Source organism: Mesorhizobium sp. RCAM 05099 (genome assembly GCF_059683685.1).
On sequence record NZ_CM185035.1, the window covers coordinates 5,757,876 to 5,815,546 of the forward strand.

Sequence of the window (57,671 nt, forward strand, 5' to 3'; positions counted from 1 at the left end):
CTCGCTTCACAGCCAGCTTGTAACGGGCCAGCGCGGCGTGGGGATTTTCTCCAAGCAGCATTGCAGCCCAGAGCCCGTTATCCGCAGCCTCGTGGAGATCGCGCGCGGTTCTGGCTTTTGATCTGTCCCTCGTGTCGAGCGATCGGCGCACGAATTGGCCGCGATCATCAAGACCAATGACCTCTGTAGGGACCCTTCGTCGGTAATGGAAATAACCGTCCCTCAGGTGGAGGTAGCGATCAGGATCTTCCTCTTCGCGCCTTCGTCCCATGGCCTCGCGCCATTTGTATCACAATAGGTAGCACAATTTGTGACACAAAACCGCCTCCAGGGCAAGCTTGGAAGCCAACAATCAGGATTTTCTAAAACGAAACAGCTACTTATGGAAGAAGCCGATGGTACCGTTGGCTGGGATCGAACCAGCGACCTCCGGATCCACAATCCGGCGCTCTAACCATCTGAGCTACAACGGCACGTTTGCTGAGCCAGACCAAGGTGGAAAGTTCACTTTCCGTGATCCGCTCTGTCGTTCGGCGATGCGTCCTTACGGGCTAATGGATCTTAATTCAAGACTTTTGCTCGGCAAAGGTCGCTTCCCCACAACGGCATCGACTTTTCGTCGGACAAAGAAAAAGGCCGGCGGGAGGAGGTGCCGGCCTTTTCCTGTTACGAGCCAGCGGGAGGAGGTGCTGGCTGGTCACCCCGGGGAGCAGAGGGAGGAGGTTCCACTCGCCGGGTATTCCTTGATGGCTACCATCATATGCCTGATCGTTTTTAAGAAAATGCGACCTTTTGTTGCATCTACCGATCATGCAAAAATGTTAGGCAACCTTGATTTCCTTCATCGCCTTCTCGAAGGCGGTCTTGATCGGCTTGGAGACGTCCTCGGCCGCCTTGGTGGCGACGGTCTGGAAGTCCTTGGCCTGCTCGACGGTCATCTCGACGCGCTTGCGCAGGAACGCGGTCTGCAGTTCGACGACTTCCGACAGCGACTTGGCGCCGATCAGGGCTTCGAGATGCGAGAAGCCGGCCTCGGCATTGGCGCGCAGGGCGGAAATGGTCTTCAGCGACAGATCGCTGGAAACGGTCTTGGCGGTCTCAAGGCTCGACTCCAGAGCCTTCTGGGTTTCTTCGGCACCGGTCTTCAGCTTGGCATAGGCCTCTTTCGACTGCTCAACGCCCTTTTCGGCGAAAGCGCGGATCTGGTCGGTGGCCTTGGAAGCGTCGAAGCTCGGGAATTCAACGTTTTCGATGGTCTCGGCGGTCTTGGTCCTGGACATTTTTCCATCCTTTTCAGCGGTAGCGGCTTTGACAGAAAGCCGTCTCGTTCAGTTATGATGGCAATATAAAGGCAATTTTTGTGCATTGCAATATCTTTGTTGCAGTGCACCATAAATTCTTTACGGCCGTTAACCAAGAGCCCAAATTCCGGCCTTTGCACGTTCTGGCTTGTGGACCTTCGCGCCGCCGGCTTTTATTAACAAAGCGTTAACTGCAAATTCGCCGCTCCGTGAGGGTTCGCCAAGCGCATGCCGTCCGAATATTCCTTCCTCGACGTCGCCGTGCTCGATGCGGTCCGTCAGCGCTTTGCCGCCGGCGACGCGATCGCGATCCTGTCGGAGGATCTGGAACAGGTGATCTGGGCCAACGGGCCAGGTGCGGCGGTGTTCGGCTATCCCGACATCGAGGCCATTATCGGCGCCTCGGCGCAACTGCCGTTGATCGCCAGACGCCAGATCATGGCGACCAGTGGATTTCCAGTTATCGGCCGCGACCGCGCCATCATGGTGCGGCTGGCAACCGGCATGACCAGCCGCGCGGTCGGCTTCCTGGCCAGTGCGGTGACCATGCCGGACGCAGAGAAAGCGATCATGCTGGCGGTACCGGCTGCGCAGACAGGGTCGCGCAGCGCCGACGAGATCGCCGCACGCGCCATTAGCGGCTTCACCGAAGACGGTCATTTCATCGCCTTCATCGATGCCAAGGGCAACATCGAAGCGGCATCGGAAGGGTTTTCGGCCCTTGGCATCTTGCCGGGCACGCTGGCTGCCCTCGTCGCTGACGTTGCGTCAGGGAGCGACCGCATCGTCAAGCGCCTCGTTCCCGGCCGCACGGCCTCCTTTCCGGCTGGTCTCGCAAGATTGACCGAGGAACGGCATCTGCTGGTGGTGATCGACGAGGACCAGCTCGACGACAGGACCACAACCGGCGAACGCCCTGAATCCATTGCCGAGACCGCACCGGCTGGCAACGCTGTTGTCCAGCCGCAGCCGAGCCAGCACACCGGGACACCGACGGACGGACCGGGCGCCACGCAACCGGCCGAAGCTATCCCGGCATCGGAAGTGCATGAGATCGCCGACGCGGCCGGGCAGGCTCCGGCGGCAGTGAGCACGCCGGGGCAGCACGATCATTGGTACTTCAAAACCGACGAGGACGAGGGGCAACAGGCGAGCCGACCGCCCCAACCCGAAGCGCGGGCCGAAGAGGCCGTCCCGGAGAGTCCCGAGGAAAACACGAGACGGAATGACGTCCATGCCCCCTCGCCGACCGCGACTCCGGCCGCTCCGGCGATAGACCGCGCCGCGGCGCCGATACGCTTCGTCTGGCGCACCGATGCCGACGGCAAGTTCAGCGCGCTGTCGCCGGAATTCGCCGAGATCGTCGGCAAGCCCGCAGCCGACATCATCGGCAGGCGCTTCAAGGATGTCGCGGCAGCCTTCGGCCTCGATGCCTCCGGCGAGATCGCCGGTCTGCTGGAGCGGCGCGACACGTGGTCCGGCCGCTCCGTGCTGTGGCCGGTCGTCGGTACCGATCTCAAGATCCCTGTCGACCTGGCCGCCCTACCCGTCTACGGCCGCAGCCGTGCCTTCGAGGGTTTCCGCGGCTTCGGCGTTGCCCGCACCGGCGACGCGGTCGTCGATCCCGAGGCCATCGGCATGGCGCTCGTTCCCAATGGCCATGCGCCGGCGGCGCAAGAAACCGCCGAACCCGCGCCCGAGGCGCCGAAGACGCCAGACCCCTTCAAGGGCGAGGTGCCAGCGCTGACCATCGTGCCGAAACCGGAGCGGCGCTTTGCCGACAAGGTGATCCGGCTGGCCGAACATCGGCAGCCAGCCAATGACAAGGGCCTGTCGACGCTGGAACGCAGCGCGTTCCGCGAGATCGGCGAGCGGCTGAAGAAGGACAGTTCCCCAGTTGAGCCCCCAGAGGCCGAGAAGCCTGAGCTGGCGCCAGCAGTCCGGGCAGAGCCGCAATCCGAGGCCGCCGGCACGATCCTGTCGACGCAAGATGGCGGCCCGACTGCGGACGCCACCCCCAATGCTGGACCGGTGGATGCGGACCTCGAGCCGGCGGCTGACGCCGTGGGCGAGGCAAGCGCCGCCGAGCCCGCCGATATCGAGGCTGAGGACGAGAAGGATCTGGCACGGCTCGACGGCGCAGATCCAGATGAGACGATAGGAGAGGAAACCCTCCGGCCCAGTCCTTCGGGCTCGCTGCTCAACCTTGCCGACCGCGACGATGAACCGACCTATGTCGCCGACAACAGCGACGATGCGCCGGTATCCGCGGAAGCGACTGAGGGTTCAGCCAAAACCGCAGCTGGCGATGCCGAAGCGCAAACGGCGGCCGGCGGCACACCACAGGTGAACGACCCGGCCGCGGACGACGACAGCATGACGTCGGCGGATTTTCGCGACGCCGAGGACAATGAGGATTGGGCGCAGGCCGACGAGGAGGCCGCCGCGCCTGATAAACAGGCCGCTGCGTCCGCCAAGGAGACTGACAATCCGAGCGATGCCCTGGAGGCGCGCGTCGAACGGCCACGCCTTCAGGTGCCCCCGCTCAAGGTCGAAGGGTTCGTGCCGTCAGCGTTTTCGGCCGGGGATGAAAACCGGGGCCCTGATACCTCGCTCCTGGGCAAGCTCCCGGTGCCACTGCTGATCCATTCGGGCGATCAGCTGCACTATGCGAACGAGGAATTCCTCAACCTGACCGGCTACGAGGCGCTCGATGACCTGGCCGATGCCGGCGGTCTCGGCGCACTGTTTGCCGACCCCTACGCCGATGACGGCGCCTCTGACAGCACCGATCGCGCGCTGCGGCTGAAGACCCGTGGCGGAGAGGAATTCCCGATCGAGGCCATCCTGCGCTCGGTTCCCTGGCGCGACGGCAAGGCGCTGATGCTGGTCGTGCGCCGCTCCGGCGAGGATGACACGCCGGCAGCCCCGCATGCGGTCGGCGACGAGCAGACGCAGCCGGACGTTTCGGAGCTCAAGGCACGCATCGCCGAGATGCGCACCATCATCGACACCGCGACCGACGGCGTCGTGCTGATCGGCCGTGACGGCACCATCCGCTCGATCAGCCGTCCGGCCGAAGCGCTGTTCGGCTTCGACAGCGACGAGGTGACCGGCAAGCCGTTCGCCTCGCTGTTTGCCATCGAAAGCCAGCGCGCGGCGCGAGACTATCTCAACGGACTGTCCGAGCCCGGCGTGGCGAGTGTGATGAATGACGGCCGCGAGGTCATCGGGCGCGAGGCGCAAGGCCGCTTCATTCCACTGTTCATGACCATCGGCCGGCTGCCCAACGACAGCGGCTTCTGCGCCGTCGTGCGCGACATCACGCAGTGGAAGCGGGCCGAAGAGGACCTGACGCAGGCGCGCGCGGTGGCCGAACGCGCTTCCTCGCAGAAGACCGATTTCCTCGCCCGCATCAGCCACGAGATCCGCACGCCGCTCAATGCCATCATCGGCTTTTCCGAATTGATGGTCGACGAGAAGTTCGGCCCTGTCGCCAACGACCGCTACCGCGACTATCTGCGCGACATCAACCGCTCGGGCAATCATGTGCTCGACCTTGTCAACGACCTGCTCGACATCTCGAAGATCGAGGCTGGCCAGCAGGAGATGGCCTATGAGGCGGTGTCGCTTAACGACACGCTGGCCGAGACGGTGGCAATGATGCAGCCGCAGGCCAATCGCGAACGCGTCATCATCCGCTCGAGCTTCGCTTCGCGACTGCCGGAAGTGGTGGCGGACCTGCGCAGCGTGCGCCAGATCGCGCTCAACATCCTGTCGAATGCCATCCGTTACACCCAGGCTGGCGGCCAGGTGATCGTCTCCACCGCCTATGAGACGTCGGGCGACGTCGTCATGCGGGTGCGCGACACCGGCATCGGCATGAGCCAGGCCGAGATCGAGCAGGCGCTGAAGCCGTTCAAGCAGATCAACGCCCTGAAGCGCGGACGCGGCGACGGCACCGGGCTTGGACTGCCGCTGACCAAGGCAATGGTGGAGGCCAACCGCGCCCGGTTCACCATCAATTCGACGCCGGGAGAAGGAACCCTAGTCGAGGTCGCGTTTCCGTCGACCCGCGTGCTCGCGGAATAGGCCTCCCGCAATTCCGGACGGAAAAACCGTTTCGCACTCTTCCCGGAATTGCCCCGGCAAAGAAAAGGCGCCCAAAGGACGCCTTAAGAGATGGGATTGCTGTCACAACGGGGGCTTGAGCGAATTCAGATCCTCCGGGGATGTGGAGGAACGGGATTTCTCCCTCAAGTTACATGCGACTATCGACGCCGGGCCTTAACAACTCCTTACCGGCGCGGCGGAAAGTTTACGAATGTGTACCACTCATGAAATCTAGGTAAATTCTACCGACAGGTTTCGTTAACCATTACGACTGCCCGGTCACTCGGCCAGTTGCGGCAGGTTCTTGAACAGTTCCAGCGCTTCGGGGTTGGCCAGCGCCTCCTTGTTCTTGATGGCGCGGCCATGCACCACGTCGCGCACCGCCAGCTCGGTGATCTTGCCTGATTTGGTGCGCGGGATGTCGGTGACGGCGACGATCCTGGCCGGAACATGGCGAGGGCTCGCCCCGGTGCGGATTTTGGAGCGAATACGTTTTTCCAGATCGTCGTCCAGCCGCACACCCTCCGCCAGCCGCACGAACAGCACGACGCGCACGTCATTGTCGAAATCCTGGCCGATGCACAGCGCCTCCAGAATCTCGGGCATCTGTTCGACCTGGTTGTAGATTTCCGCCGTGCCGATGCGCACGCCGCCCGGATTGAGCGTGGCATCGGAACGGCCGTGGATGATCAGGCCGCCATGGTCGGTCCATTCGGCGAAATCGCCGTGACACCAGACATTGTCGAAGCGCTCGAAATAGGCCGCCTGGTACTTCTTGCCCTCGGAGTCGTTCCAGAAGCCGATCGGCATCGCCGGAAAGGCTTTGGTGCAGACCAGTTCGCCCTTCTGCTGCCTGACCGGCTTGCCGTCGTCGTCCCAGACATCGACGGCCAGGCCGAGGCCGGGACCCTGGATCTCGCCGGTCCACACCGGTTGCGTCGGAACGCCAAGCACGAAGCAGGAGACGATGTCGGTGCCGCCGGAGACCGAGGCCAGGTGGACATCCTTCTTGATGCCGTCATAGACGAAGCGGAAACCCTCCGGTGACAGCGGCGAGCCGGTGGAGGAAATCGCCCGCACGGTCGACAGATCATGCGTGCGGATTGGCTCGAGACCGGCCTTGCGCACGGAATCGATGAATTTGGCCGAGGTGCCGAAAAAGGTCATCTTCTCGGCATCGGCGAAGTCGAACAGCACATTGCCGTCGGGATAGAAGGGCGAGCCATCGTAGAGCAGCAGCGTGGCGCCTGACGCGAGGCCCGACACCAGCCAGTTCCACATCATCCAGCCGCAGGTGGTGAAGTAGAAGAAGCGGTCGCCGTCGATCAGCCCGGCATGCAGCCGGTGTTCCTTGACATGCTGGATCAGCGTTCCGCCGGCCGAATGGACGATGCATTTGGGAATGCCCGTGGTTCCGGAGGAAAACAGGATGTAAAGCGGGTGCGCGAACGGCAGCCGCTCGAAGCCGACGGGCTTGACGGCAAACGGCGACAGCGCCTCTTCCAGCGCCACCGCCTTGTCGATGGTTGCGGCAACATCGGTCGAGGTGCCGAGATAGTCGACGACCAGAACCTTGCGGACCGTGCCAAGCTTGGCCGCAACCGCGGCGATCTTGTCGGCGACCTCGATCGCCTTGCCATTGTACCAGTAGCCGTCGGGCGCGATGAAGACGACAGGCTCGATCTGACCGAACCGGTCGAGCACGCCCTGCTCGCCGAAATCGGGAGAGCAGGACGACCAGACGGCGCCGATCGAGGCGGCGGCCAGCATGGCGGCAACCGTCTCCGGCATGTTGGGCATCATCGCCGCGATGCGATCGCCCTTTTTCACCTTGAGCGAGAGGAAAAGCTGCTGCAAACGCGAGGTCAGCGCATGCAACTCGTTCCACGACAGCCGGCGTTCGACCTTGTCCTCGCCGCGAAACACGATGGCCTCGCCAGAGCCGGTCTTCTTCAGCAGGTTTTCGGCGAAGTTCAGCGTTGCGTCCGGGAAGAAGGAGGCGCCGGGCATCTTGTCGCCGTCGACGAGCACGAGCTCGCCCTTGTCGCCGACTATGCCGCAGAAATCCCACACCAGGCTCCAGAATGCCTCGCGATCGTCGACCGACCAGCGGTGAAGGTCGGCGTAGGAGGAGAAGCTACCGCCGGTTTTCGCGGCTGCAGCCTTCATGAAAGCGGTCAGCGGCGCGGCGTCAATCTGGTCTTGCGTCGGGGTCCAGAGTGGTGCGTCGGCAGCCATGATCGTTCCTCCTTAAAGCGTGTCGCGTCTGAGAGAATCCATGCAGCGCGCTTTAAACTCTGCTTTAGGCATGCCGCTGTCCCAAAACCGCCACGAACCCTCTTGGCGCAGGCTTTGGGCGACATGCGTCAGGCTGCATCGCTTATGCATATCGCAGCGCAGCAGAGCAAGATTTTGTTCGGCCGATACGGCCAGATGTGCGCAAATGCCATCGCCGGGCCATAAAGACTTGAAATGCGTCGGCCCTAAGTCGTAGTGACGACTGGGGTTACACCCGTCAGGCGATTTTGTCGGAATGAAAGCATACGAGGCGAGATGCCATCCCCTTTGATCCGGCGTGGCGTATGGGCGATCGGCACCGCCGTGATCGTCATCGCGCTGATCGTTGCCGCCCTGCCGCTGATCGCTTCCACCCGTATCGTACGCGACCGCATCGCCTGGGAAATGAGTGCGTGGAGCGGCTTCCGCGTCGCCATCGAAGGCTCGCCGCGCATCGAGGTCTGGCCGAATTTCCGGGCGATCCTGACCGATGTGACGCTTTCGCAATGGACGGACATCGACGCACCGCCGGTCGTCGAGGCCGAGCGGGTCGAGGTCGATCTCTCCGCGATGGCGGCACTGCGCGGCGATGTGGTGTTTTCGACGGCGCGGCTGGTGCGACCGACGATCCGGGTCCAGCGTATGGCGACCGGCCTCTTCCTGCCCGCCGTTCCGACCGGCGGACGCATCGCGCGTTCCATCGACACGGCGCGCGGCGTGGTCAATGCCGACCCCGCCAAGCCGGACCTCGACAAGCTGCCGGCCGACACTTTCGGCACCGTGGAGTTCCGTGACGGCCGCATGGTGGCTTCCGTCGGCGGCAAGGATGTCGAGGTCCTGAGCAGCCTGACCGGCCAGGCGACCTGGGCGGCGATGAACAGCAATGCGACGCTGTCGGCGACCGGGATCTGGCGCGGTGAAAGCGTCGCCCTGGACGTCGCCTCGCCGAAACCGCTGGTGCTGTTTGCCGGCGGCACGGCGCCGCTCACGCTGTCCTTCAAGGCAGCGCCCGCCACCTTCTCTTTCGACGGCACCGCCAGCATGTCCGAGAACGCCTATTTCGATGGTCAGGCCAAGTTCTCGGCGCCGTCGTTGCGGCGGGTTCTGGAATGGGCGCAGGCCGGCATCGCTCCGGGCGCCGCGATCGGCTCCGTCAGCATTTCGAGCAAGGTCACGGCGACGGCCGGGCGCGTCAAGTTCGACAACACCGCGCTCTCCCTGGACAACAATCCGGGGATGGGGGCGCTGGACCTCTCGCTTGGCGAGGCACAACCGGTGATCTCCGGCACGCTCGCCTTCGATACACTGGACCTCAGGTCGTTCCTGTCCGCCTTCACGCCGCTGGCGCCAACCGCTGGGGCCGGTCAGGCCGAAATCGACACAAGTTTCGCCGACCGGATCAACCTTGATCTCAGATTGTCGGCGGCGCACGCCACGGCGGGCACCATTCAGTTGGCCGACGTCGCCGCCACCGCCCAGGTCAAGGATGGGCTTTCCGTCTTCGATATCTCCGATGCCTCGGCCTTCGGCGGCAACATCCAGAGCAGCCTTCGTTTCGACCGCAAACCGGAAGGCACCCAGGTCGAGATCCGGCTGCTGGCCTCCGACATCGACGGCGGTGCTTTCGCCACCGCAGCGGGGATGACGCGGCTGGTGCCGGTCGGCACGGGGACCGTCTCGGTCATCCTCAAGGGACCCGGCAGAACCTGGGACTCCATCTTCGACAATGCCGACGGCTCGGTCACGGCAACCTTCGGACCCGGTGCGTTGAGCAAGCTCAATCTGCCGGCCTTCCTCAAGCACACCGAACAAGGCGGCTTCTTCGCGCTCGACGACGTTTCCGACGGGACGCTGCCGATCGACGGCGCCGAGATCAAGGCCAGCATTTCGAAAGGCGTGGCGCGGATCGACAAGGCCGAAGCCAATTCGGCGAAGTTCAAGATCTGGCTGTCCGGGATCGCGTCCTACGCGGGACGGGGACTGGCCCTGTCCGGCGGCGTCATTCAGGCGGACCAGGCGGCAGCGCAGACCAATGGCCAGCAAGGCCCCAACCAGTCATCGTTCTTCGTCGGCGGGACGTGGAGCACGCCGTTCATTTCCCCGATCAGCCGCGGCGTCTCGGGGGAATAGACCGCATCACCCGCGCTGCGCGGCCTGTTCGTCGAGCTGACGCTGCACCTCGCGCCGCTTGTTGGCAACCGAAGCGATGATGACGCCGACCGCGACAACGGCGATCAGGATGGTGCAGGCGGCGTTGATCTCCGGCGTCACGCCGAGACGAACCTGGCTGTAGATCTTCATCGGCAGCGTGGTGGCGCCGGGCCCGGAGGTGAAGCTGGCGATGACCAGATCGTCGAGCGAAAGCGTGAAGGCCAGCATCCAGCCGGACACGATCGCCGGCATGATGACCGGCAGCGTGATCTGGAAGAACGTCTTCACCGGCGTTGCGCCAAGATCCATCGCAGCTTCTTCCAGCGAGCGGTCGAAGCTTATCAGGCGCGACTGCACGACGACGGCGACGAAGCACATAGTCAAGGTGATGTGGGCGAGCGTGACGGTGAGGAAGCCGCGGTCGAGACCGACAGCCACGAAGAGCAGCAGCAGCGACAGGCCGGTGATGACTTCCGGCATGACCAGCGGCGCAAACACCATGCCGGAAAACAGCACCCTGCCCCTGAACCGCGTGTAGCGCGTCAAGGTCAGCGCCGCCAGCGTGCCGAGCACGGTCGCCACCGTGGCCGAAATGACGCCGACGCGTGCCGTGACCCAGGTGGCGTCCATCAGGCCCTGGTTGTGGAACAGCGATACGTACCATTTGGTCGAGAAGCCGCCCCAGACGGTGACCAGTTTCGACTCGTTGAAAGAAAACACAATAAGCAGGACGATCGGCAGGTACAGAAAGGCAAAGCCCAGCACGATCGAGGTGATGTTGAACCGGCTCCAGGTGGTGTTCATTTGTCCTGCTCCTGGGCACGCGCCTGGGCCTGCTGGAAGAGCATGATCGGCACGGTCAGCAGCAGCAAAAGGATGACCGCAACGGCCGACGACACCGGCCAGTCGCGATTGGCGAAGAATTCGTTCCACAGCGTCTTGCCGATCATCAGCGTCTGCGATCCGCCCAGCAGGTCGGGAATGACGAACTCGCCGACGGCGGGGATGAACACCAGCAGACAGCCGGCGATGACGCCGGGCAGCGACAGCGGGAAGGTGATCTTCCAGAACGCGCTGGTCGGCGGGCAGCCAAGATCCTTGGCCGCCTCGATCAGCGAATAATCCATCTTTTCGAGTGACGAATAGAGCGGCAGCACCATGAACGGCAGGTAGGAATAGACAATGCCTATGAAGATCGCCGTGTAGGTGTTGAGGATGATCAGCGGCTGGCTGATGATGCCGGTGGCAAGCAGCAACTGGTTGAGCAGGCCCTCGGGCTTGAGGATGCCGATCCAGGCATAAACCCGGATCAGGAACGAGGTCCAGAACGGCAGGATCACCAGCATCAGCAATGTCGGGCGGATCGTTGCCGGCGCGCGCGCCATGCCATAGGCGATTGGGTAGCCGACGAGCAGCGTCAGGACCGTCGAGATCGCGGCAATGATAACGCTTGTCACATAGGCATTGAAGTACAGCGCGTCCTGCGTCAACCACACGTAGTTATCGATGCTGAGCTGCTTCAGCTGGCCGAAAAAACCGGAAATGCCGCCACTGAAATCAAGCACGGGCGTGTAGGGCGGCATGGCGATGGCCGTCTGCGACAGCGAAATCTTGAAGACGATGATGAAGGGGATGAGAAAGAAGAACAGCAGCCAGACATAGGGGATGATGATGACCAGACGGCTGACGAAGGCCGCGCCCAGCCTGGCCGGAATGGATTTTCCGGCACTGGCTGCCGGAGAGGCTGATGCGGCGGTGACGGCGGCGTTCGACATGATCGCCCCCTACCGCGTCAACACGACGCCGGCGTCGGGCCGGAAAGAAACCCAGGCCCGGTCGTTCCAGCTCAGCGGATCCTCGGTGATGCGTGCCGCGTTCATCGTGCTCGCCCGCACCATCTGCCCGTCGTCGAGCCTGACATGATAGACGGTCATGTCGCCGAGATAGGCGATGTCGTAGACCTCACCCTCGAGCGCATTGACGGCATCGACCGGCTTCTTCGACGAAATCTTGATCTTCTCCGGCCGGATGGCGAAGACGATGTCAGCGCCTGCGGCGGTGTCAACGGCGTTGTCGACGACGATCTGGGCTCCGCTGGCGCCGGCGATGCGTGTTGTCTTTGCCGTTCGCTCGGCAACCTTGCCCTCGAACATGTTCACGTTGCCGACGAAGTGGGCGACAAAGCGCGAGGTCGGGGCTTCATAGACTTCGGCCGGCGTTGCCACCTGCATCACCTCGCCCTTGTCGATGATGGCAATGCGGTCGGCCATGGTCATGGCTTCTTCCTGGTCGTGGGTGACGACGACGAAGGTCAGGCCGAGATTCTGCTGCAGGTCCATCAGTTCGAACTGCGTTTCCTCGCGCAGTTTCTTGTCCAGCGCGCCGAGCGGTTCATCGAGCAGCAGCACCTTCGGCCGCTTGGCGACGGAGCGGGCAAGCGCGACACGCTGGCGCTGTCCGCCGGACAGTTGATGCGGCTTGCGCTTGGCGAACTGTTCGAGCTTGACCAGCCTGAGCATTTCGGCGACGCGCTTTTCGATATCGGGCGCGGACATGCCTTCCTGCTTGAGGCCAAAGGCGATGTTCTTCTCGACCGTCATGTGCGGAAACAGGGCATAGGACTGGAACATCATGTTGACCGGCCGCCGATAGGGCGGGATGCCGCGCAAATCCTGGCCATCCAGCAGGATGCGACCGGAAGTCGGCTCCTCGAAGCCGGCGAGCATGCGCAGCAGCGTCGATTTTCCGCAACCGGAGGCACCAAGCAAAGCGAAGAACTCGCGCTCGAAGATGGTCAGCGACAGATTGTTGACGGCGGTGAAGTCCCCGAACTTCTTGGTGACGTTATCGAACTGGATATATGGCTTGGCGTTCGGATCATTCCATGGCGCGAAATCCCTGCGGATGCTGCCAAGCGATTTCATGTCCCACTCCGTCCTTATTCTTGATTCTTGCTTCTTGCCCCGGAAAAGAAACGGTCCCGGCAGGTGGCTGCCGGGACCGTGTCGGATTGCCTACTGGCCAGTGACGATCTTGGTCCAGGTGCGGGTGACGACGCGCTGGGTCTTGGGGTCGTAGGGCGAGACCGTGTAGAGCTTCTTTATCGTCTCGGCATCGGGATAGACCGAAGGATCATCCAACAGTGCCTTGTCGACGAATTGCTGCGAAGCCTTGTTGCCGTTTGCGTAGAGCACGTAGTTCGACGATTTGGCGATGACTTCCGGCTTCATCATGTAGTTGATGAACTCGAGCGCCTCGGCGACATGTGGCGCATCGGCAGGGATCGCCATCTGATCGAACCACATCTGCGCGCCTTCCTTCGGTACGGAATAGCCGATCTCGACACCCTGCTTGGCCTCGACCGCACGGTTGCGGGCCTGGAAGACGTCACCCGACCAGCCGACCGCCAGGCAGATATCGCCGTTGGCGAGTGCGTTGATGTATTCGGAAGAATGGAACTTTCTGATGTACGGCCGGACCTTGAGCAAGGCCTCCTCGGCCTTGGCGATATCGTCGGGCGAGGTGCTGTTCGGGTCGAGGCCGAGATATTTCAACGCCGCCGGAATGATATCGGCCGGCGAGTCCAGCACGTAGACGCCGCAGTCCTTCAACTTGGCCAGGCTGTCGGGATTGAAGAACACATCCCAGCTGTCGATCTTGTCGGTGCCGAGCGCGGCCTGCACCTTCTTGATGTTGTAGCCGAGACCAACGGTACCCCACATGTAGTTGACCGAGTATTCGTTGCCGGGATCGTATTTGGCGGTTCGCTCCGAAACCGTGTCCCACATGTTGGAAATGTTCGGCAGCTTCGACTTGTCGAGCTTCTGGAACACGCCGGCCTGGATCTGGCGCGCGAGGAAGTTGCCGCTGGGCACGACGACGTCGTAGCCGCTGCCGCCGGCAAGCAGCTTGGTCTCAAGGATTTCGTTGGAATCGAAGGTGTCGTAGACGACCTTGATGCCGGTTGTCTTGGTGAAATCGTCGATGATCGAGCTGTCGATGTAATCCGACCAGTTGAAGACGTTGACGACACGGTCCTCCGCGTGGCCCCCGACAGTGAAAAGCGTCAGAAATGCCGAGGTTGCCGAAAGCCAGAGCGCTTTGCGGATCATGCTATTCTCCTTTGATGAGTGTTCCTTCGCCGGCTCGTCGCGGACCCCGCGCGACCGGGCATTTGTTTCAGACTATTGGGCTTTCCAGGGAGCGACAAGCGCGAACTGCCGGCACTAAGGGGGTGGTTCGATGCGCGGCAGGTGATGGCTCCGTGTCCCTGTCTCGGCCTGGGAGGCGTGCCGATACCGTCAGAGGCTTTCGCCGTGGCGTGGGCAGAGATACGATGATGTGGTCCGGTCTCGATCTGACCGGCAGGGAGACTTGGCAAGATAAGCCTGTCTTGTTGTTGCCGTATTCCCAGCCTGCCCGGGCGGCAACGACGTTGTCAATGGCAAAGCTGCAGACCGCGTCAATTAGGCGACGGCACCCCGGTGACCCCCGCGCGCACGGGCCGTGTCTGGCGCTTGAACTCGAGCCCGATATGGACGAGCAGCGCCGTGACCACCACAGCGCCGCCAACGATGGTGCGCCCGGACGGCACCTCGGAATGAATGAGCCAGACCCATATCGGCCCGAGGATCGGCTCGAACGTGCCGAGCAGCGCCGCGATGGCCGCCGGGATCAGCCGTGCGCCGGTGGCGAAGAAGGCGAGGCCGAGGCCAAGATTGACCACGCCGAAGGCGAAGAGAAAGCCCATGTCGCCGGCCGATACGGTGAAGGTCGAAGCCTGCGAGGCGGCAAAGCCCGCCGCCAGGATCGTGCCGAGACAGGTCGCCGGCGTCATGCGCACGCTGGAAAACCGCCGCGTGATGACGGTGGCGATCGAGAACATGAGCGCGATCAGCAGCGCCAGCCCATCGCCGATCGGCGAAACGGCGCCGTCAAGGGATTCCGACACCATGATGGCGACGCCGGCGATGACGGCGGCAATCGCCAGCCAGGTCGAGACAGTCACCCTTTCGCGAAAAAGTACCCAGGCAAAGAGCGCCGCCAGAAGCGGCACGCCGGCCTGCATCAACAGGATGTTGGCGACGGTGGTGTAGGCAAGTGCCACGACGAACGCGGTCGATGCGATGGCGAAGCAGAACCCCACGGCAAGGCCGGGAAGGCCCATGTCGCGGAACAGTCTCAGCGTGCCGCGCCAGCCGTCGCGCCAGACCATGAAGCAGAGCAGGAACGCGGCAGCCCAGACGGAGCGCCAGAACACCACGGTCCAGCTGTCGTCGACGCTGATGAAGCGGGCGATGGTGCCGCCAAAACTCCACATCAGCGCCGACAGGAACACCAGCAGGAAGCCGATCCGCTCCTCCCGTTGCGGGGCGGGCGCTGCAACAAGGGTCGGCGATGATGCTGTGTCGGTCATGGGCGCGACTGTCGAGCTTTTGTGGACGGGACGATGCGCAAGGGACGACAGAAAAGTACCCTGTTCGCGTAACGCAAAGGCGAAGGCCAGGGGTGAGCCAGAGACCGGCGACAATTGTGGCACCTTGCCACGGCGTCACTGGAAGTCGAAGGCACTCAAGCCCGTCACCATCTCGTCGAGGCCGAGTGGACGCGTCACCGGTGGTTCGGCGCGCGCCAGGCAGCCGACACGTTCGCAAAGCCGGCAGGCAGGCCCGACCGGCGTCGCCGCAACGTTGCCGGCCTTTGCGGTGGTTGCCGTGCCAGGTAGTGCCGCGCCATAGACGATGTCGTCACGAAAGCCGATGTCGCAACCGAGCAGCAGCGCCGTGCGGCGCGGGCGCTCGGAGAATGCGCCTTGCGGTCCCTCCAGCGTGCGGGCAATGCACAGGAACTCGGCGCCGTCGGGCATTTCCACCGCCTCGACGAAAATCTGGCCGGGCTGGGTGAAGGCGACATGCACAGGGAGCTTGGGACAGCCGCCACCGAAGCGGCTTTGCGGAAAGCCCTGGCTACCGGCCTTGCGAAAGCGATTGCCGGCATTGTCGACCTCCAGCATGAAGAACGGCACGCCGAGCGCGCCTTGCCGCTGCAGCATGGTCAGCCGGTTCGCCGCCTGCTCGAAGGAGACGCCGAAGCGCGAACGCAGGACGTCGATGTCGTAGCGGGCACGCACGGCAGCCGCATGAAAGGCCTGGTAGGGCATCATCAGCGCATGCGCCGCATAGCGGCCGAGTTCGAAGCGGGCGAGGCGGCGGGCCTCGTCCGTGCCCAACTTGAGTGCCTGGATCTCGCCGGCGACCGCAACCGTCATGCGGATCAGGCAGGCTTCCATCGCGACCTCGCGCAGCTGGTCGAACGGTGACAGGCGTTCGGACAGGAACAGGCGCTGCGAATGGCGATCATAGCGACGGCGCCAGTTCGGCATGGTAGCGACAGGCAGCACCTTGACCACGATGCCGTATTCGCGCTTCAGCCAGGCCTTCAGCGCACCGAACAGGTCGTCGCCGGGATCGAGCACCGAGGTGAATGCCGCGGCTTCCTCTTCAAGCGCCGCGAAATGGTTCGGCCGCCGCTCGAAGATCTCGTGCACCTCGTCGATCGGCAGGCGGGCACCGGAAAGGGCCGTCGCCCGCCCCTCGCGCGCCAGCAGCTCGTTGAGGTCGGACAGGCGCTCGGCCTGCTCGCGATAGGCGCGAAACAGCTTTATCACCGCCGCCGACGCATTGGGCGCCGCCTCGGCAAGCTCGATCAGCTCCTGATCGCCGGGCAATTCGCCAACCAGAAGGGGATCGGTGAACACTTCCTTCAAGGCGGCGACAGACCCCCTTGCCTCGCCCTGAAGTTCGTGTGGGTCGACCTTGTAGACGGACGCCAGCTTGAGGATCAGCTGTACGGTCAAAGGCCGCTGGTTGCGCTCGATCAGGTTGAGGTAGGAGGGCGAGATACCGAGGCCCTCGGCCATCGCCGTCTGGGTCAGGCCCTTGGCGTTGCGGATGCGGCGGATGCGCGGCCCGGCAAATATCTTCTGATCAGCCATCGACTGTCCTTGACAGGAATTTACACGACTTTCGCGATAATTTCGCTCCGCCGCCCTTTTACAATCGTGACAGATTTACAGCAGGTCCCTGTCAAACACAACACAGGTTTTCTCTTATATTCCGCCATTTCCTTTGAATTCTCTGGCGCATTTCGCACTGCAATGTAAATTCATTCACATTCCGAGGTCCAAACAACTGGGCGCCCGGACACATCGCAGCAATCCTTCGGAGTGACCAATGACTGATTTTTACAACCTCGTCCCATCGGCACCGGAAGGTCGCTTCGACGGCATCGAACGCCCCTATTCGCCGGAGGATGTGAAGCGGCTGCGCGGGTCGGTGCAGATCCGCCAGAGCCTCGCCGAAATGGGCGCCAACCGGCTGTGGAAGCTCATCCACGAGGAGGACTTCGTCAACGCGCTCGGCGCCATGTCCGGCAACCAGGCGATGCAGCAGGTCCGCGCCGGATTGAAGGCGATCTACCTGTCGGGCTGGCAGGTTGCGGCAGACGCCAACACCGCCTCGGCGATGTATCCGGACCAGTCGCTCTATCCGGCCAATGCGGCACCGGAACTGGTCAAGCGCATCAACCGCACGCTGCAGCGCGCCGACCAGATCGAGACCTCCGAAGGCAACGGGCTTTCGGTCGACACCTGGTTCGCGCCGATCGTCGCCGATGCGGAAGCCGGCTTCGGCGGGCCGCTCAACGCCTTCGAGATCATGAAGGCATTCATCGAGGCGGGCGCTGCCGGCGTTCACTACGAGGATCAGCTGGCATCGGAAAAAAAGTGCGGCCATCTCGGCGGCAAGGTGCTGATCCCGACGGCGGCGCATATCCGCAACCTCAACGCCGCGCGCCTGGCAGCGGACGTAATGGGCACGCCGACCCTGGTCGTCGCGCGCACCGACGCGGAAGCCGCGAAGCTGCTGACCTCCGACATCGACGAACGCGACCAGCCTTTCGTCGACTACAGCGCCGGGCGCACCGTGGAAGGTTTCTATCATGTCAAGAACGGCATTGAGCCCTGCATCGCCCGCGCCATTGCCTATGCGCCTCACGCGGACCTGATCTGGTGCGAGACATCGAAGCCGGATCTGGCGCAGGCCAAGAAATTCGCCGAGGGCGTGCGCAAGCATCACCCGGACAAGCTGCTCGCCTACAATTGCTCGCCATCGTTCAACTGGAAGAAGAATCTCGACGACGCGACGATCGCCAAGTTCCAGAAGGAGCTCGGCACCATGGGCTACAAGTTCCAGTTCATCACGCTCGCCGGCTTCCACCAGCTCAACTACGGCATGTTCGAACTCGCCCGTGGCTACAAGGCGCGACAGATGGCGGCCTATTCCGAGTTGCAGGAAGCGGAGTTCGCGGCGGAAGCCAACGGCTACACCGCGACCAAGCACCAGCGCGAGGTCGGCACCGGCTATTTCGACGCCGTCTCGATGGCGATCACCGGCGGCCAGTCGTCGACCACCGCCATGCATGAATCGACCGAGCACGCGCAATTCAAGCCGGCCGCCGAATAACGATAGAGAACACCGAGGAAACGCCCAGCAGGGCTGAGATACAGGAGAAGACCAATGGCATCGATCAGCCGCGTCAAGGAACGCGCCGAAGAGCAGTCCACCACGATGAGCGTCGACCAGCAAGCTACGATCCGCATGCTGGCAAACGATCTGCACCGCCTCAACCAGTCCGTGATGAAGGCGGTCGAGGCAGGCGTCTCCGTCGAGCTCGTGCGCTCGGCCCGGCATCACGGCGGTGACGGCAACTGGGGTGATTTGCTGATCCCGGTGATCGTCACGCAGCAGAGCCACGGCTGATCGAAATCCGCTCAACACGCCTTCACCTGCGCAGTCTCTGCGCAGGTGAATTTTCTTTTACGCAGCGCACCGTGTGGACAGGCCAGTACAGTAGCGTTGCTTGAAATCACTACCGCTGGAGACGCTTCCGAGCTGTTTTATTTCAACTTGACATGGGCCGCGATCTCACGCCAATTGCGCTCCAGATTTCAACTCTGCATTGAAATGGGGGCGAGCTTCTTGGTTGACTTGGGTGCCCAGTGAATCGTGAGGATGAGACTCCAAAACGCCTGAATTTGGTGACCCGCGACCCGAGGACCGAGACGATCCGTGATCCGTCACAGGTGCTTGTCGTCGGGAGATCGCCAATCAACCGGGTGGTGATTTCGAAGATCGTCGAACGATCCGGACTCAAGCCAATCTCGGAATCGCCCGACACGGCGGCCAAGGTCTTGCGGTCCCTCATTCCGGGAGCCGTTGTCCTTGATGGCGGCGCCGACAACAAGGACTGCGACAACCTGATGTCCGGCATCGATGCGTTGCGGCGGGCCTCGGGCAAATCGCTTCCACCGGTGATCCTGCTTTCAACCAAAAATGGCACGCCGGAGAGCCTGGGCCTGTCGAGCGTCATCGACGTGGTGGTCGCCAAGCCGATTACACCCGAACGGTTGCAGCCGGTGATCGACCGCCTGATCAGCCGATAGAATAATTCCAGGAAAAGTGTGTAGCGGTTTTCCTTCTGGAATTGCTCAAAGACAAATAGCCGAGGCCCACGATCAACCTGGGTTCATGATGCTATCGACCAGCCCGGGCAGTTGTCCGAGATCGGATATCAGGCGGAACCTCGGCTCGGCAACCGGAGCCTCGATATGCTCCAGCACCCAGGTCAGTTCATGTGGCACATGGACACCCCAACCGCCGGCCTCGATGGCGGGCACGACGTCGGACTTCAGCGAATTGCCGACCATCATGCTTCTTGCGGGACCATCGCCGTGACGGCTGAAGAGGCGGGCATAGGTGGCGGCATTCTTGTCACTGACGATCTCGACCGCGTCGAACAGATCTCCCAGCCCGGATTGCGCCAGCTTGCGCTCCTGGTCAAAGAGGTCACCCTTGGTGATCAGCACGAGGCGGAATGCGCCGGCAAGCTTCTCGACAGCCTCGCGCGCATGCGGCAAGGGTTCGATAGGATGGCTCAGCATCTCGCGACCGGCATCGAGAATCCCTGATATGACCGAAGCCGGCACGCGGCCTTGCGTGACCTCGATCGCCGTCTCGATCATCGACAGCGTGAACCCCTTGATGCCGAAGCCATAGACGGCAAGGTTGCGTCTTTCGGCCTCCAGCAATCGTGCCGAGATATGTCCCGCCTCGCCATGGTCGGCAAGCATGGCGGCAAAGCGCTTCTCCGTCATGCGGAAGAACTGCTCGTTCTGCCAGAGCGTGTCGTCGGCATCAAAGCCTATGGTGGTCAGTTCGCTGTTGTTTCGCATCGATGCCTTCCGGGCTGGGAAGCGCCCAAACCTAAGCCGACTGGCGCGATTTTCAACCGGGACGAGGAATGCCGGTCATGGCTCCCCTTCCCTTCCTCAGGGGGGCACGGCTATACTCCGAAATCCGCAACCCAATCTGGTGAATGATGCCGCCTGCAAAAAAGGAAGTCCGTCCGTCGAGCCGCGGAGGACGCGCCCGTACGCCTGCCTTCGTGAAAAACCACCGTGGCGTCAAGAACTGGAAGGAAGTCAGCGCCTGGCTGGAATGGCGCGGCATCGAGGATATCGAATGCATCACACCTGATCAGGCGGGTGTGGCGCGCGGCAAGATGATGCCGTCGAAGAAATTCACCTCCAACACGTCGCTGGCATTGCCGTCGGCCGTGTTCATGACGACGATTTCCGGCGGCTATCCCGAGGATGGCAACGGCTTTCACTATCCCGAGGACGACGGCGACCTCAAGCTGATGCCTGATCTCTCGACGCTGACGGTTGTGCCTTGGGAGGAAGACCCGACGGCCGCGGTCATCTGCGACCTCGTCCACCAGGATGGCCGCTCGGTCGAGTTTACGCCACGCAACGTCTTGAAGCGCGTGGTTGCAGCTTACGACAAGCGCGGCCTGAAGCCAGTGGTGGCGCCCGAAATCGAATTCTACCTCGTGCGCAAAAACCCGGATCCGGATTATCCCCTGACCCCGCCTGTCGGCCGCTCGGGGCGTGCAATCGGCGGTGGTGCCGGCTATTCGATCGCCGGCGTCAACGAGTTCGATGAACTGATCGACGACATCTACCATTTCTCCGAAAGCCAGGGCCTCGAGATCGACACGCTGATCCACGAGGAGGGTGCCGGTCAGCTCGAGATCAATCTGCGTCACGGCGACCCGATCGAACTGGCCGACCAGGTTTTCATGTTCAAGCGCACCATTCGCGAGGCGGCGCTCAAGCACGAGATCTACGCCACCTTCATGGCCAAGCCGATCCAGGGGCAGCCGGGCTCCGCCATGCATATCCATCAGTCGATCATCGACAAGAAGACCGGAAGGAACATCTTTTCGGCGGAGGACGGGTCGGAAACCGAAGACTTTTTCCATTTCATCGGCGGCATGCAGAAGCATGTGCCGAACGCGCTGGTGATGTTCGCACCCTATGTCAATTCCTACCGCCGGCTGACGCAAGCGGCGTCGGCTCCGGTCAACAACAAATGGGGCTATGACAACCGCACCACTGCGTTTCGCGTGCCACGCTCGGATCCGGCGGCACGGCGCGTCGAAAACCGCATCCCCTCCTCCGATGCCAATCCCTATCTGGCGCTGGCGGCATCGCTGGCCTGCGGGCTGATCGGCATCACCAACAAGATCAAGGCCGAGCCTCCCGTCCTGACCACCGCCAATGCCGACGAGATCGACCTGCCGCGCGGCCTGCTCGAGGCCGTCGACCTGTTCGAGGGCGACAAGGAACTCTGCGCGCATCTGGGCAAGTCCTTCGCCGCGACCTATGCGGCGATCAAGCGGGCGGAATTCGAAACGTTCATGGAAGTGATCAGCCCGTGGGAGAGGGAATATCTGCTGCTGAATGTGTGACGCCAGGGGCGAATAGAAATGATGAGGGCAGGTAACGTAGCCCGGATCAACACTCCACTCTCAAATCCTCCCTAGTCCCAATTCCCTATTTCCCCCTTCCAAATCCCCGAGTCTTTGCCGATCATGCCCTACCAATCCCCTATCTCCCCCGGCCGTTCCTGGTACGAGGACACCGTCGGCCCTCGGCCGGAATACCCGACGCTCGGCGGCGACCTGACATGCGACGTCGTCATTGTCGGCGGCGGCTTTACCGGCCTATCGGCAGCCGCCCATCTTGCCAAGGCGGGCACCAATGTGGTGCTGGTCGAGGCCCATCGCTTCGGTGATGGCGCATCGGGCCGCAATGGCGGCCAGCTCGGCACCGGCCAGCGCGCCTGGGCCGAAGAACTGGAAGCCGAGTACGGCTTCACCCGCGCCAAGGCGTTGTTCGATCTTGCCGAAGAGGCAAAGACACATCTCATCGAATTCGCCGCCGCCAACCAGATCGATATCGACTACATGCCCGGCCAGATGTCCGTGGCGCACAAGCCGCGCTATGTCGATGACTACAAGGCGCATGCCGAGATCATGGCGAGTCGGTTTTCTTACCCGCATATCTCGTTCATGGATGCGAAGGAGACGGCGGAGCGGCTAGGCTCGACACACTATTTCGGCGGAACGCGCGACACTGGGACCGGCCACATCCACCCGATGAAGCTGGTGATCGGCACGGCGCGGGTGGCGGCGCAAGCCGGCGCCCAGCTTTTCCAAGGGACGCCATCGACCGGCATCATTTCCAGCGGCGGCAAGGTGAAGGTTTCGACGCCGAGAGGCACGGTGTCGGCGCAGAAATGCCTGATCGCGGTCAACGCCCATGGCGGCGCGCTCGAACCGGTAAGTGCCGCGCACATCATGCCGATCGGTTCGTTCATCGGTGCGACCGTGCCGCTGGGAGCGGATTCGAAAGTGCTGCCGGGCGGCGAGGCCGTCGATGATTCCCGCTTCGTCGTGCGCTATTTTCGCAGATCGAAGGACGGGCGGCTGCTGTTCGGCGGACGCGAGATCTATGGCGTCAACGATCCAAAGGATATCCACATCCACATCCGCCGTCAGATCACGGAACTCTACCCGGCGCTCAAGGATGTCGAGATCACGCATGGCTGGGGTGGCTATGTCGGCATCACGGTGCCGAGAAAGCCGTTCGTGCGCGAAGTGATGCCCAATGTCATCTCGGCTGGCGGCTATTCCGGCCACGGTGTCATGCTGTCGAACTTCTTCGGCAAGCTCTATGCCGAAACCGTTGCCGGCAACCGCGACCGGCTGAAACTGATCGAGGACCTGAAGATTCCGCCGTTCCCCGGCGGCCGTCGCTTCCGCGCGCCGCTGCTTTTCCTCGCTCTCAACTGGTTCGCGCTGCGGGATCGGATCTAGCCGCTCGGTCCAATGTAATAATATTGTAACATTTGTTGCCCGGCCGACGCATTGCGCAATCCGCGTCAAGGGCGCAGAATCCTGAGCATTGGCGCACTGATGCCACAATCGCGGGCGAAAGATGCCGGTTCTGGGCGATTGTTCGGGGATTGCTGCGGGCCTGCCCGCGTTGATTTTGGGACCGATGCCGATCCGATGCCGGACTTCCGGCACTGATCGAAAGAACATCGGCCCGCTTATGGAGGTGGCGAGAGTGAGAGAGCCCTTCAGTTTCGGCACGCCGGAACGTCGGCGCTTTGCCATGCAGTTCGGATACGACATGCGGCCGTCCTTCTGGCAGGAAGTCCGTTCCAACTCGCATCTGGTGATCGCCGCGATCGGCACCGCCGCACTGCTTGGCGTTGCCGCAGTGGCGCTGTGGCTGGCAATGCCGGCCAGTGAGAGGCAAGCGGCGGCGAGCCCCGAGCAGACCATTCCGACCATTCCGGTGAAGACGACGAAAATCGCCCCTGTGGGGGCTGCGGTGGCCACCGCGGCCGTGCCGCAGGCGGCACGCAAGTCCAATAAGGTTTCACCGACGGTGGCGAGAGCGGAAGCCACCATGCAAGCGCTCGCGGCCAATGATCCCCGTTGGACCAATTCGCAGTCCAAGGCCGCCTCCGCCCCCAGCCAGGTGGCGAACCAGACCGAACAAGCGCCGGACAAACCGGCGGCGTTCGCGCAGCCGGCAGCCGAGACCGACGCCACCACCGAACTTGCCAAGGTTGCCGCACCCACCAGCGCGGCGGGCGGCGATCCCGATGGCGCGCAAACCGCCGCCATCCCGGCGGTGCAGCCGCAAGCGTCGGAACAGCAGCCCGAGGCAACCCGGAATGACAACAGTCAAGCCAAGGCGAAGCCACCGAAAGTGGTGGCCGCCGGAACCGGCCGCATCCTGAGGGCCGTGACCATGCGCAGCGGCCCGAAGAAGAACGCGGCCGCCATCAGCACGGTGCCCGCCAAAACCTCGGTGCAGGTGATGAGCTGCCAGAAATGGTGCCAGATCGTCTACAACGGAAAGACCGGCTGGATCTACAAGACCTACATCAAGACCGGCGCCTGACGCGTCGTAGGTGCTGAGAAGCTCTACCGCGACCCGCCGAACATGCGCCGGAAACGCCGCCACCTTCTGGCGCGCCTGCGTTGCCTGACATAGTCGCGATGCTGCTCAAAAGGCACTTCAAACAGGCCGCAGGTGCCGCAGCCCTCCCGCTTGCCGCAAACGGGTACCCAACATTTGACATCGTGCGTCCAGGCAAGCGCCACTCTCTCCAGGTGCAGATTGGCAGAACTCTTGAGCAGGATCAGTTCGCCGGCCACGGCGGTCCGCTTGATATGGTCGGAGACTTCCTGGGGAGTGCGCAACTCAACAAACCGGCCGCTGTCGCGATCAGCCTGCCCGGCCCGCGAGCGATGCGCATTGTCGCCGGTATAGATGACCTGATCGGCGATCTCGCGCGCCGTCTTGTAGGCGTAGTGGTACTTCCTGGTTGAACCCGCATAGTCGGAAATCTGGCCGAGAACGATCCGCTTTCGCGTGGCAGTGGCCTTGGCCATCATGTCGAGAGCAAGATTGATCGAATGCCAGGGCGCCTTGGCGGCGTCGATGAGGAACTGCGGACCACCGTCGATGACCAGCACCTCACAGCGATTGGCCAACGGTTGGAACGTCGCCACCCTGGCCGCTACCGTCTCGGCCGGCACGCCAAGCTCAAGCGCAGTGGCCACGGCCGCGGCGGTCGGCAGCCAGAAATGTTCAGCCGGAAACAGCGTATCGAGTTCAAGGACGCCGTCCCGCCAATGGATCGAAAGCTTCAGCCGGTCCGGATAGGCGGCGCGGATATCGCTTGCACGATAGTCCGCTCGTTCCGACTGGCCGAAGGTGACGCTACGATGCCGAGTGCCGGCAGCCATGCCAAGCACGAGAGGATCATCCGCGTTGAGGACAGCAAAGCCGCCCGGCTGCAGCGCATCGACCAGGGCGCGCTTCTCCTGGGCGACGTTTTCCAGCGTCTTGAAGGCACCAAAGTGCTCGAGGCGAACCATGGTGACGATGGCCACGTGCGGCAGCAGCATTTCCGCCATCGGCTTGATCGAACCGACGCCAGACGCCCCAGCTTCGAAAATGACGTAGTCGACCTCACCATTTTTCTTCATGCGCTTGTACAGCGTGGCGACCAGCGACTTGATCGAATTGGCGAGAATCTGTGGGTAGACCGAGCCATGACCGGCCAGTATGTGGCCAAGCAACGCCGTCACCGTCGACTTGCCGGAACTGCCGGTGACGCCGATGAAGATCGCCTTGCTTTTGGATCGGGCGCGTCTTGCCTTGAAGGCCCTGACATACTGCCGCAGGTCTTCGTGAACTCTCCGCAGTATGGCGTTCCTCACGGCACGGCCCCAAAAGCCCGAAGAAGCTTTATGCCGCCTGCCCATCAGCCAAGTCAAATCGACGCCGGATGGCAAGCGCCCTCAGATGCAGCGTCCGCCGTCGACCTCCAGCGCTACACCGGTGATGAAGGCGGCTTCGTCCGAGGCCAGCCAGAGTGCGGCGTTGGCTATATCGAGCGGCGTCGAAAGCCGGCCGAGCGGGATCGATGCGCGGAACTTTTCACGGATCTCCGGCGTGTCGGCGCCCATGAATTTTTCCAGCATGCCGGTCTCGCCGGCGACAGGACAGAGGCAGTTGACGCGGATGTTCTTCGGCGCCAGTTCCACCGCCATCGATTTGGTTGCGGTGATCGCCCAGCCCTTCGACGCATTGTACCAGGTGAGGCCGGGCCGGGGCCGGATGCCGGCGGTGGAAGCCGTGGTCAGGATGACGCCGCCGCCTTGCCGATCCATGATCGGCACCACGGCAAGTGCCGCGTGATAGATCGCCTTCATGTTGACAGCGGTGATCAGGTCGAAGGTTTCCTCATCGACCTTGAGCATGTCGCCGTTGCGATGGGTAAACCCGGCATTGTTGACCATGATGTCGATACGGCCAAAGGCGCTTTTGGCGGCATAGACCATCTCGTCGAATTCGGACCGCAGCGAAACATCCGTCTGGGTCCAGATCGCCGCTTCGCCGATCTCCTTGGCAACGCGTTCGGCGCCCTTGGCGTTCAAGTCAGCGACAACGACCCTGGCGCCTTCCCTGGCAAAGCACCTGGCGATGCCTTCACCGAAGCCCGACGCGGCACCGGTGACGACGGCAACCTTGTTTTGCAGACGCATGTTTTTCCCGCTCATGATTGGTGAGGATAGACCAGCGCGCCGGCGACGCACATCGGTGCAAAAGCCACGGCTTCTGGCAAAGGGGTCGAAAGATGTGCGGCCATCGTCGATTTCTCCTTTGGCTTTCACCTCGATCCCGCTCTATGCTGCAGCTGCGAAGGCTCCTGGAGCCGCGCTGTCGACAAGCCTCCGAGGTGTCGGACTGTCAAGGGGCAGGTGCAAACACTCAGATGTGACACCATGGCACTGGAATATTTAAATCGATTAGATTATATCAGCCGCGTTCTTGCGACCGGCGTCAAAGCGGACAGACCATGACCAGCCAGATCATCCCCGTCGACCCGTTCGACTTCATCATTTTCGGCGGCACCGGCGATCTGTCGGAGCGCAAGCTTCTGCCGTCGCTCTACCATCGCCAGCGCGACCATCAATTCTCCGAACCGACGCGCATCATCGGCACGTCGCGCTCGAAAATGAGTGACGAGGAATTCCAGGCTTTCGCCAAACAGGCGATCTCCGAGCACGTCAAAGCGGCCGATATCGACGCCAAGGAGCTAAAGACCTTCCTGGCACGGCTTTCCTACGTCTCGGCCGATGCAACGAGCGGTGCTGGATTCGACAAACTCAAGAAAGCGATTGGCGACAGCGACCGTATCCGTGCCTTCTACCTGGCGGTGGCGCCGGCGCTGTTCGGCGACATTTCGCACAAGCTGAAAGAGCACAATCTGATCACGCCGAACTCGCGTATCGTGCTGGAAAAGCCGATCGGCCGCGACCTTGCCTCGGCGCGTACGCTCAACGATCTGGTCGGCGACGACTTCCATGAAAGTCAGATCTTCCGCATCGATCACTATCTCGGCAAAGAGACGGTGCAGAACCTGATGGCGCTGCGCTTTGCCAACGCGCTCTACGAGCCGCTTTGGAACTCCGCCCATATCGACCATGTGCAGATCACCGTAGCCGAGACAGTGGGGCTGGAAGACCGCGTCACCTATTACGACAAGGCCGGCGCGCTGCGCGACATGGTGCAGAACCACATGCTGCAGCTCTTGTGCCTGGTCGCCATGGAAGCGCCGTCGTCGATGGACGCCGACGCGGTGCGCGACGAGAAACTGAAGGTGTTGCGCGCGCTGAAGCGCATCAATGGCAACGAGGCGCCGAAGCAGACCGTGCGCGGGCAATATCGCGCCGGGGCCTCGGCAGGTGGACCCGTCAAGGGCTATGTCGAGGAACTCGGCCACGACAGCAACACCGAGACCTTCGTCGCCATCAAGGCCGAGATCGGCAACTGGCGCTGGTCGGGCGTTCCGTTCTACCTCAGAACCGGCAAGCGGCTGGCGACCCGGGTTTCGGAGATAGCCATCGAGTTCAAGCCGATCCCGCATTCCATCTTCGGTGACAGCGCCGGACCGATCTTCGCCAACCAACTGGTCATCCGGTTGCAGCCGGACGAGGGCGTCAAGCAGTTCATCATGATCAAGGACCCGGGCCCGGGCGGCATGCGACTGCGCCAGATCCCGCTCGACATGAGTTTCGCGCAGTCCTTCCACGGCCGCGCGCCGGACGCCTATGAGCGGCTGATCATGGATGTCATCCGCGGCAACCAGACCCTGTTCATGCGACGCGACGAGGTCGAGGCGGCATGGAAGTGGATCGACCCCATCCAGCACGCCCGGGAAAGCGCCAGGCAGGAGGCGCAGGGCTATACGGCCGGCACCTGGGGGCCTTCGGCCTCCATTGCACTGATCGAACGTGACGGGCGGACATGGCACGAGAGCAACTGAACAGCGCCGCCTACAATTGGCATGCCTTTTCCGGCCGTCCGGAACTGGCCATTGCGCTGGCCGGCCGCGTCGCCGATCGCCTGAGCAAGGCGATTGCCGAGCGCGCCACGGCGCTGCTCGCGGTTTCCGGCGGTACGACGCCGGCAAAGTTCTTCGCGGCGCTTTCGGCCGTGCCGATCGCCTGGGACAAGGTGATCGTGACGCTGGTCGACGAGCGTTTCGTGCCGGCCTCCTCGCCGCGCTCCAACGCAGGCCTGGTGGCCGCCAATCTGTTGCAGAACGCGGCGAAGGCAGCACGTTTCGTGCCGCTATACCATGAAGCCGTCGGCATCGAGGATGCCGCCGCATCCGACGATGCGGCGCTGCGGTCGCTACCCTGGCCGCTCGATGTCGTCGTGCTCGGCATGGGACCGGATGGCCACACCGCCTCGTTCTTTCCCGACGCCGACGATTTGCCGAAGCTGCTCGATCCAGCCTCCGACCGGATCGTGCTGCCGGTTCACGCGGCCAGCGCCGGCGAGCCGCGGCTGACCCTGTCGCTGGCGCGCATCGTCGATGCCGGCTTCATCGCACTTCACATTGAGGGCGAAGACAAGCGAACAGCCTTCGACGGCGCGATTGCGCCCGGACCGCGAAAGCCAATTCGCGCCGTGCTCGATGCCGCACCGAAGCCCGTAGAGGTTTACTGGGCCCCCTGACTTGAACTTGCTGTGGGTCCCGGCAGACAGCCGGATTGTGTTCCGGGACCTCGCCTGAAAGGACCGACACCATGACCGCCAGACGCGACATCGAAGCCATCACCGAGCGCATCCGCCAGCGCTCCAGACCGGGCCGCGAGCGCTATCTTAGCCGCATCGCCGAGGCGTCGAACCGCACCGCCAACCGGGCCGTGCTGTCCTGCGGCAACCTCGCCCATGGCTTTGCGGTCTGCAGTCCCTCGGAAAAGCTGGCGCTGGGTGCCGACAAGGTGCCGAACCTTGGCATCATCACCTCCTACAACGACATGCTGTCGGCGCATCAGCCGTTCGAGACCTTTCCAGCGCTGATCAAGGACGCGGCGCGCGAGGCCGGCGGCATCGCCCAGGTGGCCGGCGGCGTGCCGGCAATGTGCGACGGCGTCACGCAAGGCCAACCCGGCATGGAGCTGTCACTGTTTTCGCGCGACGTGATCGCCATGGCCGCCGCGATCGGCCTTTCGCACAACATGTTCGACGCCGCCGTCTATCTCGGCGTCTGCGACAAGATCGTGCCGGGGCTGGTGATCGCCGCACTGACCTTCGGCCATCTGCCGGCGGTGTTCATTCCGGCCGGACCGATGACCACCGGCCTGCCCAACGACGAAAAGGCCAAAGTCCGCCAGCTCTATGCTGAGGGCAAGGCCGGGCGGGCCGAACTGCTGGAGGCCGAGTCCAAGTCGTACCATGGGCCGGGGACCTGCACCTTCTACGGTACGGCGAACTCCAACCAGATGCTGATGGAGATCATGGGCCTGCACACGCCAGGCGCTTCCTTCGTCAATCCCGGCACGCCGCTGCGCGAAGCGTTGACCCGGGAAGCGACCAAGCGGGCGCTGGCGATCACCGCGCTCGGCAACGCCTATACGCCGGTCGGCCGGATGATCGACGAGCGTTCGATCGTCAATGGCGTCGTCGGCCTGCACGCTACCGGTGGGTCGACCAACCACACCATCCACCTGATTGCCATGGCGGCTGCCGCCGGCATCGCGATCACATGGCAGGACATTTCGGATCTCTCGGAAGCGGTGCCGCTGCTGGCCCGGGTCTACCCGAACGGTCTTGCCGACGTGAACCATTTCCACGCCGCCGGCGGGCTCGGATTCCTGATCCGCGAACTGCTCGACGAAGGCATCCTGCATGAGGACGTGCAGACCGTGTGGGGTGAAGGATTGCGACCCTATGCCGTCGAGGCAAAGCTTGGCGCCGATGGCGGGGTGGTGCGCGAGGCCTCGCCGCGGATAAGCGGAGACGAGAAGGTACTGGCGCCATTCAACAAGGCGTTCCAGGCAACCGGCGGCCTGAAAGTGCTGTCGGGCAATCTCGGCCACGCCGTGATCAAGACCTCGGCGGTGAAGCCGGAGCGGCGCATGATCGAGGCGCCGGCCAAGGTGTTCGACAGCCAGCAAGGGCTGAACGAGGCGTTCAAGGCGGGAACTCTGACAGGCGATTTCATCGCCGTCATCCGCTTCCAGGGTCCGAAGGCCAACGGCATGCCAGAGTTGCACAAGCTGACCACCGTGCTCGGCATCCTGCAGGATCGCGGCCAGCGCGTGGCGCTGGTCACCGACGGACGCATGTCGGGCGCGTCCGGCAAGGTGCCGGCGGCGATCCATGTGACGCCGGAGGCGGTCGAGGACGGGCCGATCGCAAGGATCCATGACGGCGACATCATCCGGCTGGACGCCGATGCAGGCACGCTGGAAGTGTTTGTGCCGGCTCCGGAATTCGCGCTGCGCCGCACGGCGGAAGCCGACCTCATCGGCAATGAATTCGGTTTCGGCCGCGAACTGTTCGCCGGATTCCGGCAGCTGGTCGGCCGTGCCGACCATGGCGCCAGCGCGTTTGGAACGGCTTGACGGCAGTCTGCGCAATTCATGAAAAAGGGCGGCTCATGGCCGCCCTTTTTCGGTCGTGCATACGATTCTATTGCACAGTCAGCTCGGCTCGCTCGCCGGCCTTGACCGTCACGGTGCCTTCCTTCGAGCTGTTATCCGATTTCTCCGACACGACGGCGTAGTCGCCCGCCGGTATCGCCGCCTGATACTTCTGGTCGTACGCGTAGCCTAGCGACTTGCGGTTGCCGTTGATGTCCTTCCTGGCCTCGAAAATCTCGATCTTCGAGGCTCCGGGCGCGGTGATCGCCAGCACGCCGGCGTTCATGGCGATCTTCACCTCCTGAAATTCGCCGACCTTGACGGTGAACGGCTGCTCGACGACGGCGAGATCGACCGTCGCAATCAACACGTAGTCGTCGGGGGGCAGATCGAACTTGCTGTCGGGCCCATAGGCATAGGTCACCTCGTCCCTGGTTCCGTCGATCTTCTTTTTCGCCTTCACGATCTTGAAGCCGATACCCGAACCGTCCGCCTTGTCGCCACCGGCGGTATAGTAGGCATTGGCAACGACATGGCCGACGCCGGCGATCATGTCCTTTTCCACGGTCTTGCCAGCAGCGAGCGGTATCGTCTCGGTGACCACGCCCTGCCCGATCGTGACAGTTACCTTCTCGTCGCCCGCCGGCAACACGGCTTTCGTGGTTCCATAATAGGTCGCGGGCATGTCGGCGCCCGGATAATCGATCACGACGGACGCGCCATCGACAACATCCGCCCCCTCGCTCGGTCGCGGATGGATGATGAGCGTGCCGGCGTTCAAGATGAAGAGCGGCTTGGCGACTTGGCCTGCCTCGATCTTGACCTTCTGCTCAACCTTGGCCTCGCCGTCGCGCGCGACGATGATGTAGTCGCCCGGTTCCAGATTGGCTTTGTAGGCTCCGTATTCGGTGGTGACGTTGTCGCCCCGCGTGCCGTCGGATTTCGCCTTGTAGACTTCCCAGGCATTGCCGTCGGTGACCGGATCACCGCCCTCTGCCAGCACCGCGGTCGGCAGAAAATTGAATTCCGGTTTTTCCGGTGCGGGCGCAGGGGCCGGAGCAGGCGCCGGTTCAGGTGCTGGCGCGGGAGCCGCCACTGTCTCGACAAGCGCGTCCTGCAGCGCCTTCTCGTCGGACGCCTGGATATATTTGCCGCCGGTGTTGTCGGCAAGGCAGGCGATCTGCTTGCCTTCGTCAGCGGTAAGGCCAAAACCGACGACGTCGGCAGTGAAATCGACGCCGGACGCTTCCAGTTCCTTGCCGAGCGCGCAAGGGTCGCCGCCGCAGGTCTCAAGCCCGTCGGTGATCAGCACGACGGTGGCCTTGTCCTCGGTGTATTTCAACGCTTCGGCGGCCTGCTTGACGGCCGCCGTCAGCGGCGTCTTGCCAAGGAACTTCAAACTGTCGGCGGCGGCCGAAATGGCGCTTGCCGAGCCTGCCTGCGGCGGCACGATCAACTGGATGTCGTCGCAGCTGCCTTTTTCGCGATGGCCATAGGCCATGAAGCCGATTTCCTCATCGTCGGGGGTCGATTGAAGCACGGTTCTCAGCGACTCGCGGGCGATTTCCAGCTTGGGCTTGCCGTCGATCTGCGCCCACATCGAGCCGGAGGCATCGAGAATGATGATGACCTTGTTCGCGGCGAAGCCGAACGTCGTCATCGACAAAAGGAGGATCGCCGCAGCGACGCCCCGTGCTAGTCCCGCCATCGCAATCTCCTGAGTCCGCCCTTGGTTCAGCGAGGCAAGCTATTTGACGCTGCGTCAGGACACAAGCCGGGACACGGAGCATGGGAGGACAGGCATCAATAGCGGGGCGAAACCCGCTCAGTATGTCGTGCGGCGCTCTTCCGAGGGCGGCCTGCCGAATTGCAGCCGGTAGCTCTGGGCAAAATAGGAATGCGAGGTGAAGCCCGTCGCGATGGCCACGTCGAGGATCGGCATGTTGGTCTGGCGCAGCAACTCGCGCGCCCGCTCCAGCCTCAGCCGCATGTAGTAGCGGCCAGGTGTGACGCTGAGATGGCGCAGGAACAGGCGCTCGACCTGGCGCACGGACAGGCCGGCGGATTTGGCGAGCTGCACCGCCGACAATGGCTCGTCGAGGTGGTCGGCCATCAGTTCGACAATGCGCCTGAGTTTCTCCGACTTGCCGGTCAGGTCGCGTTCTGGCCCGACGCGCTGGCGGTCGCCGGCCGAACGGATGCGTTCGTGCTGGAACTGGTTGGCGACGCCATTGGCGAGGTTGGAGCCGAAATCGCCGCGCACGATCTCCAGCATCAGGTCGATCGAGGTGGTGCCGCCGGCGCAGGTGTAGCGCTTGCGGTCGATCTCGAAGACGTTGCCTGTGCAGTTGATGTCGGGAAAGCGCTCGACGAAGCCGGCGCGGTTCTCCCAATGGATGGTGCAGCGATAGCCTTCGAGCTGGCCGGCCTCGGCAAGCAGGTAGGATCCGACCGAAAGCGCACCCAGCGCATTGCCGCGCCGGCCCCAGCTGCGCAGCGCCGCCAGCACCTTGCTCTTGCCGGGAAATTCCGTCGTCAGCCCGACCGAAACGAAAAGGATGTCGACCGGCGGCAGGTCGGCGACAGCGTAGTCGATCTTGAGCGGCAGGCCGTTGGAGGCCATCACCGGATCGCCGTCGGCCGACACCGTGGTCCAGCCGTAGAAGTCGCGGCCAAGCAGCCGGTTTGCCGACCGGAACGTGTCGATCGCGGCGGCCAGCGAGAACATCGAGAACTTGTCGACCAGCAGGAAAGCGAACTGCCGGCCGCCTTGAACGGGGTCAGTCATGACCGGCCGTTCCTGGGGAATAGGGGGATTCGGCAAAGCTGGCGCTCTCAGAAGGTCAGAAGGAGGGCCGTTTCAATCCGGCCGCAAGGTAGGCCGAGGCTAACGTATTGGCCATCAGCATGGCAATGGTCATCGGCCCGACGCCACCGGGCACTGGCGTGATGGCGCCGGCCGCCTTGGCCGCTTCGGCATAGGCGACATCGCCGACGAGGCGGGACTTGCCCTCGCCCTTCTCCGGTGCCGGAATGCGGTTGATGCCGACATCGATGACGGTGGCGCCCGGCTTGACCCAATCCCCCCTGATCATCTCCGGCCTGCCGACGGCGGCGACAAGAATGTCGGCGGTGCGGGCAAGTGCTGGCAGATCCTTGGTGCGGCTGTGGGCAATGGTGACAGTGCAGTTGGCGGCGAGCAGAAGATTGGCCATCGGCTTGCCGACGATGTTGGAACGGCCGACGACGACCGCATTGAGACCGGACAGGTCCTTGCCGCGCACGCGCTCGATCAAGAGCATGGAGCCGGCCGGCGTGCAGGGAACGAAGGCGGTGTCGAGTTCACCGGTGCCGAGCTTGCCGACATTGATGAAGTGGAAGCCATCGACATCCTTCTCCGGCGCTATGGTCTGGATGATCTTGCCGGCATCGATATGGGCAGGCAGCGGAAGCTGCACCAGTATGCCATTGATGTCCGGATCGGCGTTGAGGTCGCCGATGATCTTGAGCAACGCTTCCTGGGACGTCTCGGCCGGCAGCGTGTGCTGGACAGAGTGAAAGCCGCATTCCTTGGCGGTGCGCGACTTGGAAGCGACATAGACCTGGCTCGCCGGATCCTCGCCGACGATGACCACGGCAAGACCGGGCTTGGCCTTGCCTTTGGCAATGAGTTCGGCCGTCAGGCTCTTGACCGTCCGCACCACGTCTTCGGCGACGCTTTTTCCGTCAATCACTTCAGCCATGAACCACCTTCAACACCGTAATGCCCAAGCGCGCGCCGCTTCCAGAAGCGACGCGCTCCGGATCTCTCCCAGCGCGGCATCTTCACGAAAATTCGGCCGGGCAATCTCGTCAAAGCGCCGTCCCATGCCGTTAACTCGAAACCGGCGACTTTTATTCGATGTTCAGAAATAGCGCCGGCGAGCACGGCTTTCCGTGAGCTCGCGGACCGCCTCGCGGAATTCGCGCAGGCTGGCGCGGATTTCATCGATCGGAGCTTGCTGCTCGACTTCCTCTGGGGAGCGCGGTGCCTCCGCCGATGACGCATGAGGCTGGGCGGCATGCTGTGGTGAGGCTGGCTGCTGGGGATAGGCCGCGGCAGCAGGCTGAGGCGGATAAGGCATCTGCCCGGCATAGGGCGCCATGGCCCGCGCATAGGGGTAGCCAGCCGGCGGCTGCGGCTGCCAGGGCTGCTGCGCCTGCGGATAGCCCATCGGCTGCGCATAGGGATAGGGCTGCGGGGCCGAATGCGGCCGATGCTGCGGATAGGGGAGATGGACGCCGTGCTGGAAAGGCGACCGCGGATGGCCTGCCGAACCCGGCTGCCGAGGAGCAAAGTCAGGCGCCAGCTGGGGATAGGCGGGGTAGCTCGGATCTTCCGCGGGTTTGCCGTTTTCAGCGAGGGGCAAGACCCACTCGCCGGTATCGACAAGCTCCTCCGAGGACGGTTTGCGGGACAAGGCCTTGCGCACCTTCGACAGCAGCGCACCAATCCGGCCGGGACCTTCGGCCGGCGCGGTCTCAGCCTGATCAACAGGCGGTGGCGCCGCGGGCGGTGGTGGTGCAGGCGGTTGCGGTGCTGATGGTGGTGCTGGCGGCTGCGGCGCCGGCGGGGGTGCTGCCTGATACGCCTTGTCTTCGTAAGGTGTGCGGCGGTCGCCCACCCTGGAGGCGCGACGCGAACGCGACGTTGCGGTCTCGCGCAGGCTCTCATAGGCGCCACGCATGGCGCCAAGGCCGACACCGGAGGCAAAGCCCAGCAGCAGGCCGGCCAACGCGACCAGGGCCCGCGACGGCCCGTTTGGTTCGAGTGGGGGTTGGGCGGGGGAGATCACATTGATGTTGGCGGTGTTGATGTCCTTCTGTTCGCCAGTCTCCTTGGCGCGCAGAAGATATTGTTCATAGACGGAACGCTTGGCGGTGGCATCGCGCTCCAGTTCGCGCAACGTGACCAGGTCGCTGTTGACGTCGCCGCTTTGGACCTTCGCCTGCGCCAGCCGAGAAGCGAGGTCCTGTTCGAGCTGGACCGCGCGCTTCAGGTCGACCTGCAGCGAAGAGGCGATGCGGCGCAGTTCGGCGGCGATGCGCTCGCGCGCGCCGGCAAGCTGGGCGTCGAGAGCCTGGAGTTCGGGATGACGAGGCCCGAGTCGGATCGCGGCGCGGTCAGCCTCCTGCTTCAGCGCCGCATATTGCGAGCGCAGGTCGCTCATGGTGTTGGAGTTGATCTCCTCCGGCAAGGTGCCGGTGAGAACCGAATTGACGTCTATCGAACGCGCCGACGCTGCCCGGGCATTGAGTTCCAGCGTGCGGGCGCGAGCGACGGAGAGCTGCTCGCTGAGCTTCAGCATCTGGTCGTCACTGATCAAGTGGCCCTGCGCGTCGACAAGGTCATGCGTGGCCCTGAAATCCTCGACCTTGCGCTCGGCCGCCTCGACACCCTTGCGCAGCTCGTCGAGCTTGGATGTCAGTTCGCCCGTCGCGCGGCCGGCCATGTCGGACTGGTATTGACCGGTCTCCTGCTGGAAGACGCTCGTCGTCGTATTGGCAATGAGAGCCGACTTCTCGCCATTCTGCGTGGTGGCGCTGACGGAGATGACAAAGGTCTTGCCGGTGCGCTCGACCGAGAGGCTCTCGGCCAGATTGCCAACCGCCAGGGCCTGGCGGCGAACTTGGTCGGCGCCGCCCGGCCCATCATGGCGCGACAGTATCGAGCGGATGAGTGACATGACGCCGAGGCCGCCGGAACCCTGACCGTTGAACTCGGGATCGTTGACGAGATTGAGCTTGTCGACGACCTTGTTGAGAACATTGCCGGACGTAAGCATCTTGATCCGGGTTTCGACGACAGCCAAGGCGGCGTCGGGCTGCCCCACCGATTGGGTGAGATCGCGATCGGAAAGCTTCAGGTCGCCCGGCTCGATGATCAGTTCGGTGGTGGCTTCGTATTTCTTTGGTGTCGACAGCGCGATGGCGACGCCGAGCCCGGCGCCCAATATCGTCGTCGTGATGATCAGCAGCTTCGACCTGGCAACGCCGCGGACCACCTGCATCGGATCGATCAGCGGCTTCCACTGCTGGCTGTCCGCGCCATAGCCGACGGATGCATCCGCCTCGTCCGCATAGCGAGACCCGGGCGCGTCATGAGAGCGACCGATGCCGGAAGGCTCTTCGGGGGCGGTCCTTGCGCGCGACGCGGCTGTCGGCAAATCGCCAGTACCGGCTTCCTCCTGCGAGCGCCAGGCGTGACCTTGTGCGGTCGCTGACGGCTGCTCGCCAGGCTGGAACCGCTCTGCTCCAGCCGCAGCAGACAGTGTCGGGTTTGCGCGCGCCTCGCGCCGTGAACGGGCAAGACGATGGCGCGTGGCGGCATCCTCGCGCCAGGACGAGTTTGTCCGGTCCCCTATCGAGACCAGGGACGCCTCGGAATCATCCTCGCCGCGCACAGCCTGCCCCAGTGCGAGCAGCGATCGCTCGCGCTTCCAGTCCTCGCGGTTTTCCCTGTCGACCATTGTCCTGGAGCTTACCCTTGGCGGCCTGCAAACGGCGGTTGGCCATTCGTTAAGCCACGCTAAACAGGCATGGAAAACAAAAGGTTAATTTTTCCCGGCCGAACGTGCACTTTCCCTCTTCGGTTGCATGATTTTCTCAATACCTACAAAGGTTCCAAAACGGCACGTTAAGCTTTCCCGCCTATGCTTTTCAGCGACACATGACGCAGGCCAGTGACATACCGCAAAGGCGGCCCCTCGCCCGGATCGGCAGCTTTTTGGCCGAACGACGGGGGCTGCTTCGCGACTATTTCTCGGCGATCAGCGGCGCCGGCGGGCGGCTGGTTTTTTCACTCGCCTATTTCATCGCTCTCGCCAACACGCTGTCGATTTCCGAATTCGGCATGTTCGCCACCGCCTCGGCGGCCGGCGTCATGCTGTCGCGCGTCCTCGCCTTCGGTTTCATCTCGGCACTCTATCGCACCGCCACCATCCGCCCCAATCTGATCGGCACCTTCACCGCCGGTTTCCTGCTGCTCGGCGCACTGTCGCTGCCGCTGCTGGCCGCCGCCTCGTTCGGCGTCTACCTGATCTTCTTCGCCGACACCGTGCCGCTGTCGGTGTTTTCGGCAATCGTCTTTGCCGAGGCGCTGTTGTGGCGACCGGTGGAGGTGGCGCTGATCGTCAACAACGGCCTCGGCAAATTCGGCCGTGCCGCCCTGCTGGCGATCCTGGCGACGGCGTTGCGGGCGCTTGGCGCGGTGCTGTTCATGTTCTGGGCGCAACACAGCGTCTGGGTATGGTCGTGGTTCTATATCGGCGCCAATGCCGCCTCGCTGCTGATTGCTTTCGGTTTCTTCTACCCGCGCCAGCGGCTGCGGCTGCGCGTCGAGCTCTATTTGCGGCGGCTGGCCGATTCGATCTACGTCGCCGGCGCCGAGGTGCTGTTCTACCTGCAGATGGAGTTCGACAAACTTCTGGTTCTGGCAATCGGCGGACCGCATCTGGCCGGCATCTACGCCATCATCATGCGGCTGGTCGACCTGACGGCGATTCCGATCCGCACCTTCTCCATGATGCTGGTGCAGCGCATGATGCGCGCGCCCGAACTGCTGTCACGGCTGGCGGTGAAGAGCGGCATCGAGGGCGGCGTGTTCGCGGTCTCGACACTGGCGCTGGCGACGCTTGGCATCGTGCTGCATTTCTTCCCCAACGCGCTCGGCAAGAATGTCGCCGAGGCCGCCCCGCTGGTGGCACTGGCGATCTGCGTTCCGGGCTTGCGCAATCTGGTCGAATACCAGGCCGAACTCCTGTTCGCGCGCGGCCAGACGCTGGTGCGGGCGCTCAATCTCGGACTGCTCGCCGGGCTCAAGGCGGTGTTGCTGACCTATGTGCTGACGACCATCCTCGACACGCCGAACCTGGTGCTGTCGCTCAACGTCGTCTTCCTGCTTTTGTATCTCGCCTCGACGCTGCTCACCTATTCGGCGATGCGCAAGCCGGCCAAACCGGTCTAGGACCTGTCATTCGAGCATGATCTTTTCCGGGATCAGGCTTTAGTCGAGCCCGATCAGGCGGCGGATGCGGCCGATATCGGTGCCGATGAAGGATTGCATGCCGATCGCTACCTGGTCCGGCGCCATGGCGGCAATGAAGCGGCGGAATTCGTCATCCGACAGCGCTTCGCCGGTCCAGTGGACGCGGCAGAACTCTTCCGAACCGTGGAAGTGGCCAGCCCCCGACAGCAAATCGTCGACGTAGCGGCCGTAGATCATGCATTCGGAGAATTTGCGCGCCGAACCGACAACCTCGACCCAGCCGCGCGCATGGACCTTCTCGATCTCGCCGCACATGGCCAGCACGGTGTCGCGCCGCCATGCGATCAGTGTCGAAATGTAGTCATGGGTCGATATCCGCGACGGGTCGATGCCGAGTGCCGCCCCCGCGTTGCGCGACCAGATGCGATGCTCCTCGTGACCTTCGTCTGCCAGCACGCCGTCGCGGCGGAACAGTCGCACCTTGCCGTCGCGCCAGAAGGCGCCGCAATCGAAAGACTTGAGGAAGGCGACGTCGGAATCGCAGAAGATCAGCACGTCTTCCCTGGTGTGTGCGGCGATGGCGATGCGGCGCAACTGCTGCACGTGCCAGCCGCGCAATGGCTGGGTCTTCAGGCTGAGCCATATGCGCCGCCGGAACAGGCTGAGCGGATCGTCGAAGGCGCGCAGCCAGTGCGGCAGCAGTTCGCGCTCATCGACGACTGTGCGGCGGTTGGTCTCCAACTGACGGAACAGCGCGACGTCGCGATGTTCGACCAGGATATAGTGGTGCGCGGCCCCTGAAACATGCCGGTCAAGGGTTTCGCACAACAGGCGGCAACGCTCGAAATCCGGCGCATAGCTTGCCGTCACCACCGCCGCCGTCGGCGTCTCGCGAAGCGGGCCGGGGACGATAGCGGCGCTTGGCACGAACCGGCTGTTCACCTGGCATCTCCGGCAGGCGCACGCGAGAGTTTCTGCCTGGCAACGCGCCACAGGAACAAGGGATTGCCGACCATATAGCGGCGCCACAGGCGACCCGGTTCGACAGCCAACCGAAACAGCCATTCGAGGCGCAGCCGGCGCATCCACAAGGGTGCCCGTGGCACGGCGCCGCTCAGGAAATCGAGCAAGGCTCCGACCGCGATCGGCAGCGTGCAATGGCGTGCATCGATGTGGCGCGCGATCCACAATTCCTGGCGCGGTACACCCATGGCGACGAGCAGCACATCCGGTCGCAATTCTTCGATCCGGTCGACTATTCCCGCCTCCTCGGCAGCCGAAAAATAGCCGTCATGGATGACCACGAAATTGTGCTGCACGGCAAGCGCCGCCAGTTTCCTGGACGCCGCCTCGGCGTTGACGCGCGTTGCACCGAGCAGCCCGACTGTCAGCGGCGTTGTCGAGGCCTGCAGGAAGGCCGGCACGAAATCGGTGCCGTTGAGGTTGTCCGGAAACGGCGCGCCATAGAGCAGCTTGGCGGCGAGATCGACGCCGATGCCATCCGGCAGGATGAGGAAGTCGTCGAGCGCCCGGGCAAAGACCGGGTCGGTGTAGGCAAGGTTGGCGTTGTGGGCGTTGAGGAAACTGACCTTGGTGAAGCGCCGCTCGGCAATCAGGCGGTTCAGCAAGGCGATCGCATCGTCCCAACGAATGGCGAGCACCGGGATGCCGAGAATCGTCTTCAGCGTGTCGAGTCCGGTCGCGGCGCGGGCGGCATGCATGTTCATGCAAACGCCTCCTGCCTGACAGGCACAAGCTTTTCGAGACCGAGCCGGATGGCGGCGTCGAGCGCCTTGACCTGCCGGCGGTGGAACGCGCTGCCGTCAACGTCGCGGATGTCGGCCGCCGCGGCCTCCAGTGCTTTGGCAAAGTCGACCGGATCATCGGTGACGACGCAATTGGCCGGGCGGTGGTCGATGCCGCGCAGCGAGCGGCTGGTGGCGACGGAAGGCAGGCCAAGCTCGAAGGTCTCGATCGTCTTCAACTGGACGCCGCTGCCGGCGGTGCTGATCAGCGGGACGACGGCGGCGCCGCGCACGAAGGCCTGTGCATCTGGTACGCGGCCGACTAATTCGACACCCGGATGCGTGGAGGTGACGCCCGATGGCATCCGGCCGGCGATCCGGATGCGGAAGCCGGGCCGCAGATGCGGCACCACCTTGCCCAGGAACCAGTCGAGGCCGATGCGGTTCGGCTGCCAAGTCCAGGTGCCGATCAAGGCTGCGTCGCAGTCGACATGGCGCACGCCTTCGTGCGCTGGCGCTTTGGCGCCGGTTACCAATGGCAGCACAGCCGAACGGTCGTCAGAGGCGACCCCGAGTGCAATGCGGTCTTCCTCGGCCAGCGTGAAGACGAAGCGCGCGCGGCGGCAGAGCCGCTCTTCCATGCTCTCGAGCAATCTCGCTTCGCGGCGAAACAGCAGACGCTGGAAAAGACTAGCGGCGGCAGCGGCGTTCTCCCGCGCCGAAAGATGCTCGACATTGTGGGCGACGAAGATCGAAGGCCGGTCACCGAACAGCTTTTCGAAGGCACCGGCGAACTGCACGGAATTCAGCACGTAGCCGTCGAAGGGACCGGCGCGTTCGACAGCGGCGAGAACATCGCTGTCGGACACCGCGCGCAATTTGACCGATGCGAAAGTGAGGCCCGAAAGCATCGCCTTGCCGACCCAGGCGAGCCTTTGCCATGCAGAGGCATTTTCCGTACGCACGTCGATGGCACCCAGAACCACGGTGTTTTCGGGATCGGCCGCTGCTTTCCCCGGCCAGGTGAAGCCGATGACGGTGACGCGCGCGCCGGCACGCCGCAAGGCGGCTATGATCGCGGCATTGGCGATCTCGTAGCCCGAGGCGAGAGCGCCGTCGGGCACGATCGATGTGGCGAACAGCAGATGCATCTCACCTATCCTGTGGTGTAGCCGGTAGCAAAACGCGGTGAACCCTTGATTAAGCGAGCACAATCAACGGCCGAAAGCCCCTGCCTGGCGGGCTTCTCCGCGCAAGGTGATTAACGAAACGTTATCACCGGTGGTGTTACCAGAACCCAACTCACCATGTGGCTGGACACGGATGATCCCTTTGCCATCGGACGGTTCGGTATCGATCGCGGGACGGTCTCCCCGGCTTGACGTGGAGGCCATCGAGGCGGTCGTTACCCTGCCGACCTTCAAGCGCCCAGAGCAGCTCCTGGAAACGCTGGCGTCGCTGCGGGCGCAGAAGACCGGCAGGCGCTTTGCTGTCATCGTCATGGAAAACGAAGCCGAGGCGCGTGCGGGCGCCAGGGCGGCGCTGCCGTTGTTCGAGCGCGGCGAGATGTCAGGTCTGGTGATCATCGCGCATGAGCGCGGCAATTGCAGCGCCTACAATGCCGGCTGGCAGACGGCGATCCTGCAATTCCCCAACTTCAGGCATTTGCTGGTCATCGACGATGACGAGATCGCCGATCCGCAGTGGCTGGAACGGATGTGCGGCGCAGCCGAAACGCTCGGAGCCGATATCGTCGGAGGCCCGCAGGTGCCTGTGTTTGCCGATCCCGCCCATGCGAGATGGGCTGACCATCCGGTCTTCGCGCCTCCCTACCGTGAGACAGGACGGGTGCCGGCGCTCTATTCGTCAGGCAATCTTCTGGTCGGCCGCAACGTGCTCACCGCCATGGGGCCGCCTTTTCTCGACCTCAAATTCAACTTCATGGGTGGCGGCGATTCCGACTTTCTCAGCCGGTCTGCGCAGAAGGGCTTTGTGCTCGGCTGGTGCGCCGAAGCCAAGGTGCAGGAAACCGTTCCGGCCCGGCGTGTCGAAGCCGACTGGATCCGTGCCCGCAGCCTGCGCAACGGCGTGATCTCGACGCTGGTCGAAAAGAAGAAGCGCGCCGGCACGCCGCTGGCCAGCGCCAAGGTGCTGTTGAAGAGTCTGGCGTTGCTTGCCGCCTCGCCGTTTCGCGGCATGGTCCGGCTGGCGCGAACGGGATCGCCGGCGATCGCCATCTACCCTGTCCATGTGGCGCTGGGCCGCGTGATGGCCGAATTCGGGTATGCCAATGAGCAGTACCGCCAGCCTGAGAAAAACTGAGCGCGCACCGCTCAGCGCCGCATTCACGCGCGAAGGCGTGGCGACCGCGATCGCCGCGCTTCTGTTCACCGTCATCATGGTGTCCTTCCGCCCGTTCCAGCCGGCCGGCGCCGAACTGACCGGTCAAGGCGGCGACATCGTCAATCAGCTCGGTTTCAGCTCACTCGGTGCTGTTTCGATCTTCTCGCTGATGGCCTTCGCCGATCCGCGCATCGTGCGTTCGCTGCTCAGCCCGTCCTGGATGCTGATGCTGGGCTTTTTCTTCCTGTCGGTGGTGATGGCAACCGATCCGCCGTCGGCCATGCGCGCCGCTTCGTTCACCCTGATCGGCATTCTGACGATGGCGACGGTCCTGGTGTTGCCGCGCGACGCCGAAGCCTTCTCAAAAGTCATTATCTTCACTGCCGTCGTGGTCATGGGACTGTCCTATCTCGGCCTCATCGTCTTTCCGCACGAGGCGATGCACACGGCCGACTCACAGGAACCAGAGCATGCGGGCCTGTGGCGTGGCGTGTTCACCCACAAGAACATCGCCGGGCCGATCATGGCCTGTTTCAGCTTCGCCGGGCTCTATCTCTACCGGCGTGGGCAGCGGTTCTGGGGCGCGGGGATCTTCTGCGCGGCGATGATCTTCATGCTGCACACCGGCTCCAAGACGACGGCCGGCCTGGTGCCGTTCTCGATCCTGATCGTCATGTTTCCGAGCCTGATGGGCATGCGGCTCGGCACCCCGATCCTGTTCGCGCTGGCGATCATGGCCACGGCGGTCGGCACGCTGGGGATCGTCTTCCTGCCGCCGGTGAAACAACTGGCGGCGATCTATTTCCCCGACCTCACCTATACCGGCCGCACGACGCTGTGGGAGTTCGCCGGCTCCATGCTGGCGAAGAAGCCATGGACCGGTTACGGCTATGAAAGCTTCTGGGGCACGCCGCTGCTGCTCAACCAGGACCAGCCCTTCGACCGGCCCTGGGACATCCGAACCATCGTGCACGGCCATGATGGCTATCTCGACATCGCCGTACTGATGGGCATTCCGGCACTTTGCGTCGCGGTCTATACCTTCCTCATCGCGCCGCTGCGCGACTACATGCGCATTCCGTTGCGCAAGGAAAACATCTATCTCGGCGACTTCTTCATGATGGTGGTGCTGTTCACCGCACTCAACGCTTTCCTCGAAAGCTTCTTCTTTCATCGCGGCGACCCGGTCTGGCTGTTCTTCGTGCTCGGCGTGCTTGGCCTCAGGCAAGTGTCGCTGCGGCCGATCGCGGTGCGCAACCCCGATCGCGGAGAGCAATTTTCTCCGTCCTAACGGGGCTTCCCCACGGATGCGCGAGCGTCTATGTGAAGGCCTTCCTTCGGAGGGTTCCATGACGATCAGGCTTGTTCTCGCCGGCTGCGGCAATATGGGTTACGCCATGCTTGCCGGCTGGCTGAAATCCGGGAAGCTTCATCCCTCGGCGGTTTTCGTGGTCGAGCCCAATGCCGACCTGCGCAATCGCGCGGCAACGCTCGGCTGCGGCGCCGCCGCGGATGCCAGCGATATTGCAGCCGATGCCGTGCCTGATCTCGTCGTCATCGCGGTGAAGCCGCAGGTGATCCGCGATGTCACCGCCGGCTACAAGCGTTTCGGCGATGGCCGCACCACCTTCGTCAGCATCGCCGCCGGCACGCCCGTCGCCACCTTCGAAGCGATCCTGGGCAACCGCGCGCCGATCGTGCGCTGCATGCCCAACACGCCCGCGGCGATCGGCAAGGGCATGATGGTGGTGTTTTCCAACAAGCTGGTCTTAGATGAGACCAAGCGCTTCGTCGCCGATCTGCTTTCGGCGAGCGGGCAAGTGGCCACCATCGAAGACGAGGGCCTGATGGATGCGGTCACCGCCGTGTCGGGATCGGGGCCGGCCTACATCTTCCATTTCATCGAAGCATTGACCGTCGCCGCCGAGAAGGCCGGGCTGCCGACAGCGACCGCCAAGCTGCTCGCCATGCAGACCGTCTACGGCGCGGCTTCGCTCGCCGCCGAAAGTGGTGAGGAACCAGGTGTCCTGCGCCAGCAGGTGACCAGCCCCAACGGCACGACGGCAGCGGCCCTTGGCGTGCTGATGGGCGAGGACCGGCTGACAAATCTGCTGACCGAAGCGGTCGAAGCGGCGCGGCTGCGGTCGATCGAACTGGGGAAATAGAACCTCAGTTCGCTCCGTACAGCATCGCGTCCTGCAGCCGGCGCAGAGCGAACAGCCTCGTCGTCTGGTCGGGGGCGGCATTGTCGGCGGTCAGCAATTCGCCTTTCCTGACCGGTTTCAGCACCGTGCCGCCCTCGAGCAGGCCAACCGGCACGGCACGCTGGGCGCGAGCCTCTCCGACGGTCATCGTCCAGGAGCGATAGCAGGTCTCGCCGATCGCATCGAAGGTCTCGCCGGCGGCGAGATCGCGCTTGGGGACCGCGCACACCTCGGCCACCGGCCTCGGCAGCGGCACCATGTCGGGCTTGCCGAAAAGCACGATGCGGGCGGCGGTCAGCGGCACTTCCAGCGAGGTCAAATGATAGGGCCTGAACAGGCTGTAGTAGGGTCCGTGGCCGATATGCAGATCGTCCATGCGCTCGATGACGCGCGGATGCGTCGCCTCGACGATGACGAAGACACCGGGCGCGACGCCCTTGCCGACCGTGTAATCGACGACGCCCTTCTTCGTCAGCAGACCGCCATCCTCGCGCGGAATCAGCACCTTAGCGAGATCGTCGCGGTCGGCCTTCGGCCCGTGCATGCCGGGCACATCAGGCACCAGACCGGTGGCATTGGCGATGGCGCACATCTCGACCATGGTCTTGGAGCCGTCGACGAATTCGACCAGCATGCGCGGGTTCATGTTGCGGCGTAGCGCTTCCTCGCGATAGTCGTCCGGTACGGCATCGTGGTTGAGAGGGTTGTTCTTGCCCTTGCCGGCCGAGACGATGGTCAGTCCCAGCGCGGAGGCGAACTCGATCAGTTCCATGCAGCTTGACGGTTCGTCGCCCGCGCCGACCGAATAGACGACGCCAAGCCGGTCGGCCTGCTGCTTGAGATAGCAGCCGATGGTGACATCGGCCTCGACATTCATCATCACCAGGTGCTTGCCGTGCTCCATCGCCATCAGGTCGAAATCGGCGGCAACGCCCGGCTTGCCGGTGGCGTCGATGACGACATCGATCAGCGGATTGGTCACCAGCATCTCGTTGGAGGTGATGGCGATCTTGCCGCTCTCGATGGCGCCGGTGACTTTCGATGCGGTGTCGGCTTCAACCGCCATGGCTTCGTCACCATAGGCAATGCGGATGGCCGCGCGCGCGGTGTGCGGGCGCCGTGTCGAGACCGCGCAAACCGAGATGCCAGGCATCAGCATACCTTGCGTGACCAGGTCGGTGCCCATCTCGCCCGAACCGATGACGCCAATGCGCACCGGACGGCCCTCGGCGGCACGCCTGGCGAGATCGCGGGCAAGCCCGGTCAGGGCGACATTGGTCATGCGGGAGCGTCCATGGTTCTTGATTTGGAGGCGGCAATAGCAGGGAATCGCCCCCTTTTGCCAACGAAACCGGCAGTCGGGGGCAATTTCTCGCCCGTCAAAGCAGGCGCAAACGCCAATGACCATGGTGGGCACACGAACCCATGCCAATCGTGCGATTGGTCGAGCGAGGCGTTACACCACTCTGAAGTAGCTGGTCATTCCCGATTTCTGATGCTCGATGATGTGGCAGTGCAGCAGCCAGTCGCCAGGACTGTCGGCGACGAAGCCCAGGCTCACCTTCTCGTTGGGCTGGATAAGATAGGTATCGGAGATCAATGGCTGAACTGGGCGCGTCGAGGACGACAGCACCTTGAAGCTCATGCCGTGCAAGTGCATCGGATGGGATTGCGGCGTCAGGTTCTCCATGTCGATGACATAGCTGCCTCCGAGCTTCAACTCGGCCAGCGGCGCGGTCGGATCTGATGTATCGCCTGACCACGGCACCTTGTTGATCGCCCAGAAGCTGTAGCCAAGTGAACCACAAATGCCGTCGCTCGGGATGTTTTCCGCCGTGGCGCTGAGCGCCAGGGGAATATGCTTGGCAGCGGTGAGATCCACATCCTTCACCGGATTGACTTCCAGGGGCGCAACGTCACGAATGTCCCGCTTGAGTGAGCTTCCAGTTGCGCGCAGGGTCGCGAGCACCTTGGGCTTGGTGCCCCTGACATCTCGCAGGCTGACGATGGCCCCTTCGTCGTCGGGCATGCGTATGGCGAGTTCCATGCGCTGGCCGGGTCCAAGCAGCAAGGCATCGGGTGAAAAACGCCGCGGCACCGGATTGCCGTCCAGCGCCATAACCGTCGCCTCAGCGCCGTCGACGCGAAAGGCATAGATCCGCGTGACGTCGGTGATGGCGACCCGCAGCCGCACCAGGCCGCCGGCCGGCGCGTCATATCGCGGCTGATCGAGCCAGTTGGCCGTGCGCACCGTGCCGTATGTGCCGGTTCTCGCGGCATCGCGCGGCCGGAACTGCTCGATGAACTGCCCGTCATCGCCAAGACGCCAGTCGCGCAGATTGAGGACCACCTCGGAATCGAATTTCGGATCGCCCGGATTCTCGACCACGATCACGCTTGCCAGGCCGTGACCGATCTGGGTCAGCGTGTTGCAATGCGGGTGGTACCAGAAGGTGCCAGCGTCGGGCGGCGTGAACGCATAGTCGAAATGATCGCCGGTGTAGACGTAAGGCTGGACCAGGAACGGAACGCCGTCCATCTTGTTTGGAACGCGAATGCCGTGCCAGTGGATCGTCGTCGGATCGTCGATCGCGTTGACAAGGCGCGCGGCGAAGGGTTCGCCTTTTCTCATCCTAAGCACTGGAGGCATTCCGGCGTCGCCATAAGTCAGCACGTCCCTGGTCTGGCCGACATCCATCAGCTTCGCCTGGATCTTCGCCGTCCGCAGCACCACCGGCTCAGGGCCGGCGGCGGCCCAGCCGCCGAACTTCATGGCCGAAAGCCCGATCCCACTCGCTCCGGCAACCGCTGCAGTTTTCAAAAGTCCGCGGCGTGTGAGTACGGTCATTTAGCGCTCCAACTGCAAGGCGGCTGCCCGGGAATTTATCGCCTTGGATCACGGGCGAGCAGCCAGCGCAGATGCGGATATTGGCACATCGTATCTTGATGATGCCATGCGACCCGATGACATTTGCTTGTGGCAGGGCGTGAGCCGCGATCGGGCTTGGTCAGAACCAGGCACGCGGCGCTCTGGCGTCAGTGCAGTTTGGCCAGCAAGACCTGCGGGCTTTTCCGATGATCCCTATCTACGCTTGCCAAAAAAACGGGCGAAGATCGGATCGAAGCGATCCGGCGAATCCCAGAACGGCGCATGGCCCGACTTGTCGAGCAGGTGGGTCCTGCCTCAAGTTCGGCGAGGCGCCTGGGAAGCGGAAGGCGAAGACGCGGGTCCGCCATCGCGTCATTCCCTAGTATTTTAGAATCAGCTAACTTTATGCGGCGGCGGGACCCCAACCCCGCCGAGGCCGGCGCTTGATGGAGCACCCAAATCCCGAGGGCGTCGGCCGCACCTGGCCGAGCGGCCTATATCTCCGAACCTTGGTACCGTACAGCCTCCTTCCACAAGGTCAGGGCCGTTGTTGGCGAGCGGCCTTTCACTTGAATATCTCGACCTCTGTACTTTCCAGCAGCGATCCACACTGTCTTCGAACGCTGGTATATGGTGATGCCCCGTGCAGTCGCGCGAGCGCACAGCTCTGGATCATTTCGATACATTAAAGCCACCCCCCGGTTGCCCCATCAAATGTAACACGAAAGCGAGAAAATGCCAGCAATGAATGAGCTATGATTTGGAATCGCAGCTCCTTTACTTCAAAGTCGAGAGCGAACTCGCCGGGGGGTTGCCCCAACCCCAACTGTCCCCGGCAAGCCGAACCTGATTTGTGTCCCAAATCAGGACCGGGATTAGCCGGCACAACGGCAGTTGCAAGACGAGTGCCAGTCCTGTTTTCGAAAACGACCATCGACCGTAGTGACCGCTGGACAACTTTTTGCAGCCTCACCTTGGCGCTCGACCCTAACCTTGTGGTCGATCACTTTTGCCACCCGGTCCGCCGAACAACACATGTCCGGCATCCAGGATGGAGCCGGGCTCGAACTGACGCATCTGCACAGTTGACAACCGCCGGAGCGCCAACGCGACCAATTCAGGGAACAGGGAGACTGGTGCTGCGAGAGAGGATTTGAAAGCCATCGCTTCAAGGCCTGCAGCGAAACCGGCAACGGCACTGAAACAGCTGTCCGCCTCTCTTATTCGGTGCCGGCGAGCCACCGCACCATGTTCGCCATCAGCTTGCCGTAGAGCGGCCATTGGAGAAAATCCTGCGAGAGCCAATGCGGACCGATGTCGGTCGCCCAGGCGACCGTGCGGCCGCGGCCATGGCTGCGAACAGCGAGGAGCGGCCAGTCGGTGCCGCGATGGTGGCAGGTCGCCAACAGCCGGGACGAGCCGTCGCGCCTGAAATCCAGCTTGTTCATACCGAGGATCGGCGGCAAAGGTCCCTCCACCCCGGCAAAGATCGGGTGGGAAGACTGCAGGATTGACGCCTGCAGGCCTTGGGGCACCTCCATGCCGTCGCAAAACGGCAAACAGCGCACGGGCAGCACGTCTTCGACCGGGGTGTCGTGGAACCGCGCCGTCCCGAACATGCCCTGAAAGCCCATATAGCCGCCGGCCAGCATCAGCCCGCCGCCGTTTTCGACATAGGCTTTCAAAACCTCGAGGCGGTTGACGCCGACACGCCCGGCGCGGGCATCAGGCGTGACCAGCAATGTCAGAGCGCCGACATCGGAAATCACCACCGCCTGATACCGGGCGAGCGCGTCGAGGTCATAGGGAAACTCCGCGGCGCAGCGCTCGCCGCCGATCTGCGTGACAGCAATGTCCTCCATGGCCAGTGCGGCGTTGAACGCCGTCGCGCCATTTGTCGAGGTCGCACTTGTCAAAACATCGCCGCCGACGGCGACCGAGGTCGTAGCCGCGAAGGTTTCACCTGCAAGCAACACGTTCATCGTCGCACCTGCGCCAATCGGTCGATCAAAGAGACGCAGGGACGCCAATCAAGTTGGCGCCCCCACCGCGGATTCAGTCGGCAGGATCAGAACTTGAACTCGGCCAGATTTTCGGGGGTCACAATTTTCGCCGGTCCAAGGATCAATTCGCCGCCGGCCCCAATCGTGTATTCGCCGAGCCTGCCTGCCTTGAACTTCTCACCTTCCTTGCCGGTGATCTTGCACTGCGCAAGCGCCTGGGCCGTCTGATAGGTCAGATAGCCAAGATCGGTGACATTCCACCAGATATCCTGCGCGGCGCCATCCTTGATGTATTTCGAGATCAGGGTGGCCGGCGCCAGACCGGTCAGCTTGACCTTGCCGATCATGCCCGCCTCCTCGAGTGCACGCGCGGCCGCCGGAAGGCCTATGCCTGCAGGAACGATTATCACCTTGAGATCCGGAAACGCCTGCACCAGCGCCAGTGCCTGCTGCTGGTTGATCTGCTCGCTTTCTTCGCCATAAGCGACCTGCACCAGCTTCATCTTGGAGAACTTCGGCTCGGCCGCCATCTTCGCCTTCATGAAGTCGATCCAGGCGTTCTGGTTGGTCGCCGTGGGCGTCGAAGACAGGATCGCGAATTCACCTTCACCGCCGCTGAGATTGAACGCACTTTCCAGCATCATTTCGGCGAGACTGTCGCCCTTCACCTGATTCACGAATACCGTGCGGGCATCGGCCGCCACATCGGAGTCGTACGAAATCACCCGGACGCCCTGCTGGACGGCACGCTTCAGCGCAGGCGCAACCGCATTGGCGTCGTTGCCGGCAATTGCGATGACCCCGACCTTCTGCGACACGAGGCTGTTGATGAATTCGATCTGCGCCTCAGCGGTCGCCTGCGATGGGGCGACCTGGGTGGCGGTGCCGCCAATTTCCTTCGCCGCCTCTTCGGCGCCTCCAAAAGCCACCTTGAAGTACGGGTCGGTGTCGAGCTTGGGCAGGAACCCAACCGTTACAGGTTCCTTGGCGCACTCCTGGCTGAGGGCCAGCGAGGTCGGCGCGAGCAGAACCGCGGATGCGAGCAGGGCTAATCTAAACGCTTTCATTGTAACTCCTCCGTCAAAAAATCGGGCTTGAAGGAAGGGGCCCGAGATCACCCCTTGGTCTCGCGCATGGCGCGCGATCTGCTGAGCATCTCCTGTGTGGAGCGCCAGTAATTGCCGACCAGCAGCGAACCGATCAGAAGCAGGCCGATGATCATGCCCTGCGCATCGCCGCCGATCTGGTTGAGCGCCAGCACGTTGCGGATGATGGCGATCAGGACCAGCGCCAGCATGACGCCGGTCAGGCGGCCCTTGCCGCCAAAGACGCTGACGCCGCCGAGCAGCACGATGGTGATGACGTCGAGTTCCATGCCGAGCGCATTGTTGGCGCGGGCATTGGAGAGGCGGGCGGTATAGACGATGCCGGCAATGGCGGCGATGATGCCTGAAACCACGAACAGGTTCAGGACCATCCGGCGCGTGTTGATGCCGGAATAGCGCGCTACCTCCGGGCTGCCGCCAAGCGCGTAGATGCGCTTGCCGGTCGGCGTCTTCTGCAGGATGACGGCAAACACCGGCGCCAACACCAGGAATGGCACGATGGTCCACGGTATCTCGGTGCCGGGCAGGTTGTTGATGCCGAAATCGACGACCGCGGGCGGCAGGATGTTGACCGAACCGGTGCCGAGCAGGATGTAGCCAATACCTCGATAGAGCGCCATGGTGCCGAGCGTCACCACCAGCGACTGCAGTCCCAAGCCCGAGACCAGATAGCCGTTGAAGGCGCCGAGCAGGCCACCGGTGACGAGCGTCAGCGGGATCGCCGCCAGCGTCGGCATGCCGGCCTGGACGAGCAGGCCAAAGACCACGGAGGTCAGCGCCAACACCGAGGCGATCGACAGGTCGATTTCGCGGGTGATGATGAGCAGCGTCATCGGCAGGATCAGCAACGCCTTTTCCGAGGCGCTCGCGGCCAGTTGAGAGAGATTGAAGCCGGAAACGAAGTTCGGCACGAACATCGCCGCGTAGAGGAATATGGCCAGGCAAGAGATCGCCAGCAGCAGATCCCAGAAGTCGATCGAACGGAGGAACTTTCTCATCTCGCCCTCACCTGTCTTGCCTGCTCCGCGCGCCGCACGATGAAGGTGTCGATGCCGATGGCAACCAGGATCACCAAGCCGTAGACGCCCTGCAGCCACAGCGGGTCGACGCGCACCAGCGTCAGCCCGTTCTTGATGACCAGCAAAGTGAGCGCGCCAAGGATGATGCCGAGCAGGGTACCCGAACCGCCGCGGATGGCGACGCCGCCGACCACCGCCGAAGCGATCACGGTGAGTTCGAAGCCGAGCGCGACACGCGCATCGATGGTGGCGTAGCGGGATGCCCAGAGCGCGCCGCACAGGCCGCCGAGCAGGCCGGCCATGCCGAAGGCCAGAAGGATGCGGCGGTCGACGGGGATGCCGATGAGACGCGCACCGTCCGGGTTGGAGCCGGTGGCGAACAGTTCGCGCCCAATGGCCGTGCGATAGAGCAGCACGTAGCCGGCGCACAGGATGACAATGGCGATGACGACGATGAGCGGCACGCCGGCGATTTTCAGGCCGGTCATGTCGAGCCAGGCTTGTGTGACCTCGTCGGCGCTGATCTGGTCGCCCGCTGCCCAGATCGAGTTGAAGCCGCGAAAGATCGACATCGAGGCCAGGGTGACGACGATGGCGGGGATCCTTCCCCTGGTGACGACAAGGCCGTTGATCAGGCCAGCGACACCGCCGACCGCGCATGCGGTCGCCAGGCCGATGCCGATGTCGAGTCCCGGATAGGCCTGAACCATGCTGGCCGCCATGTAGGCTGAAAGACCGATCACCGCGGCGATCGAAAGGTCGATATTGCGGGTGATCAGCACCAGCATCTGTGCGAGTGCCGCAACAACCAGCAAGGCAGCATCCATCGACACGGCGGTCAGGTTTGCCGCGCTCACCATGCGCGGGTTGATAATGGTGACCGGAATGGCGACCGCCAGTATCGCGGCGAGCAGCCCGAACTCTCGCCGCTTCAGGAAATCGAGCGGTCCTTTTTTCTTCTCGTTGAAGACGGCACGTTCGGCCTGCGCCGCCGGATCGACGCGCTCGTCGGTCTTCGTCGCCGCTTCGAGCACCTTTTCCTGGGTGGCTTCGCCCCTGGCGAATTCGGCCATCCGATGACCTTCGCGCAGAACGACGATGCGATCGCACATGCCGATGAGTTCGGGCATCTCGGAAGAGATCAGGATGATCGCCATGCCCTGCGCCGCAAGGTTGGCGATCATCGCGTGCACTTCCGCCTTGGTGCCGACATCGATGCCTTGCGTCGGCTCGTCGAGGATGAGGACGCGCGGTTCGGTGCGCAGCCATTTGGCCAGCACCACCTTCTGCTGATTGCCGCCGGACAATTCCTTGACCGGCTGTCCGTAGCCGGAAAAGCGCAGTTTCATGCGCTTCAGCCAGTCCGCAACCAGATCGATCGCGCGATCCGTGCCGTAGAGGCCTGCCGGGGCAGCCTTGTCGAGTATTGGCAGCACGGCATTGTCGAGGATGGAGAAATCCATCACCAGGCTCTGGCCCATGCGGTCTTCCGAGACATAGGCGATGCGCGCATCCATGGCGTCGCGCGCCGTTGCGAAGCGCACGGTTTCGCCGTCGATCAAGATTTCGCCGGCGTCCGGCTGGTCGATGCCGAACAGCACGCGCGCGATCTCGGTCCGCCCACTGCCGACCAGGCCGCCAAGCCCGAGCACCTCTCCAGCGTGGAGCTTGAGATCGATGCCGGAAAAGCCGCCGGCGCGTGACAGCCCCCTCGCCTCCAGCACAAGCGCGCCGGTGGCGTGGCGCCGTTCGGGATAGAGGTCGGTCAGTTCGCGGCCGACCATCATGCCGATGGCGGCGGCACGGCCAAGCTCGGCCTTCGGCTTGACGCCGACAAGGCGTCCGTCGCGCAGCACGGCGATGCGGTCGGCGATGCGGAATATCTCGTCCATGCGGTGGCCGACGAACATCATCGCCACGCCATGCAGCCGGAGGTCGGCAACGACTGTAAACAGCCGCTCGACCTCGCGTTGCGACAGGGCCGCCGTGGGCTCGTCCATGATCAGCACACGCGCGTCGAGCGAGAGCGCGCGGGCGATCTCGACCAATTGCTGTTCGGAGGTGCGCAACGTTCCCAGCCGCGTTTCGGCCGGCACGTCGAGGCCGACCGTCGCCAGCACTTTGCGCGCGCCAGCCAGGATGGCTGCGTTGTCGATGCCGCCGAAGCGATCGCGCGGCATGTGACCGAGATAGATGTTTTCTGCGACCGAAAGGTCCGGGAACAGGCCGGGATGCTGGTGCATGACCGCAATGCCGGCGGCTTGGGCGTCGTGCGGCGAATGGAAGACCACATGCTTGCCGTCGACCTCGACATGGCCGCTGGTGGGAGAATACACCCCGGCCAGCAACTTCACGCAAGTGCTCTTGCCGGCGCCGTTTTCGCCCAGCAGTGCCAGCACCTCCCCGGAGCGCAATTCGAAGGACGCGTCCTTAAGGGCGATCGTGCCACCGAAGGCCTTTGTCGCCTGAACCAGAGCAACGGGGACAGCCACGTTCCTCGTCACCGCGGCATCGGCTCCGCCATGTGCGCCTGAGTGCAGCACCTCTCCTCCCAGTTATGATCCAGCCATTGTTATTTTTTCAATTTGCTATATTAAATAGACCAAGGCCGCAACAGGAAAATTGACTTCCATTGTCCCGGCGGGCACTGTCGTGTCGCGCACAAGCGCGGTCGGAACGCCTCGACCGCAGCAGCTTCACAGCTGTGGGCGGCCGGGCTGGCTCGATGAGAAAATGAATGGAGGCGCCGGTTTTGTCTGGAAAAGGCAGTAATTCTGTCAAGGTTCGGCATTACAATGAGCGTTTCGTGCTCGATGCCATCCGCCGACTGAAGGAGGCTTCCAAGTCTGACTTGGCGCGCGCCGCAAATCTGACACCGGCCGCGGTCGCAACCATTGTCGATGGTTTGGAGTCGTCTGGTTTCGTAAAGCAAGTGGGAAAAAGGTTCGGGCAACGCGGATCTCCTTCCACACTTTACAGGCTCACGCCGGAGCGGATCTACAGCGTCGGCATCAAGATCGGCCGGCGTGCGCTGGAAGCCGTGCTGGTAGACTTCGCCGGCGAGGTTCGTGCCCGCGAGTCGCACGAATACCGGTTTCCGGACCCCGATCTGGTGCTCAGGGCCGGAAATATGTCGCTTGCCAATTTCGACAAGGTGGTCGCCGGGCTTGGCGATGCCAGCATCGTCGGCGTCGGCATTGCCTCGCCCTATTTCCTCGGTGGCTGGAGCGAAGAGCTCGGCTTTCCCGATGATCTTGGCAGCCGCTGGGATGCAATCGACCTGACGACGTTCTTCACCACCCGGCCGAAGACCCCGGTCTTCGTGGAGAACGACGCGTCATCGGCGGCGTTGGCCGAACTCATCCAGGGGGCCGGCGCACGGTTCCGCGACTTCATGCATATCTCGATCGACACTTTCGTCGGCGGCGGGCTGGTGCAAGGCGGCAAGGTCCATACCGGCCCGCATGGCAACAGCGCCGCGCTCGGCCCGCTGCCGGTCTCGCCTTCAAGCCTCGATTCGGTGGCAGCCAAGCCGGCACGCTACCAGAGCCTGCTGCATCGCGCCTCGATCTACGTGCTGGTCAATCATCTCAAGTCGCGCGGCGTCGAGATCAATCGCGTGCGGGAACTGGACCCGTTGCCGCCAGGAGCGCGCGAGCCACTGTTCGAATGGATCGATGATTGCGCCAACGCGCTGGTCGAGGCGATCATCGCCATCACCTCTGTCATCGACATCGAGGCGATCGTTCTCGACAGCATCCTGCCGCGGCCCATCCATCTCGAGCTGCTGGCGAGGGTGCAGACCCAGTTCAACCGGACCAGCGCCATCGGCATCGTGGCGCCGGAAATCGTTTCTGGGCAATTCGGCCCTGAAGCGTCGCCGATCGGCGCGGCCATGTTGCCGTTCTCCGCGCTGCTGGCCCCTGACAGCGGCGTGCTGATGATCGGCAAGGACAGAACAATGTTGCTGGGTAGCCTCTCGAGGCTTGCCGGCCAAAGGTAAAGAGCAAGATGCTCACTATCTGTGAAGGCAGATGCACTACAATTCAAAAGAGTTATTTCAATGACTTACACGTCACTTTGCAACATTGTGACGGACATCGAAATGGACCAAAATCCCACGCCCCGCCCATTGAAACGACGTTGACCGCCAAACGCGCGATTAGACTACGTCACCAGAGCCCTATAGGCCATAGTCTTGACGAAAATCGGACCGACCTGCCAGGATGCAAGAGGCAATTGCCGACCGGCGCCCGATATTCAGTTTCGCGAAGATTCGCCTTATGTGCTCGCGCACGGTGTAGCCGCTGATGCCGAGTTGCCTGGCTATCTCCTTGTCCAGCTTGCCGTTCGAGATCAAGAGAGCGATCTGGAGTTCGCGTCGCGTCAAGATCTCCGCAGGTGAACCCGGCAGGCCAGCGGGAGCGGCAGGCGCGCCGTCCGCGTCGTAGATCAGATAGTGCGTTCCGGCACATATCATGTGGCCTACAGGCAGGCTGAGAGGTGCATTGGCACTCGGGCCGCCGCGCCCGTCACTGTCAATGTCACGGATTGCGATCAATGAATGGCCGTTAACGATGAAGCTGGACGCGTCTCTCTCCTTATTAGACCGCGACGAAGAATTTTCGTCAGCGACATCGGAAAGTCTCCGCAAGTTCTCGACACGCATAGCCATGGCAGAACGCCTTGGTTCGCACGAAAAACACTACAACGCACCCCCGCGGTGCCCCAAGAAAATCGTCACGCCGCCAAAACCCCCGGCGCGACCACTATTTAACGCTGCACTGATGCCCTTTTCATGGACTATATCACTTCCCCGAACATTAGCATTCCAAAAAGTAAAATTGAGCTCGTCACTGTCCTAGACGAATCCAGCAAGGATGGAGCGCTGAAGGTCCGGCGTGATCCTGACGCCACGGTTGAACAATCCGGCTGGAGCAAGCGGCACACCAGGTCGGCAACCCCAAGCGCCTTCGGAATGGGGTCGCGGGCCGGCCGTGTGAACCGCGATGACGATGGGCGCGCCGCCCTGCTGGCGGTGAATCCAGACAGGCGCGCCGCTATGGCCCGGGCAGGTGTCGACGCTGTAGAAGAGCTGCCGTCCGGCGATCCGGTCGAGCCGCTCTGAATGTTCCCATTGCGTGCCGTGCGGCTTGTCGGCCGGATAGCCGGAAATGTGAAGCAAGCGCGAGGCCCGAAGCCTTGCAAGATCTTGGCGAGACGGCGACCATAGCCGGAAAAAGCCGGGCGACGGCGAAAACGGCCGCTCCAACTCGATCAGCCCGACATCGTGCAGTGCCGACGGGCGGCGGCGGTAGGGCGGGTTGACGCGCCATTGCTTCGCCCATTGCCAGCCGAAGGGCCGGGCATCGCGAGACGCCCGGCCGGGAGTGACGCGGATTCGCGCCGCCAGATTTGGAAGACCGAGGCGCTGCCGGATGGGACTGGTAATGCAATGCGCCGCGGTGAGCAGACGTGTTGGCGAAATCAGGAACGCAGTGCAGCCTGTCAGCCTACCGTCGCCGAAATCGCGTTCGATATGGCAGACCGCGCTGTGCGGAAAGCGGTTTGTGTGAACAA

At 63.1% G+C, this 57,671-nt stretch carries 43 protein-coding genes and 1 tRNA gene (2 of these 44 cut by a window edge); 16 read left to right on the forward strand and 28 right to left on the reverse strand.

Translation table 11 applies throughout. The features are described from left to right. The 3 genes from AC56QQ_RS28385 to AC56QQ_RS28395 all read right to left on the reverse strand — a co-directional run. Positions 1 to 271, reverse strand: partial view of a DUF6538 domain-containing protein gene (locus AC56QQ_RS28385; protein WP_497124167.1) — the 5' portion only. It extends 1,091 nt beyond the left edge of the window; 271 of the gene's 1,362 nt are visible here — the first part of the coding sequence; the start codon lies at positions 269 to 271; the stop codon falls past the left edge of the window. A 125-nt stretch (positions 272 to 396) separates the two neighbouring features. Then, a tRNA-His gene (locus tag AC56QQ_RS28390) sits at positions 397 to 473 on the reverse strand. A 348-nt stretch (positions 474 to 821) separates the two neighbouring features. Next, entirely contained in the window at positions 822 to 1,280 is a 459-nt protein-coding gene (locus AC56QQ_RS28395; protein WP_497124168.1) for a phasin, read from the reverse strand. Positions 1,281 to 1,529: 249 nt separating this feature from the next. Here AC56QQ_RS28395 and AC56QQ_RS28400 point away from each other — a divergent pair, with 249 nt between their 5' ends. Then, positions 1,530 to 5,393: a PAS domain S-box protein gene (locus AC56QQ_RS28400; protein WP_497124169.1), complete on the forward strand. Its 3,864-nt coding sequence runs from the start codon at positions 1,530 to 1,532 to the stop codon at positions 5,391 to 5,393. Positions 5,394 to 5,693: 300 nt separating this feature from the next. Here the strand turns inward: AC56QQ_RS28400 and AC56QQ_RS28405 are convergent, their stop codons facing one another. Continuing rightward, positions 5,694 to 7,652 (reverse strand): acetoacetate--CoA ligase, encoded by a 1,959-nt coding sequence (locus tag AC56QQ_RS28405; protein ID WP_497124170.1) that lies wholly within the window; start codon positions 7,650 to 7,652, stop codon positions 5,694 to 5,696. Positions 7,653 to 7,967: 315 nt separating this feature from the next. Here AC56QQ_RS28405 and AC56QQ_RS28410 point away from each other — a divergent pair, with 315 nt between their 5' ends. After that, entirely contained in the window at positions 7,968 to 9,821 is a 1,854-nt protein-coding gene (locus AC56QQ_RS28410; RefSeq protein ID WP_497124171.1) for an AsmA family protein, read from the forward strand. Positions 9,822 to 9,827: 6 nt separating this feature from the next. Here AC56QQ_RS28410 and AC56QQ_RS28415 read toward each other — a convergent pair whose 3' ends face one another. The 6 genes from AC56QQ_RS28415 to AC56QQ_RS28440 all read right to left on the reverse strand — a co-directional run bounded on the left by AC56QQ_RS28415 (position 9,828) and on the right by AC56QQ_RS28440 (position 16,836). Further along, positions 9,828 to 10,646 carry an ABC transporter permease gene (locus AC56QQ_RS28415; protein ID WP_489859793.1) on the reverse strand — a complete coding sequence of 273 codons (819 nt, stop codon included), beginning with the start codon at positions 10,644 to 10,646 and terminating at the stop codon, positions 9,828 to 9,830. After that, a complete protein-coding gene (locus AC56QQ_RS28420) occupies positions 10,643 to 11,617 on the reverse strand; it encodes an ABC transporter permease subunit (RefSeq protein WP_497124172.1) in 975 nt (324 codons plus the stop codon). Before AC56QQ_RS28420 ends, AC56QQ_RS28415 begins: the two co-directional genes overlap by 4 nt. A 9-nt stretch (positions 11,618 to 11,626) precedes the next feature. After that, a complete protein-coding gene (locus tag AC56QQ_RS28425) occupies positions 11,627 to 12,766 on the reverse strand; it encodes an ABC transporter ATP-binding protein (RefSeq protein WP_091582774.1) in 1,140 nt (379 codons plus the stop codon). A 90-nt stretch (positions 12,767 to 12,856) separates the two neighbouring features. Further along, complete coding sequence (locus tag AC56QQ_RS28430) at positions 12,857 to 13,954, reverse strand: polyamine ABC transporter substrate-binding protein (protein ID WP_489859790.1); 1,098 nt, start codon at positions 13,952 to 13,954, stop codon at positions 12,857 to 12,859. Positions 13,955 to 14,304: 350 nt separating this feature from the next. After that, on the reverse strand, positions 14,305 to 15,258 hold the full coding sequence (locus tag AC56QQ_RS28435) for a DMT family transporter (protein WP_497124173.1): 954 nt from the start codon (positions 15,256 to 15,258) through the stop codon (positions 14,305 to 14,307). Positions 15,259 to 15,393: 135 nt separating this feature from the next. Continuing rightward, positions 15,394 to 16,836 carry a helix-turn-helix domain-containing protein gene (locus tag AC56QQ_RS28440; protein WP_497124174.1) on the reverse strand — a complete coding sequence of 481 codons (1,443 nt, stop codon included), beginning with the start codon at positions 16,834 to 16,836 and terminating at the stop codon, positions 15,394 to 15,396. Positions 16,837 to 17,074: 238 nt separating this feature from the next. Between AC56QQ_RS28440 and aceA the strand changes: the two genes are divergently transcribed. From aceA to AC56QQ_RS28455, 3 genes are all read left to right on the forward strand, one after another. Further along, positions 17,075 to 18,364: an isocitrate lyase gene (gene aceA, locus AC56QQ_RS28445; protein ID WP_497124175.1), complete on the forward strand. Its 1,290-nt coding sequence runs from the start codon at positions 17,075 to 17,077 to the stop codon at positions 18,362 to 18,364. Between the two features lie 54 nt (positions 18,365 to 18,418). Beyond that, positions 18,419 to 18,661, forward strand: a complete 243-nt coding sequence (locus AC56QQ_RS28450; protein ID WP_006202762.1) for an SMc00767 family acetate metabolism repressor — start codon at positions 18,419 to 18,421, stop codon at positions 18,659 to 18,661. 278 nt (positions 18,662 to 18,939) lie between these two features. Then, a complete protein-coding gene (locus AC56QQ_RS28455) occupies positions 18,940 to 19,344 on the forward strand; it encodes an ANTAR domain-containing protein (protein ID WP_497124176.1) in 405 nt (134 codons plus the stop codon). 72 nt (positions 19,345 to 19,416) lie between these two features. On the opposite strand, the gene AC56QQ_RS28460 is transcribed toward AC56QQ_RS28455, so the two are convergent. Further along, a complete protein-coding gene (locus tag AC56QQ_RS28460; protein WP_497124177.1) occupies positions 19,417 to 20,133 on the reverse strand; it encodes an HAD family hydrolase in 717 nt (238 codons plus the stop codon). Between the two features lie 143 nt (positions 20,134 to 20,276). On the opposite strand from AC56QQ_RS28460, the gene AC56QQ_RS28465 reads away from it, so the two are divergent. From AC56QQ_RS28465 to AC56QQ_RS28475, 3 genes are all read left to right on the forward strand, one after another. Further along, entirely contained in the window at positions 20,277 to 21,713 is a 1,437-nt protein-coding gene (locus tag AC56QQ_RS28465; protein WP_489859785.1) for a glutamine synthetase family protein, read from the forward strand. A 123-nt stretch (positions 21,714 to 21,836) separates the two neighbouring features. Continuing rightward, positions 21,837 to 23,123, forward strand: a complete 1,287-nt coding sequence (locus AC56QQ_RS28470) for an NAD(P)/FAD-dependent oxidoreductase (protein ID WP_497124178.1) — start codon at positions 21,837 to 21,839, stop codon at positions 23,121 to 23,123. A gap of 253 nt (positions 23,124 to 23,376) precedes the next feature. Further along, complete coding sequence (locus tag AC56QQ_RS28475; RefSeq protein ID WP_489859783.1) at positions 23,377 to 24,225, forward strand: SH3 domain-containing protein; 849 nt, start codon at positions 23,377 to 23,379, stop codon at positions 24,223 to 24,225. A 23-nt stretch (positions 24,226 to 24,248) separates the two neighbouring features. Here AC56QQ_RS28475 and AC56QQ_RS28480 read toward each other — a convergent pair whose 3' ends face one another. Together AC56QQ_RS28480 and AC56QQ_RS28485 are read right to left on the reverse strand one after the other, a co-directional pair. Next, on the reverse strand, positions 24,249 to 25,553 hold the full coding sequence (locus AC56QQ_RS28480) for a Mur ligase family protein (RefSeq protein ID WP_497124179.1): 1,305 nt from the start codon (positions 25,551 to 25,553) through the stop codon (positions 24,249 to 24,251). An 81-nt stretch (positions 25,554 to 25,634) separates the two neighbouring features. Further along, the gene (locus AC56QQ_RS28485; protein WP_497124180.1) at positions 25,635 to 26,381 is read right to left on the reverse strand and encodes an SDR family oxidoreductase; all 747 of its coding nucleotides are present in this window, start codon (positions 26,379 to 26,381) and stop codon (positions 25,635 to 25,637) included. 314 nt (positions 26,382 to 26,695) lie between these two features. On the opposite strand from AC56QQ_RS28485, the gene zwf reads away from it, so the two are divergent. From zwf to edd, 3 genes are all read left to right on the forward strand, one after another. Then, entirely contained in the window at positions 26,696 to 28,165 is a 1,470-nt protein-coding gene (gene zwf, locus AC56QQ_RS28490) for a glucose-6-phosphate dehydrogenase (protein ID WP_497124181.1), read from the forward strand. Next, positions 28,147 to 28,863, forward strand: coding sequence for a 6-phosphogluconolactonase (pgl, locus tag AC56QQ_RS28495; protein ID WP_497124182.1), 717 nt, complete (start codon positions 28,147 to 28,149; stop codon positions 28,861 to 28,863). The genes zwf and pgl overlap by 19 nt, the downstream gene beginning before the upstream one ends. A 71-nt stretch (positions 28,864 to 28,934) precedes the next feature. Further along, a complete protein-coding gene (gene edd / locus AC56QQ_RS28500) occupies positions 28,935 to 30,758 on the forward strand; it encodes a phosphogluconate dehydratase (RefSeq protein ID WP_497124183.1) in 1,824 nt (607 codons plus the stop codon). Between the two features lie 67 nt (positions 30,759 to 30,825). Here edd and AC56QQ_RS28505 read toward each other — a convergent pair whose 3' ends face one another. From AC56QQ_RS28505 to AC56QQ_RS28520, 4 genes are all read right to left on the reverse strand, one after another. Then, entirely contained in the window at positions 30,826 to 32,484 is a 1,659-nt protein-coding gene (locus AC56QQ_RS28505; RefSeq protein ID WP_497124184.1) for a vWA domain-containing protein, read from the reverse strand. 117 nt (positions 32,485 to 32,601) lie between these two features. Then, positions 32,602 to 33,564 carry a GlxA family transcriptional regulator gene (locus AC56QQ_RS28510; RefSeq protein WP_013530232.1) on the reverse strand — a complete coding sequence of 321 codons (963 nt, stop codon included), beginning with the start codon at positions 33,562 to 33,564 and terminating at the stop codon, positions 32,602 to 32,604. 55 nt (positions 33,565 to 33,619) lie between these two features. After that, positions 33,620 to 34,519 carry a bifunctional methylenetetrahydrofolate dehydrogenase/methenyltetrahydrofolate cyclohydrolase FolD gene (gene folD / locus AC56QQ_RS28515; RefSeq protein ID WP_497124185.1) on the reverse strand — a complete coding sequence of 300 codons (900 nt, stop codon included), beginning with the start codon at positions 34,517 to 34,519 and terminating at the stop codon, positions 33,620 to 33,622. A gap of 162 nt (positions 34,520 to 34,681) precedes the next feature. After that, positions 34,682 to 37,285, reverse strand: coding sequence for a GNVR domain-containing protein (locus tag AC56QQ_RS28520; RefSeq protein ID WP_497124186.1), 2,604 nt, complete (start codon positions 37,283 to 37,285; stop codon positions 34,682 to 34,684). Positions 37,286 to 37,485: 200 nt separating this feature from the next. Here AC56QQ_RS28520 and AC56QQ_RS28525 point away from each other — a divergent pair, with 200 nt between their 5' ends. Further along, a complete protein-coding gene (locus tag AC56QQ_RS28525; RefSeq protein WP_489859775.1) occupies positions 37,486 to 38,781 on the forward strand; it encodes a lipopolysaccharide biosynthesis protein in 1,296 nt (431 codons plus the stop codon). Between the two features lie 39 nt (positions 38,782 to 38,820). On the opposite strand, the gene AC56QQ_RS28530 is transcribed toward AC56QQ_RS28525, so the two are convergent. Genes AC56QQ_RS28530 through AC56QQ_RS28540 form a run of 3 tightly spaced genes read right to left on the reverse strand, consistent with a single transcriptional unit; the run spans position 38,821 to position 41,698 of the window. Next, on the reverse strand, positions 38,821 to 39,744 hold the full coding sequence (locus AC56QQ_RS28530) for a DUF6492 family protein (protein WP_497124187.1): 924 nt from the start codon (positions 39,742 to 39,744) through the stop codon (positions 38,821 to 38,823). Beyond that, positions 39,741 to 40,529, reverse strand: a complete 789-nt coding sequence (locus AC56QQ_RS28535; RefSeq protein ID WP_497124188.1) for a WecB/TagA/CpsF family glycosyltransferase — start codon at positions 40,527 to 40,529, stop codon at positions 39,741 to 39,743. The genes AC56QQ_RS28530 and AC56QQ_RS28535 overlap by 4 nt, the downstream gene beginning before the upstream one ends. Continuing rightward, a complete protein-coding gene (locus AC56QQ_RS28540; RefSeq protein ID WP_497124189.1) occupies positions 40,526 to 41,698 on the reverse strand; it encodes a glycosyltransferase family 4 protein in 1,173 nt (390 codons plus the stop codon). The genes AC56QQ_RS28535 and AC56QQ_RS28540 overlap by 4 nt, the downstream gene beginning before the upstream one ends. Positions 41,699 to 41,870: 172 nt before the next feature. On the opposite strand from AC56QQ_RS28540, the gene AC56QQ_RS28545 reads away from it, so the two are divergent. Genes AC56QQ_RS28545 through proC form a run of 3 tightly spaced genes read left to right on the forward strand, consistent with a single transcriptional unit; the run spans position 41,871 to position 45,055 of the window. Then, entirely contained in the window at positions 41,871 to 42,869 is a 999-nt protein-coding gene (locus AC56QQ_RS28545; protein ID WP_497124190.1) for a glycosyltransferase family 2 protein, read from the forward strand. Further along, on the forward strand, positions 42,838 to 44,181 hold the full coding sequence (locus tag AC56QQ_RS28550; protein WP_497124191.1) for an O-antigen ligase family protein: 1,344 nt from the start codon (positions 42,838 to 42,840) through the stop codon (positions 44,179 to 44,181). Before AC56QQ_RS28545 ends, AC56QQ_RS28550 begins: the two co-directional genes overlap by 32 nt. 58 nt (positions 44,182 to 44,239) lie before the next feature. Next, positions 44,240 to 45,055, forward strand: coding sequence for a pyrroline-5-carboxylate reductase (gene proC, locus AC56QQ_RS28555; protein WP_497124192.1), 816 nt, complete (start codon positions 44,240 to 44,242; stop codon positions 45,053 to 45,055). 4 nt (positions 45,056 to 45,059) lie between these two features. Here the strand turns inward: proC and AC56QQ_RS28560 are convergent, their stop codons facing one another. From AC56QQ_RS28560 to AC56QQ_RS28585, 6 genes are all read right to left on the reverse strand, one after another. Further along, complete coding sequence (locus tag AC56QQ_RS28560) at positions 45,060 to 46,376, reverse strand: NAD(P)H-dependent oxidoreductase (RefSeq protein ID WP_497124193.1); 1,317 nt, start codon at positions 46,374 to 46,376, stop codon at positions 45,060 to 45,062. A gap of 174 nt (positions 46,377 to 46,550) precedes the next feature. Beyond that, positions 46,551 to 47,942, reverse strand: coding sequence for a multicopper oxidase family protein (locus tag AC56QQ_RS28565; protein ID WP_497124194.1), 1,392 nt, complete (start codon positions 47,940 to 47,942; stop codon positions 46,551 to 46,553). Positions 47,943 to 49,183: 1,241 nt separating this feature from the next. Beyond that, entirely contained in the window at positions 49,184 to 49,945 is a 762-nt protein-coding gene (locus tag AC56QQ_RS28570; protein ID WP_497124195.1) for a glutamine amidotransferase, read from the reverse strand. 86 nt (positions 49,946 to 50,031) lie between these two features. Next, complete coding sequence (locus AC56QQ_RS28575; protein WP_497124196.1) at positions 50,032 to 51,084, reverse strand: rhamnose ABC transporter substrate-binding protein; 1,053 nt, start codon at positions 51,082 to 51,084, stop codon at positions 50,032 to 50,034. After that, on the reverse strand, positions 51,081 to 52,070 hold the full coding sequence (locus tag AC56QQ_RS28580) for an ABC transporter permease (RefSeq protein WP_497124197.1): 990 nt from the start codon (positions 52,068 to 52,070) through the stop codon (positions 51,081 to 51,083). Before AC56QQ_RS28580 ends, AC56QQ_RS28575 begins: the two co-directional genes overlap by 4 nt. Then, the gene (locus AC56QQ_RS28585) at positions 52,067 to 54,634 is read right to left on the reverse strand and encodes an ATP-binding cassette domain-containing protein (protein ID WP_497124198.1); all 2,568 of its coding nucleotides are present in this window, start codon (positions 54,632 to 54,634) and stop codon (positions 52,067 to 52,069) included. Before AC56QQ_RS28585 ends, AC56QQ_RS28580 begins: the two co-directional genes overlap by 4 nt. Before the next feature lie 389 nt (positions 54,635 to 55,023). Here AC56QQ_RS28585 and AC56QQ_RS28590 point away from each other — a divergent pair, with 389 nt between their 5' ends. Beyond that, the gene (locus tag AC56QQ_RS28590; RefSeq protein WP_497124199.1) at positions 55,024 to 56,094 is read left to right on the forward strand and encodes an ROK family protein; all 1,071 of its coding nucleotides are present in this window, start codon (positions 55,024 to 55,026) and stop codon (positions 56,092 to 56,094) included. A 180-nt stretch (positions 56,095 to 56,274) separates the two neighbouring features. Here AC56QQ_RS28590 and AC56QQ_RS28595 read toward each other — a convergent pair whose 3' ends face one another. After that, the gene (locus tag AC56QQ_RS28595; protein ID WP_497124200.1) at positions 56,275 to 56,766 is read right to left on the reverse strand and encodes a response regulator transcription factor; all 492 of its coding nucleotides are present in this window, start codon (positions 56,764 to 56,766) and stop codon (positions 56,275 to 56,277) included. A 186-nt stretch (positions 56,767 to 56,952) separates the two neighbouring features. Beyond that, positions 56,953 to 57,671, reverse strand: the 3' portion of a protein-coding gene (locus tag AC56QQ_RS28600) for a trypsin-like serine peptidase (protein ID WP_497100568.1). Its footprint extends 94 nt past the window's final position; only the last 719 of its 813 coding nucleotides appear in the window; the start codon falls outside the window, past its right edge — the gene reads right to left on this strand; its stop codon occupies positions 56,953 to 56,955.

Bases quoted from the DNA above. Each gene is read 5' to 3' on its own strand.
- AC56QQ_RS28395 (WP_497124168.1), bottom strand. From the start codon at position 1,280: ATGTCCAGGACCAAGACCGCCGAGACCATCGAAAACGTTGAATTCCCG.
- AC56QQ_RS28400 (WP_497124169.1), top strand. From the start codon at position 1,530: ATGCCGTCCGAATATTCCTTCCTCGACGTCGCCGTGCTCGATGCGGTC.
- AC56QQ_RS28405 (WP_497124170.1), bottom strand. From the start codon at position 7,652: ATGGCTGCCGACGCACCACTCTGGACCCCGACGCAAGACCAGATTGAC.
- AC56QQ_RS28410 (WP_497124171.1), top strand. From the start codon at position 7,968: ATGCCATCCCCTTTGATCCGGCGTGGCGTATGGGCGATCGGCACCGCC.
- AC56QQ_RS28415 (WP_489859793.1), bottom strand. From the start codon at position 10,646: ATGAACACCACCTGGAGCCGGTTCAACATCACCTCGATCGTGCTGGGC.
- AC56QQ_RS28420 (WP_497124172.1), bottom strand. From the start codon at position 11,617: ATGTCGAACGCCGCCGTCACCGCCGCATCAGCCTCTCCGGCAGCCAGT.
- AC56QQ_RS28425 (WP_091582774.1), bottom strand. From the start codon at position 12,766: ATGAAATCGCTTGGCAGCATCCGCAGGGATTTCGCGCCATGGAATGAT.
- AC56QQ_RS28430 (WP_489859790.1), bottom strand. From the start codon at position 13,954: ATGATCCGCAAAGCGCTCTGGCTTTCGGCAACCTCGGCATTTCTGACG.
- AC56QQ_RS28435 (WP_497124173.1), bottom strand. From the start codon at position 15,258: ATGACCGACACAGCATCATCGCCGACCCTTGTTGCAGCGCCCGCCCCG.
- AC56QQ_RS28440 (WP_497124174.1), bottom strand. From the start codon at position 16,836: ATGGCTGATCAGAAGATATTTGCCGGGCCGCGCATCCGCCGCATCCGC.
- aceA (WP_497124175.1), top strand. From the start codon at position 17,075: ATGACTGATTTTTACAACCTCGTCCCATCGGCACCGGAAGGTCGCTTC.
- AC56QQ_RS28450 (WP_006202762.1), top strand. From the start codon at position 18,419: ATGGCATCGATCAGCCGCGTCAAGGAACGCGCCGAAGAGCAGTCCACC.
- AC56QQ_RS28460 (WP_497124177.1), bottom strand. From the start codon at position 20,133: ATGCGAAACAACAGCGAACTGACCACCATAGGCTTTGATGCCGACGAC.
- AC56QQ_RS28465 (WP_489859785.1), top strand. From the start codon at position 20,277: ATGATGCCGCCTGCAAAAAAGGAAGTCCGTCCGTCGAGCCGCGGAGGA.
- AC56QQ_RS28470 (WP_497124178.1), top strand. From the start codon at position 21,837: ATGCCCTACCAATCCCCTATCTCCCCCGGCCGTTCCTGGTACGAGGAC.
- AC56QQ_RS28485 (WP_497124180.1), bottom strand. From the start codon at position 26,381: ATGCGTCTGCAAAACAAGGTTGCCGTCGTCACCGGTGCCGCGTCGGGC.
- zwf (WP_497124181.1), top strand. From the start codon at position 26,696: ATGACCAGCCAGATCATCCCCGTCGACCCGTTCGACTTCATCATTTTC.
- pgl (WP_497124182.1), top strand. From the start codon at position 28,147: ATGGCACGAGAGCAACTGAACAGCGCCGCCTACAATTGGCATGCCTTT.
- edd (WP_497124183.1), top strand. From the start codon at position 28,935: ATGACCGCCAGACGCGACATCGAAGCCATCACCGAGCGCATCCGCCAG.
- AC56QQ_RS28505 (WP_497124184.1), bottom strand. From the start codon at position 32,484: ATGGCGGGACTAGCACGGGGCGTCGCTGCGGCGATCCTCCTTTTGTCG.
- AC56QQ_RS28510 (WP_013530232.1), bottom strand. From the start codon at position 33,564: ATGACTGACCCCGTTCAAGGCGGCCGGCAGTTCGCTTTCCTGCTGGTC.
- folD (WP_497124185.1), bottom strand. From the start codon at position 34,519: ATGGCTGAAGTGATTGACGGAAAAAGCGTCGCCGAAGACGTGGTGCGG.
- AC56QQ_RS28520 (WP_497124186.1), bottom strand. From the start codon at position 37,285: ATGGTCGACAGGGAAAACCGCGAGGACTGGAAGCGCGAGCGATCGCTG.
- AC56QQ_RS28525 (WP_489859775.1), top strand. From the start codon at position 37,486: ATGACGCAGGCCAGTGACATACCGCAAAGGCGGCCCCTCGCCCGGATC.
- AC56QQ_RS28535 (WP_497124188.1), bottom strand. From the start codon at position 40,529: ATGAACATGCATGCCGCCCGCGCCGCGACCGGACTCGACACGCTGAAG.
- AC56QQ_RS28540 (WP_497124189.1), bottom strand. From the start codon at position 41,698: ATGCATCTGCTGTTCGCCACATCGATCGTGCCCGACGGCGCTCTCGCC.
- AC56QQ_RS28545 (WP_497124190.1), top strand. From the start codon at position 41,871: ATGATCCCTTTGCCATCGGACGGTTCGGTATCGATCGCGGGACGGTCT.
- AC56QQ_RS28550 (WP_497124191.1), top strand. From the start codon at position 42,838: ATGAGCAGTACCGCCAGCCTGAGAAAAACTGAGCGCGCACCGCTCAGC.
- proC (WP_497124192.1), top strand. From the start codon at position 44,240: ATGACGATCAGGCTTGTTCTCGCCGGCTGCGGCAATATGGGTTACGCC.
- AC56QQ_RS28560 (WP_497124193.1), bottom strand. From the start codon at position 46,376: ATGACCAATGTCGCCCTGACCGGGCTTGCCCGCGATCTCGCCAGGCGT.
- AC56QQ_RS28565 (WP_497124194.1), bottom strand. From the start codon at position 47,942: ATGACCGTACTCACACGCCGCGGACTTTTGAAAACTGCAGCGGTTGCC.
- AC56QQ_RS28570 (WP_497124195.1), bottom strand. From the start codon at position 49,945: ATGAACGTGTTGCTTGCAGGTGAAACCTTCGCGGCTACGACCTCGGTC.
- AC56QQ_RS28580 (WP_497124197.1), bottom strand. From the start codon at position 52,070: ATGAGAAAGTTCCTCCGTTCGATCGACTTCTGGGATCTGCTGCTGGCG.
- AC56QQ_RS28595 (WP_497124200.1), bottom strand. From the start codon at position 56,766: ATGGCTATGCGTGTCGAGAACTTGCGGAGACTTTCCGATGTCGCTGAC.